This window comes from Methylobacterium trifolii (assembly GCF_022179685.1).
Classification (GTDB): Bacteria; Pseudomonadota; Alphaproteobacteria; order Rhizobiales; family Beijerinckiaceae; genus Methylobacterium; species Methylobacterium trifolii.
On the sequence record NZ_BPRB01000121.1, the window covers coordinates 1 to 51,247 of the forward strand.

Annotated in this window: 50 protein-coding genes and 2 pseudogenes; 23 read left to right on the forward strand and 29 right to left on the reverse strand. The window is 69.8% G+C overall.

The window, feature by feature from the left end; translation table 11 throughout:
- The 3 genes from COGEMETH_RS11790 to COGEMETH_RS11800 all read right to left on the reverse strand — a co-directional run.
- A partial coding sequence (locus COGEMETH_RS11790) for a response regulator (protein ID WP_238182757.1) occupies positions 1-344 on the reverse strand: 344 nt, incomplete at its 3' end.
- A gap of 172 nt (positions 345-516) precedes the next feature.
- Positions 517-1,086 (reverse strand): hypoxanthine phosphoribosyltransferase, encoded by a 570-nt coding sequence (gene hpt, locus COGEMETH_RS11795; RefSeq protein WP_238182758.1) that lies wholly within the window; start codon positions 1,084-1,086, stop codon positions 517-519.
- Positions 1,087-1,159: 73 nt separating this feature from the next.
- On the reverse strand, positions 1,160-1,960 hold the full coding sequence (locus tag COGEMETH_RS11800; protein WP_373875351.1) for a zinc-ribbon domain-containing protein: 801 nt from the start codon (positions 1,958-1,960) through the stop codon (positions 1,160-1,162).
- Positions 1,961-2,162: 202 nt separating this feature from the next.
- Between COGEMETH_RS11800 and ftsE the strand changes: the two genes are divergently transcribed.
- The 3 genes from ftsE to COGEMETH_RS11815 all read left to right on the forward strand — a co-directional run bounded on the left by ftsE (position 2,163) and on the right by COGEMETH_RS11815 (position 4,756).
- Positions 2,163-2,861, forward strand: a complete 699-nt coding sequence (gene ftsE / locus COGEMETH_RS11805; RefSeq protein WP_238182759.1) for a cell division ATP-binding protein FtsE — start codon at positions 2,163-2,165, stop codon at positions 2,859-2,861.
- Entirely contained in the window at positions 2,861-3,808 is a 948-nt protein-coding gene (locus COGEMETH_RS11810; protein ID WP_238182760.1) for a cell division protein FtsX, read from the forward strand. Before ftsE ends, COGEMETH_RS11810 begins: the two co-directional genes overlap by 1 nt.
- A 168-nt stretch (positions 3,809-3,976) precedes the next feature.
- Complete coding sequence (locus COGEMETH_RS11815; protein WP_238182804.1) at positions 3,977-4,756, forward strand: YdcF family protein; 780 nt, start codon at positions 3,977-3,979, stop codon at positions 4,754-4,756.
- A gap of 25 nt (positions 4,757-4,781) precedes the next feature.
- Here the strand turns inward: COGEMETH_RS11815 and COGEMETH_RS11820 are convergent, their stop codons facing one another.
- The 5 genes from COGEMETH_RS11820 to COGEMETH_RS11840 all read right to left on the reverse strand — a co-directional run bounded on the left by COGEMETH_RS11820 (position 4,782) and on the right by COGEMETH_RS11840 (position 8,886).
- Positions 4,782-5,090 carry a hypothetical protein gene (locus tag COGEMETH_RS11820; protein WP_238182761.1) on the reverse strand — a complete coding sequence of 103 codons (309 nt, stop codon included), beginning with the start codon at positions 5,088-5,090 and terminating at the stop codon, positions 4,782-4,784.
- Positions 5,091-5,113: 23 nt separating this feature from the next.
- Positions 5,114-5,581: a PTS IIA-like nitrogen regulatory protein PtsN gene (ptsN, locus tag COGEMETH_RS11825; RefSeq protein WP_238182762.1), complete on the reverse strand. Its 468-nt coding sequence runs from the start codon at positions 5,579-5,581 to the stop codon at positions 5,114-5,116.
- A gap of 102 nt (positions 5,582-5,683) precedes the next feature.
- Positions 5,684-6,289, reverse strand: coding sequence for a ribosome hibernation-promoting factor, HPF/YfiA family (gene hpf / locus COGEMETH_RS11830; RefSeq protein ID WP_238182763.1), 606 nt, complete (start codon positions 6,287-6,289; stop codon positions 5,684-5,686).
- A gap of 91 nt (positions 6,290-6,380) precedes the next feature.
- Positions 6,381-7,937: an RNA polymerase factor sigma-54 gene (rpoN, locus tag COGEMETH_RS11835; protein WP_238182764.1), complete on the reverse strand. Its 1,557-nt coding sequence runs from the start codon at positions 7,935-7,937 to the stop codon at positions 6,381-6,383.
- A gap of 226 nt (positions 7,938-8,163) precedes the next feature.
- Entirely contained in the window at positions 8,164-8,886 is a 723-nt protein-coding gene (locus COGEMETH_RS11840) for a class I SAM-dependent methyltransferase (RefSeq protein WP_238182765.1), read from the reverse strand.
- A gap of 486 nt (positions 8,887-9,372) precedes the next feature.
- On the opposite strand from COGEMETH_RS11840, the gene COGEMETH_RS11845 reads away from it, so the two are divergent.
- Complete coding sequence (locus tag COGEMETH_RS11845) at positions 9,373-9,936, forward strand: hypothetical protein (RefSeq protein WP_238182766.1); 564 nt, start codon at positions 9,373-9,375, stop codon at positions 9,934-9,936.
- Between the two features lie 22 nt (positions 9,937-9,958).
- Here the strand turns inward: COGEMETH_RS11845 and lptB are convergent, their stop codons facing one another.
- The 3 genes from lptB to lptC are packed head-to-tail and all read right to left on the reverse strand — an operon-like array spanning position 9,959 to position 12,317.
- Positions 9,959-10,816 (reverse strand): LPS export ABC transporter ATP-binding protein, encoded by an 858-nt coding sequence (lptB, locus tag COGEMETH_RS11850; protein WP_373875352.1) that lies wholly within the window; start codon positions 10,814-10,816, stop codon positions 9,959-9,961.
- A gap of 35 nt (positions 10,817-10,851) precedes the next feature.
- Entirely contained in the window at positions 10,852-11,580 is a 729-nt protein-coding gene (locus COGEMETH_RS11855; protein WP_238182767.1) for an LptA/OstA family protein, read from the reverse strand.
- A complete protein-coding gene (gene lptC / locus COGEMETH_RS11860) occupies positions 11,577-12,317 on the reverse strand; it encodes an LPS export ABC transporter periplasmic protein LptC (RefSeq protein ID WP_238182768.1) in 741 nt (246 codons plus the stop codon). The genes COGEMETH_RS11855 and lptC overlap by 4 nt, the downstream gene beginning before the upstream one ends.
- A 370-nt stretch (positions 12,318-12,687) precedes the next feature.
- On the opposite strand from lptC, the gene COGEMETH_RS11865 reads away from it, so the two are divergent.
- The gene (locus tag COGEMETH_RS11865) at positions 12,688-15,057 is read left to right on the forward strand and encodes a sensor histidine kinase (protein WP_238182769.1); all 2,370 of its coding nucleotides are present in this window, start codon (positions 12,688-12,690) and stop codon (positions 15,055-15,057) included.
- On the forward strand, positions 15,057-16,388 hold the full coding sequence (gene ugpB / locus COGEMETH_RS11870; RefSeq protein ID WP_238182770.1) for a sn-glycerol-3-phosphate ABC transporter substrate-binding protein UgpB: 1,332 nt from the start codon (positions 15,057-15,059) through the stop codon (positions 16,386-16,388). The genes COGEMETH_RS11865 and ugpB overlap by 1 nt, the downstream gene beginning before the upstream one ends.
- A 30-nt stretch (positions 16,389-16,418) precedes the next feature.
- Here the strand turns inward: ugpB and COGEMETH_RS11875 are convergent, their stop codons facing one another.
- Entirely contained in the window at positions 16,419-17,045 is a 627-nt protein-coding gene (locus tag COGEMETH_RS11875) for a ribonuclease D (protein WP_238182771.1), read from the reverse strand.
- A 164-nt stretch (positions 17,046-17,209) separates the two neighbouring features.
- A complete protein-coding gene (locus COGEMETH_RS11880) occupies positions 17,210-17,608 on the reverse strand; it encodes a ComEA family DNA-binding protein (protein WP_238182772.1) in 399 nt (132 codons plus the stop codon).
- Positions 17,609-17,919: 311 nt separating this feature from the next.
- Between COGEMETH_RS11880 and rpmF the strand changes: the two genes are divergently transcribed.
- Positions 17,920-18,108 (forward strand): 50S ribosomal protein L32, encoded by a 189-nt coding sequence (gene rpmF, locus COGEMETH_RS11885; RefSeq protein ID WP_003601373.1) that lies wholly within the window; start codon positions 17,920-17,922, stop codon positions 18,106-18,108.
- Positions 18,109-18,214: 106 nt separating this feature from the next.
- Here rpmF and COGEMETH_RS11890 read toward each other — a convergent pair whose 3' ends face one another.
- Positions 18,215-18,526, reverse strand: a complete 312-nt coding sequence (locus tag COGEMETH_RS11890) for a hypothetical protein (RefSeq protein WP_238182773.1) — start codon at positions 18,524-18,526, stop codon at positions 18,215-18,217.
- An 86-nt stretch (positions 18,527-18,612) separates the two neighbouring features.
- Positions 18,613-19,218, reverse strand: coding sequence for a polyhydroxyalkanoate synthesis repressor PhaR (gene phaR, locus COGEMETH_RS11895; protein WP_238182774.1), 606 nt, complete (start codon positions 19,216-19,218; stop codon positions 18,613-18,615).
- Between the two features lie 312 nt (positions 19,219-19,530).
- Between phaR and COGEMETH_RS11900 the strand changes: the two genes are divergently transcribed.
- The 3 genes from COGEMETH_RS11900 (at position 19,531) to yddG (ending at position 22,523) form a co-directional block, all read left to right on the forward strand.
- Positions 19,531-20,715 (forward strand): acetyl-CoA C-acetyltransferase, encoded by a 1,185-nt coding sequence (locus tag COGEMETH_RS11900; RefSeq protein ID WP_238182775.1) that lies wholly within the window; start codon positions 19,531-19,533, stop codon positions 20,713-20,715.
- A 135-nt stretch (positions 20,716-20,850) separates the two neighbouring features.
- Entirely contained in the window at positions 20,851-21,579 is a 729-nt protein-coding gene (phbB, locus tag COGEMETH_RS11905) for an acetoacetyl-CoA reductase (protein ID WP_238182776.1), read from the forward strand.
- 62 nt (positions 21,580-21,641) lie between these two features.
- On the forward strand, positions 21,642-22,523 hold the full coding sequence (yddG, locus tag COGEMETH_RS11910; RefSeq protein ID WP_238182777.1) for an aromatic amino acid exporter YddG: 882 nt from the start codon (positions 21,642-21,644) through the stop codon (positions 22,521-22,523).
- Between the two features lies 1 nt (position 22,524).
- Here yddG and COGEMETH_RS11915 read toward each other — a convergent pair whose 3' ends face one another.
- The 3 genes from COGEMETH_RS11915 to COGEMETH_RS11925 form a co-directional block, all read right to left on the reverse strand.
- Entirely contained in the window at positions 22,525-22,953 is a 429-nt protein-coding gene (locus COGEMETH_RS11915) for a cupin domain-containing protein (protein ID WP_373875353.1), read from the reverse strand.
- Positions 22,954-22,979: 26 nt separating this feature from the next.
- The gene (locus COGEMETH_RS11920) at positions 22,980-23,537 is read right to left on the reverse strand and encodes a hypothetical protein (protein ID WP_238182779.1); all 558 of its coding nucleotides are present in this window, start codon (positions 23,535-23,537) and stop codon (positions 22,980-22,982) included.
- Between the two features lie 176 nt (positions 23,538-23,713).
- Positions 23,714-24,028 (reverse strand): hypothetical protein, encoded by a 315-nt coding sequence (locus COGEMETH_RS11925; RefSeq protein WP_238182780.1) that lies wholly within the window; start codon positions 24,026-24,028, stop codon positions 23,714-23,716.
- 145 nt (positions 24,029-24,173) lie between these two features.
- Here COGEMETH_RS11925 and COGEMETH_RS11930 point away from each other — a divergent pair, with 145 nt between their 5' ends.
- Complete coding sequence (locus COGEMETH_RS11930) at positions 24,174-27,053, forward strand: phosphoenolpyruvate carboxylase (RefSeq protein ID WP_238182781.1); 2,880 nt, start codon at positions 24,174-24,176, stop codon at positions 27,051-27,053.
- A gap of 28 nt (positions 27,054-27,081) precedes the next feature.
- Here COGEMETH_RS11930 and COGEMETH_RS11935 read toward each other — a convergent pair whose 3' ends face one another.
- Positions 27,082-28,299 carry a glycosyltransferase family 61 protein gene (locus COGEMETH_RS11935; protein WP_238182782.1) on the reverse strand — a complete coding sequence of 406 codons (1,218 nt, stop codon included), beginning with the start codon at positions 28,297-28,299 and terminating at the stop codon, positions 27,082-27,084.
- Between the two features lie 49 nt (positions 28,300-28,348).
- Positions 28,349-29,176, reverse strand: a complete 828-nt coding sequence (locus tag COGEMETH_RS11940; protein ID WP_238182783.1) for a class I SAM-dependent methyltransferase — start codon at positions 29,174-29,176, stop codon at positions 28,349-28,351.
- Positions 29,177-29,484: 308 nt separating this feature from the next.
- On the opposite strand from COGEMETH_RS11940, the gene COGEMETH_RS11945 reads away from it, so the two are divergent.
- Positions 29,485-30,351 carry a class I SAM-dependent methyltransferase gene (locus COGEMETH_RS11945; RefSeq protein WP_238182784.1) on the forward strand — a complete coding sequence of 289 codons (867 nt, stop codon included), beginning with the start codon at positions 29,485-29,487 and terminating at the stop codon, positions 30,349-30,351.
- A 270-nt stretch (positions 30,352-30,621) separates the two neighbouring features.
- A complete protein-coding gene (locus COGEMETH_RS11950; protein ID WP_238182785.1) occupies positions 30,622-30,942 on the forward strand; it encodes a hypothetical protein in 321 nt (106 codons plus the stop codon).
- Between the two features lie 79 nt (positions 30,943-31,021).
- On the opposite strand, the gene COGEMETH_RS11955 is transcribed toward COGEMETH_RS11950, so the two are convergent.
- On the reverse strand, positions 31,022-31,531 hold the full coding sequence (locus tag COGEMETH_RS11955; RefSeq protein WP_238182786.1) for an OsmC family protein: 510 nt from the start codon (positions 31,529-31,531) through the stop codon (positions 31,022-31,024).
- A gap of 120 nt (positions 31,532-31,651) precedes the next feature.
- Between COGEMETH_RS11955 and COGEMETH_RS11960 the strand changes: the two genes are divergently transcribed.
- Both COGEMETH_RS11960 and COGEMETH_RS11965 read left to right on the forward strand, forming a co-directional pair.
- Positions 31,652-31,927, forward strand: coding sequence for a hypothetical protein (locus tag COGEMETH_RS11960; protein ID WP_238182787.1), 276 nt, complete (start codon positions 31,652-31,654; stop codon positions 31,925-31,927).
- Entirely contained in the window at positions 31,888-32,955 is a 1,068-nt protein-coding gene (locus COGEMETH_RS11965) for an MFS transporter (protein ID WP_238182788.1), read from the forward strand. The genes COGEMETH_RS11960 and COGEMETH_RS11965 overlap by 40 nt, the downstream gene beginning before the upstream one ends.
- 23 nt (positions 32,956-32,978) lie before the next feature.
- On the opposite strand, the gene COGEMETH_RS11970 is transcribed toward COGEMETH_RS11965, so the two are convergent.
- The 4 genes and pseudogenes from COGEMETH_RS11970 to COGEMETH_RS11985 form a co-directional block, all read right to left on the reverse strand.
- Positions 32,979-34,088 carry a GGDEF domain-containing protein gene (locus COGEMETH_RS11970; protein ID WP_238182789.1) on the reverse strand — a complete coding sequence of 370 codons (1,110 nt, stop codon included), beginning with the start codon at positions 34,086-34,088 and terminating at the stop codon, positions 32,979-32,981.
- A gap of 688 nt (positions 34,089-34,776) precedes the next feature.
- On the reverse strand, positions 34,777-36,135 hold the full coding sequence (locus tag COGEMETH_RS11975) for an ATP-binding response regulator (protein WP_238182790.1): 1,359 nt from the start codon (positions 36,133-36,135) through the stop codon (positions 34,777-34,779).
- The gene (locus tag COGEMETH_RS11980) at positions 36,132-37,313 is read right to left on the reverse strand and encodes an FIST signal transduction protein (protein WP_238182791.1); all 1,182 of its coding nucleotides are present in this window, start codon (positions 37,311-37,313) and stop codon (positions 36,132-36,134) included. Before COGEMETH_RS11980 ends, COGEMETH_RS11975 begins: the two co-directional genes overlap by 4 nt.
- Positions 37,314-37,454: 141 nt before the next feature.
- Positions 37,455-37,952 (reverse strand): annotated as a pseudogene (locus COGEMETH_RS11985) (FAD:protein FMN transferase); the annotation flags it as partial.
- Here COGEMETH_RS11985 and COGEMETH_RS11990 point away from each other — a divergent pair.
- From COGEMETH_RS11990 to COGEMETH_RS12010, 5 genes and pseudogenes are all read left to right on the forward strand, one after another.
- Positions 37,953-38,597: pseudogene (locus tag COGEMETH_RS11990) on the forward strand (outer membrane protein assembly factor BamB family protein); the annotation flags it as partial.
- A gap of 169 nt (positions 38,598-38,766) precedes the next feature.
- Positions 38,767-39,432, forward strand: coding sequence for a response regulator (locus tag COGEMETH_RS11995; RefSeq protein WP_238182792.1), 666 nt, complete (start codon positions 38,767-38,769; stop codon positions 39,430-39,432).
- 343 nt (positions 39,433-39,775) lie between these two features.
- Positions 39,776-40,054 carry a hypothetical protein gene (locus COGEMETH_RS12000; protein WP_238182793.1) on the forward strand — a complete coding sequence of 93 codons (279 nt, stop codon included), beginning with the start codon at positions 39,776-39,778 and terminating at the stop codon, positions 40,052-40,054.
- Positions 40,055-40,356: 302 nt separating this feature from the next.
- Positions 40,357-41,025, forward strand: a complete 669-nt coding sequence (locus COGEMETH_RS12005) for a transglutaminase-like cysteine peptidase (protein WP_238182794.1) — start codon at positions 40,357-40,359, stop codon at positions 41,023-41,025.
- A gap of 115 nt (positions 41,026-41,140) precedes the next feature.
- A complete protein-coding gene (locus tag COGEMETH_RS12010; protein WP_238182795.1) occupies positions 41,141-41,473 on the forward strand; it encodes a hypothetical protein in 333 nt (110 codons plus the stop codon).
- 152 nt (positions 41,474-41,625) lie between these two features.
- Here the strand turns inward: COGEMETH_RS12010 and COGEMETH_RS12015 are convergent, their stop codons facing one another.
- The 4 genes from COGEMETH_RS12015 to COGEMETH_RS12030 all read right to left on the reverse strand — a co-directional run bounded on the left by COGEMETH_RS12015 (position 41,626) and on the right by COGEMETH_RS12030 (position 45,741).
- Complete coding sequence (locus COGEMETH_RS12015; RefSeq protein WP_238182796.1) at positions 41,626-42,174, reverse strand: Ros/MucR family transcriptional regulator; 549 nt, start codon at positions 42,172-42,174, stop codon at positions 41,626-41,628.
- Positions 42,175-42,806: 632 nt separating this feature from the next.
- Complete coding sequence (locus tag COGEMETH_RS12020) at positions 42,807-44,027, reverse strand: ABC transporter permease (RefSeq protein ID WP_238182797.1); 1,221 nt, start codon at positions 44,025-44,027, stop codon at positions 42,807-42,809.
- A 31-nt stretch (positions 44,028-44,058) separates the two neighbouring features.
- Positions 44,059-44,499: a DUF4112 domain-containing protein gene (locus COGEMETH_RS12025; protein ID WP_238182798.1), complete on the reverse strand. Its 441-nt coding sequence runs from the start codon at positions 44,497-44,499 to the stop codon at positions 44,059-44,061.
- Positions 44,500-44,586: 87 nt separating this feature from the next.
- Positions 44,587-45,741 (reverse strand): aminotransferase, encoded by a 1,155-nt coding sequence (locus COGEMETH_RS12030; protein WP_238182799.1) that lies wholly within the window; start codon positions 45,739-45,741, stop codon positions 44,587-44,589.
- Between the two features lie 436 nt (positions 45,742-46,177).
- Here COGEMETH_RS12030 and COGEMETH_RS12035 point away from each other — a divergent pair, with 436 nt between their 5' ends.
- The 3 genes from COGEMETH_RS12035 to COGEMETH_RS12045 all read left to right on the forward strand — a co-directional run bounded on the left by COGEMETH_RS12035 (position 46,178) and on the right by COGEMETH_RS12045 (position 51,170).
- Positions 46,178-46,348: a hypothetical protein gene (locus COGEMETH_RS12035; RefSeq protein WP_238182800.1), complete on the forward strand. Its 171-nt coding sequence runs from the start codon at positions 46,178-46,180 to the stop codon at positions 46,346-46,348.
- A 333-nt stretch (positions 46,349-46,681) separates the two neighbouring features.
- A complete protein-coding gene (locus COGEMETH_RS12040; RefSeq protein WP_238182801.1) occupies positions 46,682-48,022 on the forward strand; it encodes an MdtA/MuxA family multidrug efflux RND transporter periplasmic adaptor subunit in 1,341 nt (446 codons plus the stop codon).
- Positions 48,023-48,044: 22 nt separating this feature from the next.
- Positions 48,045-51,170 (forward strand): MdtB/MuxB family multidrug efflux RND transporter permease subunit, encoded by a 3,126-nt coding sequence (locus COGEMETH_RS12045; RefSeq protein ID WP_238182802.1) that lies wholly within the window; start codon positions 48,045-48,047, stop codon positions 51,168-51,170.
- Positions 51,171-51,247 lie beyond the last annotated feature (77 nt).

Here is a 51,247-nt window from a genome sequence, read left to right on the forward strand (position 1 = left end):
ACCGTGGCGCGCAGGTCCGCCAGGGAGAAGGGCTTGGTCAGCACGTCGGTGACGATCGCGTCCAGGCCGCGGGCCCGTTCGCGCTGGTCGGCGAAACCCGTCATCAGCAGGATCGTCAGGTCCGGGAAATCGCGCTTGGCCGCGAGCGCCAGGGCGATGCCGTCCATCAGCGGCATGCGGATGTCGGTGAGCATCAGGTCGAAGCCGCCATCGGCCTCGTTGAGGCGGTCGAGCCCATCGCTGCCGTCGATCGCCGTGACCACGGCATGGCCGTCGATCTCCAGGCCCCGTTTGAGGAAGCCGCGGATCGTGTCTTCGTCATCCACCAGCAGGATGCGCGCCATGGTGTCCCGTGATCGTCCCTAGTGATGAAGCATTCGGCCGACAAGCGTCCGAATCGCAAGAAAATCCGCCTATCTGTCAAGGTGGAACAGGCTGGAAGGCACCCGGCAATCGGCCCGCGTGCGAAAATGCCGCGCTCGGCTACGATATCCGTACGATGTCGGGCGTGAAACTTCAGGCGCCCCCGAACAAGTCCGGGTCCGCGTTGGCGTAATCGACCACGCCGACGAAGGGCAGTTGCCGGTAGGCGTGGGCGGCATCCATGCCGTAGCCCACGACGAATACGTCGGGGCAGGTGAAGCCGACGAAGTCCGCCTCGATCGTCACCGCGCGCTTGCCCGGCTTCTCGAGGAGTACTGCCGTCAGCACGCGCTTGGCGCCGCGGGCCATCAACAGGTCCTTGGCGAAGACGACGGTGCGGCCCGATTCGAGGATGTCGTCCACGAGCAGCACGTCGCGGCCGCGCACCTCGCTCTGCACGTCGCGCAGGATCTCGACCTGCCCCGAGGAGACGGTGCCGGTGCGGTAGCTCGACAGGTGCACGAACTCCACCTGCGGCGACAGGCCGACCCGGTGGAGCGCCCGCAGCAGGTCGGCCGCGAACATGAAGCTGCCCTTGAGCACCGCCACCACGAGGAGGTTCTCGGGATTGGCGGCCAGGATCGTCCCGGCCAGTTCCTCGTTGCGCCGGGCGATCGTGGCTTCGTCGAACAGGACGCGCACGCGTCGGGATGGGATGGTCATGGGCGTTTCATAGACATCTTTGCGAGGCGCGGCCACGGTCGGCCGCAAAATCCGTGATGTCCGCGACGGAGGGTCAGTGCCGGGAGGCGTCGGCCGCCGGCGTCGCGCCCTCGGCGAAGCGCACCTCCAGGGACCGGCCCTGCGCCGGCGGATCGGGGAAGACGGTGCGGAAGCGCGCCGTCTCGCCGGAGGCGAGGACCGCCCGCGGGGCGGGGATGGCGAGGGTCCGCAGGGTCCGGTCTACCCCGTCGCGCACCGCGACGGCGAGCGGCGGCACCGGCGCGTCCCCCTTGGCCACGCCCACGAGGTCGCCCTCGACGACGAGTTCGGCCGTGCGTCCGTCCTCGGCGGGATTGCGGAAGGCGACCACGTCGCGGATCTCGATGCCGCGCAGGTTCACCGGCAGACCGATGCGGGCGTAGAGGCCAGCCGTCTGCGGCATCGCCCGCACAACGCCCGCCCGCGCGAGGCAGGCCAGCGGCAGGGCCGCCAGCACGGCGAGGCCCGCCGCGACTACGGGAGACAGGCCGAGGACGCCTTTTCGACGCCCGGCCGCAGGCCTGCCGCGGGCGGGTTTCGGGCGGGGGCGGGGCGGCACGTTGTCGACCACGGCACCCTCGCCCGCCGCGTTGCGGACCGCGGCGGAGGCGTCCTTCCAGTCGGCGTCGGAGGCCGCGCCGGACAAGGCCTCCGCCTCCTGCGCCGCGTCGAGTTCGGCGGCGCGGGCGGCCAGCACGTCGGCCGGCGTGATGAACCAGGTCTCGCGGCAGGCGGCGCAGCGGACGGAGCGGCCCTCCATGCCGACGCGCTCGGCATCGATCCGGTACTCGCTGGCGCAGGTCGGGCAGACGATCAGCATACGCTCGACGCTCACGTGCGCCCGGAGGAGACCGGGGCGGCACTCATGGGCGGAGTGTCGCGGATCACGGTTAACCCCCGATGAAACGCGCCGGGCCGCCCGTGTCGCGAAATCGTGCCGGGGCCGGGCTTGAAAACGCCATCTCCCGAGGCCATCCCGGCACCGAGCCCCGGCGCGGGCGCGAAACTTCGAACGCGGGACGGCCTTGGGCGCTCAGGTGAACACCAAAAGCCTGCTCTCCGGCGCGGAGGCGGCGGTGGTCCAGTTCGAGAACGTCGGGATGCGCTACGGCCTCGGGCCGGAGGTGCTCTCCGACGTGAGCTTCCGGATCGCGCCGCGCTCGTTCCAGTTCCTGACCGGGCCCTCGGGCGCGGGCAAGACCACCCTGCTGCGCCTGATCCTGCTCTCGGTCCGGCCAACGCGGGGGCTGGTCTCGGTGTTCGGCGAGGAGGTCAGCGGCATCTCCAGCGGGGCGCTCACCGGACTGCGGCGGCGCATGGGCGTGGTGTTCCAGGATTTCCGCCTGCTCGACCACCTCACCACCTACGAGAACGTGGCGCTGCCGCTGCGGGTCCAGGGCCGGGCCGAGACCAGCTACCGGGCCGAAGTCGTGGAGCTGCTGCGTTGGGTGGGCCTCGGCGAGCGCATGCACGCCCTGCCGCCCCTGCTGTCGGGGGGCGAGAAGCAGCGGGCGGCCATCGCCCGCGCCCTGATCGCCCGGCCGGACCTGCTGCTGGCCGACGAGCCCACCGGCAACGTCGACCCGGGCCTGGGGCGGCGGCTGCTGCGGCTGTTCCTCGAACTGAACAAGCTCGGCACCTCGGTGATCATCGCGACCCACGATTTCGGCATCATGGACGCCTATCCGGCGCGCCGGATGGTGCTGGGCGAGGGCCGCCTGAAGGTCGAAGGCTGATGGCGCGGACCACGAGCGGGCCGGGCGCCCCCGAGCCCGCGCTCCCCCCGACGCTCCGGCGCAACGCGCCCCTGGTGCCGACCGATTCGGCTGCGAGCCGGTCGCTGGCCGCCGTCATCGCCATCCTCACCTTCCTGGCGGGCCTCTGCGCGGGCGCGGCCGAGATGGTCGCCTCCAGCGCCGGCCAGTGGCAGGGCAGCGTGGCACAGGAGGTCACGATCCAGGTCCGCCCCGGCCCCGGCCGGGACCTCGACGCCGACATCGCCCGGGCGGCGACCATCGCCCGGTCCGAGCCCGGCATCGGCGACGCCCGCGTCTTCTCCAAGGCCGAGGCCGAGCGGCTGCTGGAGCCCTGGCTCGGCAGCGGCCTCGACCTCTCGGACCTGCCCGTGCCCCGGCTCATCGCCCTGAGGCTGGCCGCCGAGCCCGCCGCCGACCTGAAGCACCTGCGCGCGCGGCTGACTGAGGCCCTGCCGGGGGTGGCGAGCCTCGACGACCACGCCCTCTGGCTCCAGCGGCTCTCCACCATGGCCAACACCTTCGTCGGCGTCGGCATCGGCATCGTCGTGCTGGTGCTGGTGGCGACCGGGCTCGCGGTCGCCTTCGCGACGCGGGGCGCGATGGCCGGCAACCGCGAGGTGGTGGAGGTCTTGCACTTCGTGGGCGCTGACGACGACTTCATCGCCCGCGCCTTCCAGCGCCGATTCTTCGGCCTCGGCCTGCGGGGCGGGGCCATCGGCGCGCTGCTGGCCATCGCGGCCTTCGCGCTCGCCGGGCTGCTCGCCCGCGCCGCCCGCTCGGGCCCGGCGGGCGACGAGATCGAGGCGCTGTTCGGCGCCTTCCACGTCGGCTGGCGCGGCTATGCCAGCGTGATCCTGATCGGGGTCATCGCCTCGCTGGTGACGGGCGTGGTCTCGCGGCTGACGGTGCGCCGCTTCCTCGCTTGACGGTGTGACGGAACGCCCGGAATCCGCGTTGCGGATCAAGGGGCTCGGCCGTTCGTTAACCATTCGGAAAGCATTTCCCGACGCAATGGCCGGTGGAGGCGATCCCCCTTGGGGCGCGCCTCCGCGCCGCCGCAATCGGCGCCGATCCTCTGGAGGATGACCACGGGTATGATGCGCGCCAGCGACCCGAGCCCGACCGAAATCTTCGGCTGGCTCTGGCACGACCGGCGGCAGGCTACCGGGAACCGGACCTGCGGCCTGCCGCGCCGGCGCCTCGGACCCGCCCTGCGGCTCTGCCTGGCGGCGTCGGTCGCCGGCGGCCTCGGGCTCGGCGCAGGCTTCCTCGCCTTCGTGGGCACCCTGGAGCGCAGCGAGCGTATCCCGGTCGGCCGCGCCGACGGCATCGTGGCCCTGACCGGTGGGGCCCAACGCATCGGCGACGCGATCGACCTGCTCGCGGGCGGCTACGGCCGGCGCCTGCTCATCACCGGCGTCAACGAGCGCACCAGTCGCGACGAGATCGCCCGGCTCAACCCGAGCCAGCGGCACTGGATCGACTGCTGCGTCGACCTGGACTACCGGGCCCGCAACACCATCGGCAACGCCATCGAGACCCGGCGCTGGATGCGTCGGCACCATTTCAGCACCGTCGCGGTGGTGACGTCGAACTACCACATGCCGCGCACGCTGATCGAACTCGATCACGCCCTGCAAGGCGGCGACCGGGTGGTACCCCACCCCGTCGTCGCGGAAGGCTTCGACGCCGGATCGTGGTGGCAGAACCCGCCCGCGGCCCGGCTCCTGGCCTCGGAGTACGTAAAGTTCTTGGTAGCCTGGGTTCGGACCCGGTTCGAGACCGATCCGGAAAGTTCCCGCGCCGCGATCCTGATCGGCCGCGGCAAGCCGGTGAAGATGGTGGCCGAACCGCTGATGCGGGGCATGGAATGAGGTCCGCGGGAGCGGCGGATGACGCTTACGAGCCCCGACAGCGGCTCCTGATCGCCGCGGAGAACTCCTTCTCCGAACCCTGGACCTGGGCCATGCGCTCGGCGCGCTCCGAACCCGACAGGCAGCGTCCGTAGACGCCCGCGACCCGGCGCATGGTGTCCACGTGCCGGCGCCAGATGCGACAGTTCTTGGCCTCGTCGCCATCGGCCTGTTCGAGCTGGTCGACGGCCTGGCGCTGCATCGACTGGGCGACGAGGACGTCGCGCGGGCAGGTGCCGTCCGCCGCACTTTGGGCCAGGGCCGCGGGCCCGGCGAGCAGGATTGCGGTGCACACGAGCGGCAAGGATCGCGAGAGACTCATGCGGCCTGCGAGGCAGAGGTGTGGGTCAGGAGCGCGTAGAGGGCGCTGGCGTCGCGCGCCGCGCGGATGCGCTCCAGGATGCCGGGCTCGCGCAGGATGCGGGCGACCTGGGCCAGAGCCTTGAGGTGGTCGGCGCCAGCGCCCTCGGGGGCCAGGAGCAGGAAGGCGATGTCGATGGGCTGGCCGTCCAGCGCCTCGAAATCCACCGGCCGCTCAAGGCGGGCGACGAGGCCGAACAGCCGGTCGAGGCCGGGCAGCTTGCCGTGCGGGATCGCGACGCCCTCACCGATGCCGGTCGAGCCCAGCCGCTCCCGCTGAAGGAGGGTCTCGAACACCTCGCGCTCGTCCAGCGCCGGCAGGCGGCGGACGGCGTGGGCGCTCAACTCCTGCAGCACCTGTTTCTTGGCACGGGCGCGCAGCGACGGCACCACGGAATCCGGATCGAGGAATTCCAGCACTGGCATGGGAGGACCGTCGCCCCGTCAGACGAGGCGCGCCGGCTCGTCGCCCGCGTCACCCCCGAAGATCAATGGCCGGTCCGACATGCCGGTTCCGGCAATGTCGGATCACGCAGCGGCTTCCTGTGGATCGACCCAGCCGATCGCCCCGTCGCTGCGCCGATATACGACGTTGATGCGCCCGGTGCCAGCGTGGACGAAGACGATGACAGGGGCGCCGGTGAGGTCCAGGGCCGTGACCGCCTCGCTCACCGAATGGCGCTTGAGGGTCTTGGTGCTCTCGGCCACGATCGGGGGGTGGGCCGGCCCGTCGTCCAGCTCGGCCTCGTCGTCCTCGTCGTCCTCCGGCGCGGCGAAGACGGCGTAGGCCGCCTCGATCGCGGCGGCGCCGTTGGCCTGGCCGGCGGTGTGGTCCTTGAGCCGGTGCTTGTAGCGACGCAGGCGCTTCTCGAGCTTGTCCGCCGTCTGCTCGAAGCTCGCCCGCGCGTCGTGGGCTGCGCCCACCGCCTCGATGGTCAGGCCGGAGACGAGGTGCAGCACGCAGTCGGTGCGGTAGGCGCTGCCGTCGCGCCGCAGCGTCACGTGCCCGGTGCAGGTGCTGTTCATGTGGCTGTCGAGGTATTTCGAAAGGGTCGCCGCCATCCGCTCCTCGACGCGGCCGCGCAGGCTCTCGCCGAGGTCCAGGCCGTGGCCCGTGACGCGCAATGACCCCATGTGTCCCCCGGTTCGTTGTCCTCGATCTGGCGAGTTAAGGAGCCGGGCCCCCGTAAGTCAACGGACGCCCGCGTTCGAAGCCCGTCCGCCCTCAGCGGGCGGCCAGCATGCCCGCGTGCGAGCCCCCTTGCGCGTAGCGCTCGCGCCGGCGCTCAATGGAGGAGGGAATCCGCAGGGATTCCCGGTACTTGGCCACGGTGCGGCGGGCGATGTCGACGCCTTCCCCGCGCAGTTTCTGCACCAGGGCGTCGTCGGAGAGCACGTCGTCCGGGGTCTCGCCGTCGACGAGCTGCTTGATGCGGTGGCGCACGGCCTCCGAGGAATGAGCGGCCATCCCGGCTGCGCCCGGGATCGCGGCGGTGAAGAAGTACTTCATCTCCAGGGTGCCGCGGCTGGTGCCGATTGCCTTGTTCGATGTCACCCGCGAGACCGTGGATTCGTGCATGCCGATCGCCTCGGCCACGGTCTTGAGGTTGAGGGGCCGCAGGTGCGTCACACCGTGGACGAAGAAGCCGTCCTGCTGGCGCACGATCTCGGTGGCGACCTTGAGGATGGTGCGGGCGCGCTGCTCCAGGCTGCGGGTGAGCCAGTTGGCATTCTGGAGGGCCTCGGACAGGAACGCCTTGTCGCCGTCCGCCTTCGCGCCGCGCACGACGCGGGCGTAGTAGCTCTGGTTGACCAGGACGCGGGGCAGCGCCTCGCCGTTCAGTTCCACCAGCCAGGAGCCGTCCGCGGCCGCGCGCACGAACACGTCCGGGATCAGCACCTCGACGGCGCTCGCGCCGAAGGCCCGGCCGGGCTTGGGATCGAGGCGGCGGATCTCGGAGAGCATCTCGACCAAGTCGTCGTCGTCCACGCCGCAGAGGCGGCGCAGAGCCGTGAAATCGCGCTTGGCCACGAGGTCGAGGCGCGAGACCAGGGCCTGCATCGCCGGATCGAACCGGTCCTGCTCGCGGAGCTGGATCGCGAGGCATTCGGCCAGATCCCGGGCGGCTACCCCTGGCGGGTCGAAGCTCTGCACGAGCTTCAGGACGCGGGCCACCCGGTCGAGCTTGGCCCCGAGCCGCTCGGCCACGGCGTCGATCGATTCGCGCAGGTAGCCCGCCTCGTCGACCGCATCGATCAGGAAGCCGCCGATCAGTCGGTCCACCGGGTCCCGGGTGGCGAGGTCGAGCTGGCCGGCGAGGTGCTCGCGCAGGGAGATTTCGGCGGTGAGCGTCGCCTCGAAATCCGGCGCCTCGGAATCGAAGCTGCCGCCGGTATTGCCGTAGGGCGCGGGCGTCAGCGACAGCATGTCGCCGCAATTGGCCTCGCTGATCGGGCTGGGCGCGTCGTCGGGGAAGACGTTGTCGAGGCGGGCGTCGAAATCGCCCTCGATCCGGCCGCTGCCCGGATCGAGCTCGTCGGCCATCCAGGGCTCGGCCTCGGCCCCCTCGAACGCCTCGGCCTCGGGCGCGGCCTCGGGGGCCTCGGTGGCGCCGGGCTCGGCTTCGGCCCGCTCCAGGAGCGGATTGCGCTCCAGTTCCGCCTCCACGTAGGTGGCGAGGTCGAGATGGGAGAGTTGCAGGAGCTTGATCGCTTGCAGAAGCTGCGGCGTCATCACCAGGGCCTGGCCCTGGCGCATTTCCAGCCGTTGCAGCAGACTCATGCGACGCCCCGATCCTCTTCGAAAACGGCCCGCCAGCCAAGGCTACGTCGCCGACGGCATGGTTCTTGCTTCAAAGTCTCCTTTCCTCTGTAGACCCATCCCGATCGCGCGTCAAAGCGTGATCGTGTCTCGCTACGCCCGGCGGCCGGACGTGGCAGCGATGCCACAGGCTTATCCCCAGGGCACACCGCCGCCCGTCCGGTTGGATGGCGGCGGGCCGGAGCACTCAAGCCTGGAGCAGGATGCTCTGCCGGTAGGAGTAGCGCCTCAGCGCTTCGAGCCGGTAGGCGAAGTCGTCCATCATCTTCGCGACGGACAGAAGCTTCCGCTTGAAGACGTAGATCGATGCCAGCTGGAAGAACAGCATCTCGGGAATGCGGACCTGGACCTGGAAGTGCTGGCGCAGCATGTCGACCTCGGCCGGCGACAGGGGGAACTCGTCGTCGTCGCCGTAGCGGGGGACGCCGAACTTGCCCACGACGTTCCGGCGGAACCAGATCAGGAGGTTGCTCGCCGCGTTGTTCTCGAAGAAGTACGCCTTGCCCCCCGCGTTGAGGGTCGAGCGAAGCGTCCGGGAGAACTCGGAGAACGGCTCGATGTGGTGCAGGATGAACGACCCGAAGATGAAGTCGAACGTACCCAGTCGAGCGATGTCCCGGGCATCGGCCTGGATCCCGGTCAGGTTCGTGATGCCCGCCTCGCGCACGTGGCGGTTCAGGGTGTCGATGGCGACGGCGGAGAAGTCCACGGCCGTCACCTCGGCCCCGGCGGCGGCCAGGAACAGCGAGGTCCCGCCGTTGCCGCAGCCGAGATCGAGCACCCGCTTTCCCTTGAGCGGTCCGAAGAACGCCACCGCCTCGCTGACCGCGTGGCCGACCTCCTTCGACAGGTGTGCCGCCTCCATCCCCTCGAAGTTCCGGTCCCAGAAAACCTCGGCCTCGTTCTTCATCCTCGACTCCCCAGCATGCGAACCCGGCGCAACGGACTACGGAGCCTCGAAACGCCGTCCTGGTGCGGACCATAACCGATCGTCACCAACCGATTGATCGAGGAATAATGCTGACCATCGTCTTTCGGGGATCATGACTAATTTGGATATGCGCACCTGTAGTCGCTGCGGACGGCATGTAGACTGAGTCTTTGCCGCATATCGTTAACGTCCCGCCGCCGGACATTCGCACTCACCCTCAGCGAGCCGTCCGGCAACCCCGCAAACTACATACGACGCGATCTCTGTCGATCCGTTACGTTCGACCCAAATTCTCGGACGTTTTCGATATCCCTGATCCAGTCTCTTTCCGAACCGTTCCGGATTTCGCTTCTTCGATAAACAGGTCCGAAAGAGCCGAACGCTTGACTGCTTCCCCGAAAAAGCCGGCACTCCTTCCCCGGTTCGACCAGCCGAATCGGCATCGCCCCGCGTCAGGGATGCGCCATGGCCTTTCACAGGACGTACATCGCCGACCTGCTCGGTGCCATGGACAAGGACCTCGCACTCGGCGTGCAGAGCGAACTCGCGACCCTGATCGGCCCCTGCGTCAGCGACCTGTACGAAGGCAACTGGGTCTACTTCGCGGATGCCACGACGAAGGCCGGGGCGCACGAATGCCTGGTCTATTTCATGCCGCCCGGACGCAGCATCGTGCTGCAATCGCCCAAGCTCCCCAAGGGGGACTTCGAACTGGGTGGAGACCAGGGCGGCAACACCAACCCGAATTCGGGCGCCTGCGAGGTCTACGTCAAGTGGAAGGACGCCAAGACCTTGGCGCGGCTGGCGTTCCACGAACTCCTGCACAACCGGCTGAAGCTGGGCAACACTCTGCACAAGGAGGACGGCCTGCGGACGGGCGGGGTCATCACCTCGGCGACCAAGCTCACGGATGGCAACAAGCGTGACATGGCCAAGGGGATCAAGCAGCCCGTGCCGCAATGGTCGGACGGGATCATCCTCATGACGAATGGTTTCCACGATCCGATGTCGGAGTTCTACAAGCCCTGACGCATCGGACCGGCGATCGCCCTCAGAGGCGGAAATCCTCGCCGAGGTAGAGGCGGCGGGCATCCGCGTTGGAGACGATCTCCTCGGGCGTGCCCTCGGTGAGGATGCGTCCCGAATGGGCGATGTAGGCCCGGTCGATCAGGCCGAGCGTCTCGCGCACGTTGTGGTCGGTGATGAGCACGCCGATGCCCCGGCTCTTCAGGTGCTTGACAAGGTCCTGGATGTCGCCGACCGCGATCGGGTCGATACCGGCGAAGGGCTCGTCGAGCAGCATGAAGGTCGGCGATGAGGCCAAGGCGCGGGCGATCTCGCAGCGTCGGCGCTCGCCGCCCGAGAGGGCGATCGAGGGCGACTTGCGCAAGCGCGCGATGTCGAACTCTTCCAGGAGGGAATCGAGCTTCCTCGCCCGCTCCTTGCGGTCGGGCTCGGCCACCTCCAGCACGGCGCGGATGTTGTCCTCCACCGTGAGTCCGCGGAAGATCGAGGCCTCCTGGGGCAGGTAGCCGATGCCGAGCCGGGCCCGTTGGTACATCGGCAGGTGTGTGATCGGCAGGCCGTCGAGGGTTATGTGGCCGCGATCGGCCGCCACCAGCCCGGTGATCATGTAGAAGATCGTGGTCTTGCCCGCCCCGTTCGGCCCGAGCAGGCCCACCGCCTCCCCGGTGCGGACGGTGAGCCCCGCCTCGTGCACCACCGTGCGCGCGCCGTAGCTCTTGCGCAGGCCGCGCACGCTGAGGATGCCGGGACCGCCCTCCTCCGGTTCGGGCTCGGAGCCCATGTCCCGCGAAGCGGCGCCCGCACGGCCGAACAGGCGGCCGAGCAGCGACGGCGCCCGCGGGCGGGCCGGCGCGGAGGCGCCCGCGGCCCGGTTCGGGGACAGGGCCTGCGCGCCGGAACGGAAGCCGAGGGCGCTGCTCAATTGGCCTGGGCCCGCGTCTTCGCGGCATCCGCATCGGCCGGCTTGGGTGCCGCCTTGGCAATGCCGGGCGGCGGTGGGCAGCCCTTTGCGCCCCCCTTGGCGTCGGCCTTCTCGCCCGGCACGAACAGGGCGGAGACGCGACCGCCCGCCACCGGGTCCATGTTCGCCCGGCCACTGTTCATGTCGTAGACGAGGCGCTGCCCGCGGGTGACGTTCTGGCACTGGCTCAGCACGACGTTGCCGGTGAGCACGATGCGCTTGGCCGCCTGATCGAACACGGCGTTGTCGCCGGTGGCGACCTGGTCCTTCTGCACCACGGTGACGGGGCCGGCGCATTCCACCTTCTGGATGCCGTTCTCGCCCATCGCCGGCTTGTCCTCGGCCGCCTTATCCGCCGCCTCGGCGGGTTCGCCCTTCTTGCCGGCGTCCTTGTCCTTGGCGTCCTTGCCGCGCTTGTAGTGCACGGTCATGGTCGAGCAGCGGATGGTGCTGTCGCCCTGAACGGCCACCACGTTGCCGACGAACACGGCCTTGTTCTCCCGGTCGAACACGTCGAGGCGGTCGGCGTCGATCTTGATCGGCTCCTTGCCGCCGCCGAGCGAGCCGAGCGGCGAGGCGGAATCCTTCTTGGCGGCCGGCTTCTCCGCCAGCGCAGGGGCGGCGGCGCAGACGGCACCCGCGAGCGCGAGGGCGCCGACGAGCCGGACCAGCACGGGAGCGGTCATGGCCGACCGTCCGCCGGCTCGGCCGAGGAGGTGAGGATACGCAGACCCGCCTTGTCGGCGGGGCCGTCCTTCGCCTTCCTGTCCTCGCCCTGGAACACGGCGTGCACGTTGCCGATGAAGGAGATCACCCGCCCGCTATCGACCACGTCGAGCCCGTCCGCGACCACGGACCCGCTCGGAACGGTGACGGAGACGGCCTCCTTCGATTTCACGGAGCCGGCCTTGAAGTCGACGGCGGCCGATTTCAGCACCGCCTCCTCGCCCTTGTCGGTCCAGATCCGGATGTCGTCCTTGAGGTCCAGGGCCTCGCGGGCGGTGTCGAACAGGCCGGTGGCGGCCTGGAGCCGGGCCAACCCGCCCTTCTCGTCGGTACTAAGGTGCCCGCGCATGGCCTCCAGCTCGATCAGGCTCGGCTTGCGCATGTCCTGGAGGGCGGCGGTAGCCGTGACCTCGTAGCCGCGGTCCCCCTTGCGAAAGCCCGAGAGCCGCGGGTTCTCCATCCGCACCTTGGTGCCGGACAGGGTGACCGGGCCGACGCTGACGCCGGGAGCGATCGATCCGAACGGGTTGAAGAGGTAGGCGGCGAGCAGCAGCACCGCCCCGCCGGCCGCCACGGGAATCAGGCGGCGCAGGGTCCGGACGCGGGCGCTGTGCCGGTAGGCGCGGGCATGCGCCCGCGTCCGGCGCGCGTCGCCGCCCGCGGGCCCGTTCGTCTCGATCGCCGCGACCACCTGCATGAGACTTTCCAGCGTCGCCCGACGCCGCCCGCAAGACCTGAAGGGCGCTGCGACCCCCGTCACGCCGCACCGATTCCGCCCGGATGCGCCCATCCGGTGGCGAAGTTATGGCTCAAGGGTTTCCCAATGTTCAACCACGATGCGCAGTCGGCAGCGGCAGCCTGCGCGATTCCCGGCGGCCGCGTGCGCGGCCGCACACGGCCGGCCATGGGCCGGCGCGGGACTTCGTGTCCGGGAACACCGGACCTCCGGCGCGTCAGGCTACCCATCGGCAGTCCGATGCAGTAGCTTGGCCGCCCTGCCGATGCGAATATCGACAGGGCGCAGCGTGGCACGCAGACCATCGTGGCACCGAGGTCGAAACGCTCCGATGAACTTCCACCTCAGCAGACTGAACATCGGGCAGAAGCTGTTCATCGTCGGCGGGGTGCCAATCTTCATCGCCGGCGCCATCGCCGCGGTCGCCTGGACACTCATCCTCGAAGCCGAGCGGGCCCGCAACGGCGCCGTCCTGTCGAGCGAGAACTATCATACCTTCACGCTGCTCAACAAAGCCCGCGACGACTACGTCAACGAGGCGGCCAATTCGCGCCAGGGCACCGAGCACAAGTTCACGGATCTGGCCGGCACGGCCCACCGGCAGCTCGACGAACTCACCGCGCTCTCGCGCACGCCGGAGCAGTCGGACGCGATCCGGACCGTCTCCAGCAACCTGGAAACCCTGTCCTCGCAGATGACGGCCCTGATGAAGATCGAGGGCGACCTAGACGAGCGGGTCAGGGACATGGCGCGCCGGGCGAGTTCGCTCGTCGACCTGACAGACCTCGCCCGCAAGCGTCAGCAAACCGAGAACGCCACGCTCATCGCGATCCTGACCCGGACGGATACCGAACTGGAGCGGAACCAGTCCGTCGTCACGGCGCTCGGCCGTTTGCGGGAGGCGATCTCGGCGGTCGAGCTAAACAAGTCGCGCATCGGGCAGCCGGTCTTCCAGATCGAGTTCGACGAGCTGGACTCGGACCTCAAGCAGCTCGACGCCTCGGTGAAGGCGCTGGCCTCCGCCTTCGCGGCCGACGAACAGGCCGACAACGCCGGCTCCCTCGACATCCTGTCGAAATCGTACTGGGAGAGAAGCCGCAACAAGAACCGCTCCGACGGCTCGACCTCGGAAGGGTTCGAGCTGATCCGCACGAACCAGCCAAGCCACGCCCTGATCGAGTGGTGCAACGCCCGCATCAAGGACAACGTCACCCGCCAGCAGCGCCTGCACGACCAGGTGGCGGACCTGATCCGGGAATCCATCGCCTCGAACGAAGGGGAACTGGCGGCACAGAACATCGCGCTCGCCACCCTGAAGCTCGCCCAGCAGACCGGGGCGGCGCTCGCCCACCGGAACGCGGCGGAAGCCAAGGAAATCCTGCAGGAGAGCGGGGCGCTGGCCGGCAGCGCCCGGACGATCCCGTTGCCGCGCGGCATCCAGGACGACATGGGCGCGGCCATCGACGGCTGGCGCTCGCAACTGTCCACGACGATCGATCAGGTGAGCGAGCAGAACGCGATGATCCGCAGCATGGATCGCCTCGCCGCCTCCACCGGCCGGAACGCCCTGGTCCTCAGCAAGGCGTTCATCGAGGACGCCAACCGGCTCGGCATCTTCATCCGCCAGCTCCTGCTCTTCGGAGCCGTCGGCGCGCTGCTGCTCGGCACGGCCGCGGCCGTGGGCGTAGCGCGCTCGATCACCCGTCCGTTGCGCCGGCTCCAGACCAACATGCTGCTGGCCGCCGACGACGTGGCGGTCGGCCGGATCAGCGACGACGGCCGGCCGGACGAGCTGGGCGAGATCGCCCGGACGACCAATTTCTTCCTGGCGGAGATCATCCACCGCGAGAAGGGCTGGCGGCACGCGGCCAAGCGGGCCGACGACGCGCTCACCACCCTGAAGCAGGCGCAGGACGACCTGATCCGGGCCGAGAAGCTCGCCTCGCTCGGTCAGCTCGTGGCCGGGGTCTCGCACGAGATCAGCACGCCGCTCGGCATCGCGCTGACGACGGCGACGCAGATGCAGGTGGATGCCCTGGACTTCGAGAGCTTCGTGGCTGGGGGCCAGATCTCGCGTTCGCGGCTCGGCCACCATGCGTCGCGGCTGAAGGAGGGCTCGCGCATCCTGACGAGCAACCTGATCCGCGCCGCCGACCTGCTCTACAGCTTCAAGCAGGTCGCCGTGGACCAAGCCCGCGAGGACCGGCGCACGATCGAGATGCGCGCCTGGCTCGACGAACTCCTCAAGAGCCTGGGAACCCTGATGCGGACCGGCCGGCACGAATGCCGCATGGAATGCTCGCCCGACGTCGTCCTCGACACCTTCCCCGGCATTCTCGCCCAGGTGGTCACGAACGTGGTCAAGAACGCGGTCGACCACGGCTTGCGGGACCGCACCGGCGGATCGATCCGGATCGCGGTCGCACCGGCTCGCGAGGCCGGGGTCTCGCTGTTGATCCACGACGACGGCGCCGGCATCGAGCCGGCCGACCTCGGCCGGGTGTTCGACCCGTTCTTCACCACCGCCCGCTCCCGCGGCGGCACGGGGCTCGGCCTGCACATCGTGCACAACCTCGTGGTCAACAAGCTGCAGGGCCGGATCGACCTGAGCAGCAGCCGCGGCGCGGGCACGACCGTCCGGATCTGGCTGCCGGACACCTTGAGCACCTCCGCCGAGACGACGATACGGGAACCGGCGTGATGGCCCTGCGATCGAACCTGGCCCAGTTGGCCGCGGCCCTGGTGGCCGTCGCCCTCCTCGCCGTCCGGCCCGCCTGCGCGGCGATCGAACTCCAGGTCTGGCATTCCCTCGACGGCGCCAACGGCCTCGTCATCTCGAAGATGGCCGACGACTTCAACGCCTCGCAGGGAAACTACAAGGTCATCACCATCTACAAGGGGCCCTACGCCGAGACCCTGAGCGGGGGCATCGCCGCCTACCGTGCGGGGGCCGCCCCCCACATCCTCCAGGTGTTCGAGGTGGGCAACGGGACCATGGCGGCCGCGGTCGGCGCCGTGAAGCCGGTCTCGGACGTGTTCGCCTACTCGAACTCGCCCGTCACCCCGGACGACCTGCTGCCCGTGCTGGCGACGAACTACCTGAGCCGGTCGGGCAAGCTGCTCTCGCTGCCCTACAACATCTCCTCGATGATCATGTGGATCAACCGGGACCGCTTCCGGAAGGCGGGCCTCGATCCGGAGCAGCTGCCGCGGACCTGGCCGGAGGTGTTCGAGGCGGCGCGCGCGATCCGCAAGGCCGATCCGACCTCCTGTGCCCTGTCGACGGCCTGGCCGGTCTGGGCCAACATCGAGCAGCTGTCGGCCTGGCACGACCGGCCGGTCGCCTCCCGCGCGAACGGACTCGCCGGGTTCGATACGGAACTGGAGTTCAACCGGCCCGTCCAGGTCCGGCACCTGGAGAACCTCGTGACCTTGAGCCGGGAGGGCGTGTTCCAGTATCTCGGGCGCACGAACCTCGGGGAGGCCAAGTTCCTCTCGGGGGATTGCGCGATCTTCGTCACCTCGTCGGCGATGTACGGGGCGATCCGCGGCAAGAACACCTTCGACTGGACCGTTCTGCCGATGCCGTATTACCCGGACGTGCCCGAGGCGCCGCAGAACGCGATCCTGGGCGGCGGCTCCCTCTACGTCATGCAGGGCAAGTCGGACCTCGAATACAGGGGCGTGTCCGAGTTCCTGACCTTCATCCTCGGGCCCGAGGAGCAGGCGATCATGTACCGGAACTCCGGCTACCTGCCGATCACCCGCGCGGCCTACGAGGAAGCCCTGCGCTCCGGTGCCTACGGCGAGAACCCGCCCCTGCGGACCGCCATCGAATCCGTCACGCGCAAGCGCCCGACGCCGAACTCGTCGGGCCTGCGGCTGGGCAACATGCTCCAGATCCGCGACATCTGGGCCGAGGAGATCGAGGCGGCCCTGAACGGGGCCAAGACCGCGCAGCAGGCCCTGGACGACGCCGTGGCCCGCGGCAACGAGGTGCTGCGGCTGTTCCGGCAGCGGACCGCCAACTGACGCGGATCGCGGCCGGATGCCGGCCCGGCGTCAGGTATGGGCGAAGATGTCGGTCTCGGGCCAGCCGCCGAGGTCGAGCCGGGCGCGGGCCGGCAGGAAGTCGAAGCAGGCCTGGGCGAGGGCCGTACGACCCTCGCGGGCGAGCATCGCATCGAGTTTTTCGCGAGCGGCGTGGAGGTAGAGCACGTCCGAGGCCGCGTAGTCGATCTGCGCCTGCGTCAGGGTCGGGGCGCCCCAGTCCGAGGATTGCTGCTGCTTGGACAGGTCCACACCGACGAGTTCGCGGACCACGTCCTTGAGGCCGTGGCGGTCGGTGTAGGTGCGGGCGAGCTTCGAGGCGATCTTGGTGCAGTAGACCGGCCCCGGCATCACCCCGAACGCGCGGAACAGGACCGCGAGGTCGAACCGCGCGAAATGGAAGATTTTTTGGACGTTGGGGTCGGCGAGGACCTGGATCAGGGTCGCGGGCGGGGGGGCTTGCGGCGGAATCTGCACCACGTCGGCCGAGCCGTCGCCGCGGGAGACCTGCACCACGCAGAGGCGGTCCCGGTGCGGGTTGAGGCCGAGCGTCTCCGTGTCGATGGCGATGGCGGGGCCGGCCTTGTAGCCGGCGGGTAGGTCGCCGCGATGGTGGCGGATGGCGGCAGGGCTCGGCACGGGCAGGCGTTTTCCCTAACTGATGCGCACCGGCCGGGGATCGCCGGCTCCGGCACGGGACGAGGCGGCGTGCCTCGAACATGGATGCCGCCTCACGATGGGCAAGCGCGACACGAAGGCCTGGAGCCCTTCCCCGTCCGGGAAGGGCTCCGAGTCCCAAAAAATTACTTCTGCTTGGCGATGATCCTGTCCTTGATCCCGGCGTAGACGTTCTCCGGGATGATCTTCTTCTGGACCAGGTCGTCCTTGCCCTTGTAGGGCCGGCCCTTGATGATCGCGGCCGAGCGGGCGGCACCGATGCCGGGCAGGGCGTCGAGTTCGGCGGCGCTGGCGCTGTTGATGTCCAGGAGCACACCCTTTGCGGCGTTCGGTGATCCGGCGACGGGGGCGCTGGGCGCGGGAGCGGTTGGCTTGATCGGCGCGCTGGGCGCGGCCGGTGCCGTCGGGGCGGGCTTCGTCGGTGTGGAAGGGCTCGGCGTCTGGGCCAGGGCCGGGGCCGCACCGAGGGCGGCCAGAAGGGTCAGCGTACGCAGGAACGAGGCGGTCTTGGTGGACGAGGCCATGGTGGTACTCCCGAAGGACCGGCGGCCCGTTGCACGGCGCCGACAGGACAGGGTTTGGCGCCAGCGACTTGAACCCCGGCTTAACGCTGCGGCATGGCGGCGCGCCGGGGATTGCGAGCCGCGTGTCGTCCGTGGCAAGCCGTCGGCATCGTCGCGCTGCGCGGATCGATCCCGGCTCTAGCCAGGGCCGGGCGCCCTCGCTATAAGGCCGCCTTCGAATCTCCGTATCGGGCGGTGCACGAGGCGATCCTCGAAGGGGGAGTCGCTCGCGCAGCGCTTTGCCGCTATTTCCACGTCAAGGACATTCAGCCATGGCCGTTCCGAAGCGAAAGACCTCCCCCTCGCGGCGCGGCATGCGCCGCTCCGCCGACGCCCTCAAGGCCCCGACCTACGTCGAGGACAAGGACTCGGGCGAACTGCGCCGTCCGCACCACATCGACCTGAAGACCGGCATGTATCGCGGTCGCCAGGTCCTCAAGGTGAAGTCCGCCGAGGCCTGATTCTTCCGGCCACCCGATCCCGGCTGCCGGGATCGGGGACTTAGCGACCGCGCACGCCAAAGCCCCGGCGGGACCCTCCCGGCCGGGGCCTTGGCGTGCGCGGTCTTCAGGCGAGGCGGCGGTCGGTCTCGGCGTACAGGGCGGCGGCGGCGCGGGTGCGCTCGATCCGCGACGGGCGCAGAGACTGGTCGGCGCTGACGATCAGGTGCGCGACGAACTCCGCGAGCGGCCGTCCGCCGGTCCTCGGCGCCCGATCCTGCCGCGCATCCCCTTCACCTCCCCCGACCCGGCCGCCCGGCAGGACGACGAGGGCGCGGGCGGTGTCGGCATCGGCGGTGGCGTGCCGGCCGGTCTCGGGGGCCGTCCGGCGTCCCACCCGTACCGTTCCAGGACGGCCAACCGTCTCGATCCGCATCATCGCCCGCATCCTCCGCATCACAGGATGCGGTGGGGCAAGAGTTGGGCCGGCGTTAACGGTTCGTCAATCTTTTGCCGGGCCGGGGCCTACTTCTTCGCGAGCGCTTCGAGCCGCTGCTGCATCTCGATCATCTGGCGCTTGAGGTCGTCGAGGTCGTTGCCGGAGGCGGGCAGCGCCTGCTGGCCCGGCACGGCCGGCGTCTGCCCGATACCGGGCGCGCCGGGTGCGCCGCCGAAGCCCGTGAACATCTTCATGGCGTCGCCCATGAAGCTCATGTTGGTCCGCACCTGCTGCTCGATCGCGTTCTGGAAGGCGGCGGGCCCGAAACTCTGCGCGAACTTGGCGCGCAGGCCGTCCTGGTCGCGGGCGAAGTTGGCCATCGAGAATTCGAGGAAGCTCGGCACCATCGTGCGCATGCTGTCGCCGTAGAAACGGATCAACTGGCGCAGGAAGGCCACCGGCAGGAGGTTCTCGGCGCCCGCCTTGTTCTCCTGCTCGAAGATGATCTGCGTCAGCACCGAGCGGGTGATGTCGTCGCCCGAGCGGGCGTCGTAGACGACGAAGTCCTCGCCGTTCTGCACCATCGTGGCCAAGTCTTCGAGGGTGACGTAGGTCGAGGTGCCGGTGTGATACAGACGCCGGTTGGCGTACTTCTTGATGACGGTCTGCTGCGCCTTGACGTTATCCGTCATCTCTACGGCCTCTCCCGACCCGGTCCCACGGCACGAGAGACCCGCGAGGCCCCACAGACGCGGCCCGCCTTCGCACCTGCACCCTATCCTAAGACCTTCCACCGCCGCCGAAAACAGCTATCTGACCCGTTTTCCCGCAGAATAATGCATAAACGCGTTGCACTGCGTGCTTTTCAGTCCCGCGGAAGCGTCATGGGGCTCCCGCAGCGCTTCTTGACTTCGGCCATCTCAAGGCTTTCATCGCCCCAACGGCACCAGAGCGCGCGGACGAGACCCGTGAGGCGCGCCGGCCGATAAGAGGAGACACGTCAGATGGCAGGCAGCGAAGAGATCGTCATCGTCGGTGCGGCGCGCACCCCCGTCGGCTCGTTCGGCGGCGCGTTCAACACCGTGCCCGCGCACGAACTCGGCAAGGTGGCGATCCAGGCAGCCCTGGAGCGGGCCGGCGTCTCGCCCGACGACGTGGACGAGGTGATCTTCGGTCAGGTGCTCACCGCCGGCGCCGGCCAGAACCCGGCCCGCCAGGCGGCCATCGCCGCCGGCATCCCGGAGAAGGCCACCGCCTGGGGCGTCAACCAGGTCTGCGGTTCGGGCCTGCGCACGGTCGCCATCGGCATGCAGCAGATCGCCAACGGCGACGCCACGGTGATCGTGGCCGGCGGCCAGGAATCCATGTCGCTCTCCCCCCACGCCCAGTACCTGCGCGGCGGCCAGAAGATGGGCGACGTCAAGCTCATCGATACCATGATCAAGGACGGGCTCTGGGACGCCTTCAACGGCTACCACATGGGCACCACCGCCGAGAACGTGGCCCAGGCCTTCCAGCTCACCCGTGAGCAGCAGGACCAGTTCGCGGCCCGCTCGCAGAACAAGGCCGAGGCCGCCCGCAAGGAGGGCCGCTTCAAGGAGGAGATCGCCCCCGTCACCGTGTCCGGCCGCAAGGGCGACGTGATCGTGGACACCGACGAGTACATCCGCGACGGCGCGACCGCCGAGGCGATGGCCAAGCTCAAGCCCGCCTTCTCGAAGGACGGCACGGTCACGGCCGGCAACGCGTCGGGCCTCAACGACGGCGCCGCCGCGCTGGTGCTGATGTCGGCCTCCGAGGCCAAGCGCCGGGGCATCACGCCGCTGGCCACGATCAAGTCGTGGGCGACTGCCGGCGTCGACCCGAAGATCATGGGCACGGGACCTATCCCGGCCTCGCGCAAGGCTCTGGAGAAGGCCGGCTGGAAGCCCTCGGACCTCGACCTGATCGAGGCCAACGAGGCCTTCGCGGCCCAGGCGCTGGCCGTCAACAAGGACATGGGCTGGGACGACGCCAAGGTGAACGTCAACGGCGGCGCCATCGCCATCGGCCACCCGATCGGCGCGTCCGGCGCCCGCGTCCTCATCACCCTGCTGCACGAGATGAAGCGCCGCGACGCCAAGAAGGGGCTCGCCACCCTCTGCATCGGCGGCGGCATGGGTGTCGCCATGTGCGTCGAGCGCGCCTGAGGCTGGGAGCCGCGCCGCCGTCCGGCGAATTCGCCTTGAGACGGCGGCCAATTTATTTCGCGTGCGGACGCCATCCGCACGCGCCATGACCCACACCGCTATCCGCTTGCAGTCAGAAAAATACGGAGGAAACACATGGCACAGGAACGCGTCGCCCTCGTCACAGGCGGCACCCGCGGCATCGGCGCCGCGATCTCGAAGGGCCTGAAGGCCAAGGGCTTCAAGGTCGCCGCCAACTACGGCGGCAACGACGAGGCGGCCAACGCCTTCAAGGCCGAGACCGGAATCCCGGTGTTCAAGTTCGACGTGGGCGACCTCGCGAGCTGCGAGGCCGGCATCAAGGCGATCGAGGCCGAGCTCGGCCCGGTGGACGTGCTGGTCAACAACGCCGGCATCACCCGCGACGGCGCCTTCCACAAGATGACCTTCGAGAAGTGGCAGGCGGTCATCAAGACCAACCTCGACTCGATGTTCACCTGCACCCGTCCGCTCATCGACGGCATGCGCACCCGCGGCTTCGGGCGCATCATCATCATCTCGTCGATCAACGGCCAGAAGGGCCAGGCCGGCCAGACCAACTATTCTGCGGCCAAGGCCGGCGTGATCGGCTTCGCCAAGGCGCTGGCGCAGGAGAGCGCCTCGAAGGGCATCACCGTGAACGTGGTGGCGCCGGGCTACATCGCCACCGAGATGGTGATGGCCGTGCCGGAGGAGATCCGCAACAAGATCATCTCCACGATCCCGACCGGTCGCCTCGGCGAGGCGGACGAGATCGCCCACGCCGTCGCCTACCTCGCCAGCGACGAGGCCGGCTTCGTCAACGGCTCGACCCTGACCATCAACGGCGGCCAGCACTTCGTCTGAGTGTCTTCAGCGCCCGCGTTTCCCCTTGGGGACGCGGGCGCCCGGCCGTGGTAGCGGCGGCCATGAACTCCGCCACCGCCACGCTCCTCGGCTCCGGCGCGATCCTGCTGTGGTCGTTGCTGGCCCTGTTCACCGCCGCCTCCGGTGCGGTGCCGCCGTTCCAGCTCGCCGCCATGACCTTCGCGCTCGGCGGGCTTCTGGGCTGCGCGAGCTGGCTCGTACGGCCGTCCGGCATCCGAGCCCTACGCCAGCCCTGGCCGGTCTGGCTCCTCGGGGTCGGCGGGCTGTTCGGCTACCACGCCTTGTACTTCACGGCCCTGCGCCTTGCGCCACCGGCCGAAGCCGGGCTGATCAACTATCTCTGGCCGCTCCTGATCGTGCTGCTCTCGGCCCGGCTGCCGGAGGCGGGCGGCCTGCGTGCGGGCCACCTGATCGGCGCGGGCCTGGGCCTTACGGGCGTCGCCGCCCTGTTCCTCGGGAGGGGCGACCTGCGCTTCCCGGACGGCGCCCTGCCCGGCTACCTCGCCTCGTTCGCGGCCGCCTTCGTCTGGTCGGGCTACTCGGTGCTGTCGCGCCGGGTCGGAGCAGTGCCCACCGACGCGGTCGCCGGCTTCTGCCTCGTCACCGCGGCCCTGAGCCTCGCCTGCCACCGGGCGCTGGAGACGACGGTCTGGCCGGCAGGCGCCGCGGAATGGGGCGCCGTGATCGCCCTCGGACTCGGGCCGGTGGGCGCCGCCTTCTACCTCTGGGACATCGGCTGCAAGCGCGGCGACATCCGCCTGCTGGGCGTGGCCGCCTACGCCGCGCCCGTGCTCTCCACACTGATCCTGGTAGCGGCCGGCTACGCCCCCGCCACCCCGGCCCTGGGACTGGCCTGTGGGCTGATCGTGGCAGGCGCGCTCGTCGCTGTGCGGGCCTCGCGCCGCGTGCCGGGTTCGGCCTGAATCAGGAGCGTGGCGTCGGCCGCCAGTCCGGGGGCGCCATCTCGAAGCCCTCGAAGCGGAAGGCCGGCGAGACCGTGCAGCCGACGAGCGTCCAGGCCCCGAGGCTGGTCGCCGTCTGCCAGTGCCCCGCGGGCACGACGAGTTGCGGACGCTGACCGCGCAGGAGGTCCGGCCCGAGATGCTGGGCCGCCGCGTCGTGGTCGTTCGGGCTCACGGTGATGACCAGGGGCGCGCCCGCATGCCAGTGCCAGATCTCGGCCGCATCGACCCGGTGCCAGGCCGAGACCTCGCCCACGTCGAGGAGGTAGTAGATCGCGCTGCCGACCGAGCGCCCGTCGACTTCGCGGGCATCGCGGAACGTCTCGCGGTAATGCCCGCCCTCCGGGTGGGGCTGCAGCCCGAGCGCCGCGATTACCTGGGCGGCCTTCATCGCCTCCGGCATGGTTTATTCGCCCTCTACTCGGTGATGGCACCCTGGGGCAGGCTGAACCCCGGCGGCGCCTTGGTGCCGGTCTGCGCTTTGGAAGCCGGTGCCGCCTTGGCGGTGCCGGCCGCCTGGCCGGTCTCGCTCGGCTTGGCTCCGGTGCGCGGGGCCCTCTTGCGGTCCCGCTTGGCGGCCTCGGGCGGGGGCGCCTTCACCGCAGGCGCCTCGGCGCATTCGCGAAACCCCAGGGTCGCCAGGGTCTCGCCGGCCTCGGAGACGATGGTCAGCGGGTCGGGAAGCTCCGGCAGGGACGCCTCCCAGCGAATCGGGCTGCCGAGCTGCGCCTCGATCGCGCCAGGGGGGCCGCCACGGCGCAAAGCCGCCAGGTCCGGCCCGTAGGCGGTCGCGACCTTGCCGGCGATCGTCACCTGGAGCACCCGCGTGACCTCCGGCGTCAGGGGCCGCAGGGGGTTCGCGACCTCCGCCTGGCCGATCCGCGTCACGAACAGCCCAAAACCCTTCTCGCCCTCGTAGCGGGCGGCCTGCCCCGCGCAGGCCGGCGTGTTCGCGACGATCGCGGCGGGCAGCACGGGCGCGACGACCTCCGGCCGCGCGGCCTCGGTACCACGGGACGTTTTCTTTGCGCGCGGGGGGGCACCGGGCGGGGGCGTGGGGGTTTCGCCGGACGGGGGCGCGGGCTGTGCCAGGGCCGGCGCGCCGAGCGCAAGGGCGAGGGCCAGGGCCCGTCCGTATCGACGCATGTGTGTCATGGGGCTCCGCCCGGCGGCAGCGCGGGTCGTCCGGGTGGTTCGATCGCGCGGGCAGGCCGGGCCGGCTCCGGATCGATCACCTCGGCCGTGCGGTCGATCGGGCTCGTGGACGGTCCGATCTCGGCCAGGAGCAGGTCCTCGTCGCGCTCGTCGAACTCGCTGTCCATGCGCAGGGGCGGGCGACGGCTCCGTGCCGACAGGGCGGCGACGGCGAGCCCCGCGATCGCGCAGGCCACCACCGCGGCCAGGATCAGGACGAGTTCCATGCGCGGCCAGCGATAGACCAACCCGCGCCCGCTTGCACCCGCCACGCATCGCGAAAGCCTGACCCCGCGCACTCTGCCGAGATCCCATGCCGCAATGCGGAACGGTCCTTGCGTCGGCCTGCCGCACGGCCGATTGAGCACCGGACCGATGCGCTGCGGCGCACCAAAAAAAATCCAGCGAGGCTGATCGATGCGAGCGGACGACCAGGGCCGTGACCCGGCGGAACTCGAAGGGCATCTCCTCGGACTGATCGAGACCTCCCGCGAGCAGGCGAGCGAAGACCCGTTCCGCAACCCCGTCCTGGCCGTGACCCTGGCGATCACCCGCCGCTTCGACCGAGGCGAGATCACGGAGGCCGACCTCGACGCCCTGTTCGTGCGCCTGCGCGCCCAATCCCTGGCGGCCAGGGCAGAGCGCCTGCGCGCCTATGTCGGGCTCGACGGCGACCCGGATGGGGAGGCCGCGATCCCGGCCCGGCTGGTGGCGGCCGTTCCGGACAGGCCCGGCAGCTTCGAGAACCTGCGCGACCTGATCGGGCGCACGGCCTTCGCGGTGGTGTTCACGGCGCACCCCACCTTCGGTATGCCCAAGGCGGTGGCCGCGCTGATCGCGAAAGGGGCGAGTGTCGGCGAGGGCGAGGCGCGCGCCGGCCTGATGGAGCGGGCGGCCGCGCTCTCGACGCGTCCCGACCCGAAGATCTCCCTGGACGACGAGTTCGATCAGGCCTGCGTCGCGGCCAACCACGGCCGCGAGGCGCTCGACACCTTCAACGGCGCCCTGCTCGATGCCGCGCGCAAGCGCTGGCCCGACCGCTGGACCGAACTCGTGCCCAAACCCTTCGCCATCGCGAGCTGGGTCGGCTGCGACACGGACGGGCGCACCGATATCGGCTGGTGGGACACCCTGCGCTACCGCCTCGAATCGAAGCGGATGCAGCTCGACCGGGTGATGCGCCAGCTTCCCGCCATCCCCGCGACGCAGGTGGTGCGGGGCTTGGCCGAGGGGGCACTCGCGGCCGTCAACCGCCAGCTAGTGGTGGCGCCGCGGCTGGGCGCCAAGCCCTCGCTGGAGGCGGTGCACCGCTTCGCCCTGGCGCTCATCATCGAGCGCGAACGGGCACAGGCGGATTCGGCAGGCCTGCTTGCGGGGCTCGCCGGCGCGATCACGGCCGCTGAGGACGATAGCGACAAGCGCGCCATCGCGGTGCTGCGCTCCGGGATAGCCACTCACGGCCTCTCGAACGCCCTGCCCCATTTCCGACTCAACGCCAGCCAGATCCACAACGCCGTGCGCCGGGTGATCGACCTGGAGGGCGAGCCGACCGACGCGGCCCAGCGCCGCTCGCACCTGGCCACCATCCACACCCTGCTGAACGACGTGCAGCCGGTGGCGGTGGATTTCGGGGCGCTCGCGGCCGAGCGCGCCTCGGCCGCCCGCCTGATGATGACGATCGCCCAGATCCTCAAGCACGTCGACGGCACCCACCCGGTGCGCTTCCTCATCGCCGAGACCGAGACCGGCTACACACTCCTCGCCGCCCTCTGGCTCGCCCGGCACTACGGCATCGCCGACAAGGTCGAGATCACGCCGCTGTTCGAGACGGCCTCGGCCCTGGAACAAGGCATCCGGGTGCTGGACGACGCGCTCCGCAACCCCCATTGGCGGCGCTACCTCCAGCGCATCGGCCGGCTGACGGTACAGTTCGGCTACTCGGATTCCGGGCGCTACGTCGGCCAGCTCGCCGCGACCTTCTGGATCGAGCGGCTGCGGCTGCGCATCACCGAGATGCTGGTCTCGAACGGGCTTTCCGACGTGGAGCTCGCGATCTTCGACACCCACGGCGAGTCGATCGGGCGCGGCGCCCACCCGACCTCGCTGCGCGACCGCCTCGCCTACCTCGCCCCCGAGGATGCGCGCGCGCGCAACCGCAAGGCCGGGATCAAGGTGCGGCTGGAATCGAGCTTCCAGGGTACGGACGGCTACCTGCTGTTCGGCACCCGCGCCCTGGCCGAATCCTGCGTCGCGCGGATCGCCGAGCACGTCTACGCGCTGGACGTCGCCGAGGACGACGCCTTCCCCGACTACGCCCTGGCGGACGCTCCCGAGGGCGCGGACGCGGCCGACGACCCGGTCTACGCCGAGACGGACTTCGCCCTCGAGTTCTTCACGGTGGTGCGCCAGGACATGGAGGCGCTCGTCGACGATCCCGGCTACGCGGCGCTGCTCGGCACCTTCGGCCCGAACCTGATCGACCGCACCGGCTCCCGCCCCGTGGCGCGCCAGTCGGATTCCGGCGGCCCGGCGCTGATCACCCACCCGCGCCAGATGCGGGCGATCCCCAACAACGCGATCCTGCAGCAGCTCGGCTACCTCGCCAACTCCGTCCACGGCATCGGCCGGGCCGCGGGCCGGGCGCCGGACCTGTTCCGCGACATGCGCCGGGACTCGGTGCGCTTCTCCCGCGCCTTCCGCTTGGTGCAGCACGCGGCCAGCGTGGGCGACCTCGACGTGCTGCGCGCCTATATCGACACCCTCGACCCGGCCGTCTGGCTGGAGCGGGCGCGCCGCACCCAGAAGGATGGGCGCCGGGACGAACTCGTGGTGATCGCCGGCGCGCTGGACCGTCTCGACCTCGCCCCGAACCTGCGCCGCCTGTTCGGCCGGCTGACCACCGACTGGCTCAGCCTGCACAGCGCCGCGCCCGACCTCAAGAAGATGTCGGTGCGCCTCACCCTGCTGCACGCGATCCGCCTCGCCCTGATCCACCGGATCTGGTTCCTGGCCGTGCACATCCCCGGATTCCGGCCCCAGGCCGGCGTGACCCGCGAGCAGTTGCTGGAGCGCTTCCTGCGCCTCGACATCGAGGGCTGCCTGACGCTCCTGGACGAGATCTTCCCCGTCACCCCCGATCCGACGCTGGGCCTCAACTTCGGCGAGCCGGCCGGCCCGCGGGACGTGGGCACCTACGAGGCCGAGCACGCGAACCTGTTCCAGCCGATCCGGCGGATGTTCGCGCAGGTGCGGGAGATCTCAGGCATGATCCAGCACGAGGTCGGCGCCTTCGGGTGAGGGCGCGCGCCGTGGAGGGGCCACGGGATCAGGACCGCTCCAACTCCGCCATCAGGGTTTGGGCTATCTCGACGGTCTGCGCGATCGGGCAATCGAAGGCGAAGGCCACGTCGTCCCGATAGTCCTCCGCGGACCGGTCGACCATGATCTGGACGGCGCATCGGCCCATGAGTTGGCTGATGGCGACGTACTCGTTGCTGGCGTAATTGCGCGTCGAGATCTCCACGAAGGCCCCGCCGCGTGGGGCGAACGGAAGGTTCCACAGCGCCGCCCCCAGCTGGCCGATGACGAGCCGGGCACGCGAGAACGCCCGGACCTGCGCATCGAAACTCAGGGCGTGGGGACGGATCGTCGTGACGCCGATCTCGGCCAGCGCGGCGACGAGTTCGTCCTCGTTGCGCATGATCCTGGAATGCGCGGCGCCGAGGCGCGACACGTACAGGTATTCGGGCGCGACCTGATCCGGCGTCCGGGTGACGGTTCCCTTGAGGACCTGCATCATCTCCATGCAGACCGGCGCAGGTGCCATGTTTCCGATCGTCGAGACCGCCGAGGCGTATACGAAGTGCGGGATTTTGACGTACTGAGCCGTCGTCTCGATGATCTGGCCGTTCGGGACGCCGATCAGCAGCAGTTCGCGCTTCTGCCTGTCGCTCAAGGATGGACAGACGAGAGCAAGCCTGCGCGCCTGTAGCTCCGGCAGGACCTGATAGGCCGCGACCAGGGTGTTGGCGAGCCAGTGGCCGTAATTCGTCAGGCTTCCCCAGTGGGTGAGCAGCATGACGGGCGTTCCCACGTCGAGGGTCGCAGGATTCGCCTTCGCGAGGGAGAACCAGCGCTCGTCCCCACGAGGCTCGACGGCCGGGGAGAAGTGGACGGGCCCATGCTGGATGGTGGCGAAGCACGAATCCGACCAGGCCCGACGGTCATCGTAGAGGAAGAACCCCGTCCGCACGTCGACGATCGCATCGCGGAAAGCGGCCAGGTAATAGGCGCTCGTGTTGTAGGCGGGGCGCGAATGGATGTCCCTGAACGCATCGAGGTCGGTCCCGATACACAGATCCATCCTCATGTTCCGGGACCACGCGATCTTCCGGCCCGGTTCCGTGACGTGGATCGCGACGTGATCCGTGCTTGCCTCGGCGAAGACGGTCTCCCGATCGACGGTCCGGTAGGACGCGAGATGATCGCGGGCGGAGAAGGAGCCCGGAAAGCCGGTCATCTCGAGCCTGACGGAATCCGTCACGGGTGCCTCCTTGGTCGGAGCCGGACGAGTCCGCTCGGTGAAGCCGTCTTCATGCCGCGGGAAGGCGCATATGGGCCTCGGCCTGCTCGCGGCAGGCACGCGCCAGGAGCGCGACGCGACGGTCGTTTCCGATCGGCACCGGCCGGCTCTTGGTCAGTTCGACGACGAACTCGCCGTTGCCGTCGGACAGCACCGCCCGCGGATAGAGCCCGACGAGGCCGAGGGCGTTCATCTCCAAGAGCATCAGGAGGCAGGAATGCGGGGTGAACACCCAGGCATGGGCATCCCGATACGTCGCGCGGGTTCTTCGGATCAGGTCCAGGCAGTCTCCGACAGACAGGCCGGAGGCGCTCCGAACACCGTCGAACACCTCGTCCCCGTTCCAGACGATCTTGTCGCCGCTGGCGACCGAGTACCCATCGGCGTCGTAGAGCGTGCGCAACGCGTGGAACGGCTGCGGCTCGAGATAGGCCTCGATCCATTGGCCGGCCGTGGAGAGCGGGCGGAGGAGATCGAAGCAGCCCCGCTTGTCGGGCACGACGACCAGGAACACGCCGTCCGGGGCGAGAATCCGTTCGATCGATCGCAGGTGCGCGATCGGGTTCGGGATGTGCTCGAGGTTGTGGCTCGAGAACACGATATCGAAGCTCCCGGCGTGCTCCTCTCCGATCGCCCTGTCGAGGTCGCCGTCGGCGACGACGAAGTCGACGGGCTGTATTCTGTCGGCCGCAGCCGGATCGGGGTGATAGGCCCGATACTTGGCGACGAGGTTGTCCTGCGTATCGTGATCGGCCGTGTAGAGATCGTAGCCGTCCGCCTTGCTGAACACCGGGTTGTAGGACCCGCCGATCTCAAGGAGCTTCTGATCTTTCGACACACGCGACGCGACGTACGATCCGCGCCCATGCCCGATATCCTGGAGCAGGACGACCGGAGGGATGCCGCGATCTGCAGGAGTGTTCGTATCTTGACTCACGACCGATCGCACCATTGTCGTCGCACGCGACTGGATCGCTTTCCGACGACGTGACTGCCGGCCCGTCGTCGGAGAGCGCGGCCATCTGTCTACGGCGCAGGCGCTCAGTCAACTCGGCCCGGATCGGAGCCCCCTTGACGGCGCCCAGTCGACCCATGGGACGAACGCGGATCGTTCGTGTCAGAAGGCTGCCGGATTAGAGGATCGCGATGACCGGCGACAGGATCACCCAGGCCGAGTACTGGAACGGCGAGGTCGGCCGGCGCTGGGCGCGGGGGCAGTCCACCCTGGATGCGGTGTTCGCGCCCCTGACCGAGGCCCTGTTCGCGCGGGTCGGGCTGAAGCCCGGCGACCGGGTGCTCGACGTCGGCTGCGGCTCGGGCGAGACGGCGCTGATCGCCGCCCGTAGCGTGGGCTCGGGCGGCAGCGTCCTCGGCGCAGACCTCTCCGTGCCGCTCCTCGACGTGGCCCGCGCCCGCGTGGCGGCCGAGCCCGGCGCGGCGGTCCTCCGCTTCGTCGAGGCGGATGCCGAGCGCTACGATTTCGGGCAGGCGGCCGTCTCGCACGTCGTCTCCCGCTTCGGCATGATGTTCTTCCCTGATTCGCAGGCCGCCTTCGCCAATCTCCGCCGCGCCCTGGCGCCGGGGGGCCGGCTCACGCTGCTGTGCTGGCAGGCCTTGGCCGACAACCCCTGGGTGAGCGTGCCGCGCGCGGCGGTGCTGCCCCTGGTGCCGGAGCCCGCCGCCCCGTCCCCCGACGCGCCGGGCCCGTTCCGCTTCGCCGACCCGGCGCCGTTGCGCGCGCTGCTCACGGCTGCGGGCTTCGCCGACGTGGCCTGCGAGGGCATCGTCCGCGACGTCGTCCTCGGGCGGGCGGAGGACGGCTCGGCGCGGGAGGCGGCGGAGGCGGCGGCCGGCGTGGCGGTGGAACTCGGACCGGTCTCGCACCTGCTGCGCGAGGCCGGGCCGCCCCTGCGCCGGAGGGCGCTGGAGGCCGTGACGGAGGCACTTCTCCCCCATGCGCGGGACGGCGCGGTGCGCCTCGGCGCGGCCTGCTGGCTAGTCTCGGCAGGCTAGCCGCGACCGCGGCCGGTACCGCACCGCACCGGGTCGTCGTTCCGATCCGGCGCCTGCATACCGCACGGCACAGTTCACGGCCGGGTCAGCGCAATAGTTCTGCTAAGTCATTCAGTTTGCACTATATTTTCTAATGCCGCATGTGCGAGATCGCACGTGAAAGGATGCGGCAGCGCACCATGTTCAGTCCACGCAGACGATGCGGCCGTCGAAACGGGCACCCCGGTGCCACCACCTCCGGCAGGCCGCACGGAACCGAAAGGAACGGACATGAACACGCGCTTCGCTTCAGCCGCCGTCGCTCTCGCCCTGGTCGCCGCCGCGCCCGCCACCGCCGCCTTCGCCCAGGATTTCGGATACGGCGCGCCGGGCTACGGCCCCCGTTCCACCCGAGCCGTCGAGGCGCCGCGCAGCATCCTCGGCGTGCCGAGCTGGGTCTTCGAGGGCCGTGACGAGTCCGGCGACAGCCTGACCACGGGCTCGGTCGCCCCGCGCCGCGCCGTCGACCGTTCCGCCAAGGGCGGCAACGCCGCCCAGCAGGACCGCCGCGTGCCGCAATACGGAAACACCTCGGGCGGCCCGACCGAGTAATTTCGGTCGCCATCGCCGAACATTAGGGCGGCGGGGCTCAGGCTCCGCCGCCTATTTCATGTGTCGCGTCCGCGACGGATCAGCCGCGCGCGGCGGTGACGGCGAGCTCCGGCTTGTGGTTCAGGGTCTGAAACACGACGCAGTAGCGCTCCGTCAGCTTGAGGAGCTGGTCGAGCTTCTCCTGCGGCGCGTCCGTGTCGAGGGCGAACGACAGGCGGATGGCACGGAAGCCCACCGGCGCCTCCTTGTCGACGCCCAGCGTCCCGCGGAAGTCGAGGTCCCCCTCGGCGCTGACGGTGCCGGCCTTAAGCGGGATCTCCAAGGCCGTGGCCACGGCCTTCAGGGTGACGCCCGCGCAGGCGACGAGCGCCTCCAGCAGCATGTCGCCCGAGCACAGTTCGGCCCCCGAGCCGCCGGTGGCCGGGTGCAGGCCCGCCACGGCGAGCGCCCGGCCGGTCTCGACCTTGCAGGCGATCGACGTGTCGTCCAACGAGCCCTTGGCTGTCAGGGTGATCACGGCGGAATCGGGGGTGTTGCGGTACTGGTCCTTGAGCGGCGCCTGAAGGGCGCGCAGGCTGGTGGCGTCCATGTCGTTTCCTCGTTGTCGTGTCCCAGGCTCGCGGTAGCGGGAAGCGGAGCACGGCTCAACCGGGCTCACGGCGCGGCTGACATCGGCCGCGGTAGGCTCTAGGTGGGCTCCGGTTAGGGCTTGGCGCCTGTGACCTCGATCCACGACGCACCAGTCCAGGACCCACCCGCGGACAGGCACCTGCGCCCGGCCTCCCTCGACGCCCTCGTGGACATGAACGGGGCGATCAAGCCGTATCTCAACGTCTACCTCTACGTGAAGCGGGACTGGGACGACGGCCTGGTCGGGCTGGTGGGCACGGTCTCGGGGCTCGCCGGCATCCTGTTCCAGACGCCGATGGGGCCAGCATCGACGGGTTGCGCGACAAGCGCCTCGCGATCCTTGCCGCCCTGGTGATGATGGCTCTCGCCACCGTGACGATCGCGGTCGCCCCCCAGTTCTGGCCCGTGCTGGGGGCGTCCTGCGTGCTCGCGGTCATCGGCGACATGTTGAACCCGGCGGTGGCGGCCTTGACCCTGGCCTGGTTCCCAGGGACGGGCCTCACGCGGCGGCTGGGGCGCAACGCCGCCTTCGAGCGGGCCGGCAACGTCGGCATCGCCCTGCTGATCGGCGGCATCGGCTGGCTGTTTCCCGACCGGGCGGTGTTCCTGCGGGTGCCGGCGCTCGCGGTCCTGGCGGCGGCGAGCCTGTTCTCGATCCCGAGCGTGGCCCTCGACGCCGGCCGATCCCGCGACCGGGACGGAGATGTGGACCGGAGCGCCAAGGCGGGCTTGCGCACGCTGCTCGCCTGCCGGCCGCTCGTCGTCTTCAGCCTCTGCGTGATGCTGTTCCACTTCGCCAACGGGCCGCTGCTGACGCTGGTGGCCCAGGAGATCGGGGCCGCCCGACCCGAATGGTCCTCGGTCACGGTCTGCATCGTCGGCGTGCAGGCGGTGATGGCGCCGATGGCGATCCTGGTCGGGCACCGGGCCGATGCCTGGGGCCGCAACCCGTTGCTGGCGGCGGCCTTCTGCGCCCTGCCCCTGCGGGCGTCGCTCTACACCGTCTGGCGCGACCCCTCCCGGCTGATCGCGGTGCAGTGCCTCGACGGGGTCGGCGGGGGGCTGCTCAGCGCGGCCAAGCCCCGTGGTGCTCGCCGACCTGATGCGCGGCACCGGCCGCTACAACCTCGCCCACGGGATCGTCGGTACGCTCCAGGGCGCGGGCGCCTCCCTGGCCTTCGTCGTCGCGGGCCTGCTCGTGCAGGAGGCGGGCTTCTCGGCGGCCTACCTCGCCTGCGGCGCGGCGGCGCTCGGGGCGCTGGGCATCCTCGTGGTCTTCATGCCCGAAACGCGGGATCATCCCCGCTCACCTTGAAGCCGGCCCATGGCCGGGTTCAGGGAGGTCCGGCGGACGCGCGCCGCCGCGCAGGCGGATTGCGATGAGGCCGGCTCATCGCGATCCGGGATCAGGCGGCCCTGTCGCGCCCCGACGCCTTGGCGCGATAGAGGGCCGCGTCGGCGCGGGCGAGACCCTCGGCGAGGCCGGCATCGTTCGCCTCGACCATCGCGACCCCGAGGCTCAACGTCCAGGGCGGCAGGCCCCGGCTTCGGCGCGCGGCCGCTCCGATCCCATCCGCGACCCGCCGCGCCGCGAGAAGGTCCGTACCGTGCAGCACGACCACGAACTCGTCGCCGCCGAGCCGGGCGACGAAATCCCGTCGCGTCGGCAGCAATGCGCCGGCAGCCGTCACCACGGCCGCCAGCACGCGGTCGCCGGCGGCGTGGCCGTGGCGATCGTTGATCGCCTTGAAGTGGTCGACGTCGATCACGACGAGGGCCGTGTCGGCGGCGATGGCGCGGGACGCGTGGGCGTCGAGGCCGGCCCGGTTCCAGGCGCCGGTCAACCCATCCCGCAGGGCGGCCTCGCGCAGGGCCGCCTGCGCCCGCTCGCCGGGCATCGCCAGGAGGCCGAGGTTCAGCATGGTGAGCAGGAGCTGGTCCGCGATCATCGGCAGCAGGGCCGCCATGTTGGGGGATGACCAGCCGGCGGCCTCGGCCGCGATCGCCGCGGCGTAGACCGGCAGGAAGGTGTAGAGCGCGGCCCCCGCGATGCGCCGCCCGCGGGACGGGGTCGGCCCCCGGCCGAACACCAGCAGCGTGCCGACGACGCCCATGCTGGCGGCAAGGCCCACGGTCCCGCCGATGCGGCTCGCGGTGGAGGCGAGGCCGGCATCCGCCAATGTGAGGGCCGGCAGGCCGTAGGCCAGCATGGCCGCGAGCACGGGCAGCCCCATCCAGGGGCGAAGGGCCGGCAACCCGTCGAAGCGGCGCACGCCCATCAGGATCTGGAGGTTCGTCGCGGCCAGCACGCCGTAGAGGACGGCCTCGACGGCCGGGCTCGTCGCGAACTGGAAGCCGGCCAGCACCGCGGCGTAGAGGGCGGAACTCGACGCCCAGTGCAGCCAATGGGCCTCCCCCCGCCGCCCACCCCAGAGCGACAGGAACACGAAAGCGAAGCCGAGGCTCGCCAGGCCGCTGCACAGGCGCAGCGTCGCCAGGTCCGAGACGAATTCCATGTCGCCGTCTTCGAGACAGATTCGGTGTACGGAGGCAAGTATCTCAACAAGAGCTTAAGCTCCGGTTCTGGGCGAAGGCGGAGAGCGGATGATGGGACCAAGACGGAGCCGCAGACCGACCGGACTCCTGCCGGCCCTTGCCCTGTTGTCCGTCCCCGCGGCGGCAGCCAACCTGCATGCCACCTATCTCACCCCCGGCGGCTTCGGCCTCGCGCGTCCTGGCCCCGCCCCCGAAGCCCGGTTCCGCGCAAGGGCGTGGCGACATGGCGGCGGTCGAGGCCGCAACGGCCGCACGGACGCGATCCGAGGAACGGCGCATCACCTAAGGCCTTCCCTGCGCCCTCGACAGCTTCGCCGGAATCCTCGGAGCCGCCTTCACCGCGGACCCGATGCCACGCACGCAGCCCTGATCGAGCGGGCCTTCCAGGACGGAGAACTGATCGTGCTGGCGGCCAAGGGAACCATCACGCGGCCCCGGCCCTACACGGTGAGGCCGGACCTGCCGACCTTCGGGTATCGCTCGAGCAGCACCTCTTAGCCGAGCGGGCACGCCACCTTCGGCTACCTCGCCGCGAACCTGCTCGCCGATCTCGTGCCGGGCCGGGCACATGCCCTGTTCAGGCGGGCGCAGCAGTATGGCCGCAACCGCCTGATCGCCGGCGGGCGACGCATCGAGGGTGCGGAGCTGTCAGGCCAGCATGTAGGTCAGGAGCGAGCGGAGCTGCGCCGGCTTGATCGGCTTGTGCACCAGTTCGGCTCCGATGGCGCAGGCCTGCGCCTCGATCTCGGGGGCGTAGTCGGCCGTGGTGAGGATGACGGGGAGGGACGCGCCGCGCGCGCTCGCGAGATGGGCGGCGACGTCGAGGCCGCAGGCGCCGTCGTCGAGGTGGTAGTCGAGGATCAGGATGTCGGGGGTGAAGCCGCCCGCCTCCACGGCCGCCCGCACGCCCGCGAGGTCGCGGCAGGCGCAGACCTGCGCGTCCCAGTTCTGCAGCAGGCGCTTCAGGGCGTCGGCCGTCGAGGCGTCGTTCTCGACGATGAGGACGCGGGCGCCCGAGAGCCGGGTGGAGACGGGGACGGGTCGCGGCACCTCTTCCGGCCGCGTCGGGCTCAGGGGCAGGGTGAGGGAAACCCGCGTGCCGTGTCCGGGGCGGGAGGCGAGCGACAGGGGATGGTCGAGGGCCAGCGCCATGCGGTGCACGATGGAGAGGCCGAGGCCCAGGCCCGGCTCCTCGGTCTCCATCGCCCCACCCCTGCAACCGCTGCCGCGGTAGAACTCGTCGAAGACGAGGTCGCGCTCGTCCGGGCCGATGCCGCAGCCGGTGTCGATCACGTCGATGCGGGCGGCCCCGCCGCGCAGGCGGGCCGCGATCACCACGCCGCCGGAGGCGGTGTAGCGCACCGCGTTCGAGACGAGGTTCTGGAGGATGCGCTGGAGCAGCAGGCCGTCGCTCGTCACCACGAGGTCGGGGCAGTGCGCGATCAGCCGCAGTCCCTTGCGCTCGACGAAGGGCTTGAAGCTCGCCGCGATTCCCGCGAACAGGTCCGGGAGGGAGATCGCCCGCACTTGCGGCCGGACGATGCCGGCATCGAGCTTGGAGATGTCGAGCAGGGTCTTGATCAGGTCCTCGATGGTCTGGAGGCCCCGCTCCACCTGCACCGCAATCACCGTCGCGTCGGGGCCGAGCGGCAGGTCGGCTAGCGCCGAGACCGAGAGGCGGGCGGCGTTCAGGGGCTGGAGCAGGTCGTGGCTCGCGGCCGCCAGGAAGCGCGTCTTGGAGCGGTTGGCGGTCTCGGCCTCTTCCTTGGCCGCCACCAGCGCCTCGTTCGAGCGCTCGAGGCGGTGCATCAGCCCGGTCAGCTCCTCCGTGCGGGTGCGGACCCGGCCCTCCAGCATGATCGCGGTCTGGAACAGGGAATAGGCGCTGCCGCGCTGGTCCATGCTGCGCTCGACATGGGCCATCAGCGCGGCGTTGATCCGCTCCAGCTTCTCGATCCGCCGGTGCAGGGATTCGTCGGTCTCGAGACCGCGGGCATGCACGCTCATGGGCCGGGGGGCGTGTCGGCCGCCATCCGGCCGATGGCGATGCCGGTGAAGGTCTGGTTGAGGTGCATCGCCCGGTACTGCTCGCCGAAGGTCTCGAAGCCGACGACGTTGTAGCGGCGGTAGAGGTCGCTGATGCCCTGGCGCACCTGCCGGCTCTCGGCGTCGAGGCGGCGCAGGACGCATTCGAAGCCGATGATGAGGTCGACGCCGCCGACCAGGGCGTCGAGGCGGGCGAGTTCGGCCCGCGTCGAGGCGACGATGTCGCGCGGCTCGGCCAGCGTCAGCACCACGCCCTCGTCGATGGCGCAGAAGAAGCTGAGGGACCCGTCCGCGTTCATGCGCCGGATCGAGCGGCAGAAATACTCGCCGCCCACCTTCACGGCCAGCGGATAGGCGGCAAAGCTCATCGGCGAGAGCCGCTCGGGGTCGAGGCCAACCGCCATGGCGTATTCGCGGGCCGCCGGCTCCGCGTTCAGTTCGTGGACGATGCGCTTCTCGCCGTCGGAGGCCGTGACCACGAACTTGGTGCCGGTCGGCTCGAAGTTGTCGCTCTTGAAGATCTCCACGGGGTAGTCGGTCTCGACCAGGATCAGCACCGCGGCCTTGCGGTGGGTCCGGCCCCCATGCAGCACCACGGCATCGCGAAAGTTGAGGTCGTCACCGGCCGAGCCGCCGACGAGGGGGATGCCGTCCAGCGCCCAGGAGATGGCCGAGACCACCGTCTCCTCGGCGTTGGCGAGCCCGTCGATCAGCGAGAGGGCGAAGCGGTAGCCCGCCGGCGGCCGCTCCGGCGCGGGATCGTGGCCTTGCGGATCGAGCGTCCGGCGCAGGGCCCGCACGGCGGTGGCGGTGCGCTCCACGTCGAGGTGGTCGATGGCGTCGAGCACCGTCGAGACGATGCGGAAGCGCTGGCGCGGGAAGGCGATGGCCACCAAGCCGTGGTCGAGCCCGCCCGAGGGGGCGATGCCGCCGGACATGGAGCAGCCGGCGATGGCGGCTGCCGGGAAGCGGGCCTGGAGGGCGGCCGACAAAGCCTCGGGATCGAAATCGGGGGAGAAGAACACCACGAGCTGCGCCACGTCGGCACCGGCCATGGCCCCGGCGATCTCGCCCACGGCCACTTCGGCCACGAGCGATTCGGTCCAGGCCGTCCTGATGCCGCACAGATGCGTGCGCATCTGCGTGTCCTGTGCCACGTCCCACCCCCGCGCGCCTGCGGCAGGCTTTCATTGAGCCCGTTCTTTCGCTGTCTTGTGGGCGAGTATGTCGGGCGCCGCCGAAAGGTGCAACCTCGGGGTGCGGCGGGGCAAGTCTCACCCCTAGGCGAAGAACCGCACCGTGCAGCCCGGATGCCGGGCCACCAACTCCGCGCCTGCTGCCGGGCCGAGCACCATGCAGGCGGTGGAGAGGCCATCGGCGAGGAGGCCCGTGGGCGCCGTCACCGTGACCGAGGACAGGGTCTTGGGCGAGCGGCCGGTGCGCGGATCGAAGATGTGGTGGTCGGCGTGGTCGGGGGAGAAGCTCATGGCGTAGTTGCCGGAGGTGGCGGCAAAGCCTGAGAACAGCTCGATCACCGCGGCGATGGCGCCGGGCGCGCGGGGGTCGGCGAGGCCCAGTCGCCAGGGCGTCTAGTCCGGATGGGCCCCGCGGGCGCCGAACTCGCTGGTGTCGATGAAAGCGTCCGCGATGCCCCTGGCGTCCACCGCCCGCATCACCCGATCGGCGGCGTAGCCCTGAATCAGGGCGTTCAGGGTCAGGCCCATGCCCGGCGCCAGGCGGATGCGCTCCGCCGCGACCCGGACCCCGCGCCAGCCGACATCGATAAGGACCGCCGCCCGATCTACGACGACGCCTTCCGGCCCGGCGATCCGAGCAAGTCCGAGGACGGCAAGAAGGGCAAGACCGTGTTCGCGGTGCCGAGCTTCCTCGGCGGCAAGAACTGGATGCCGATCGGCTACAGCCCCGACACCAAGCTGTTCTACGTCCCCTCCAACGAGTGGGGCATGGACATCTGGAACGAGCCGGTCTCGTACAAGAAGGGCGCGGCCTATCTCGCCGCCGGCTTCACCATCAAGCCGGTCTTCGACACCCATATCGGCTCGCTCAAGGTCATCGACCCGGCCTCCGGCAAGACCGTGTGGGAGTACAAGAATAAGGCGCCTCTCTGGGCCGGCGTGCACACCACCGGCGGAAACCTCGTCTTCACCGGCACGCCGGAGGGCTTCGTGAAGGCCTTCGACGCCAAGACCGGCGAAGAGGTCTGGAAGTTCCAGGTCGGCACCGGCGTCGTCTCCTCGCCGATCACCTGGGAGCAGGACGGCAAGCAATGGGTCGGGATCGCGGCCGGCTGGGGCGGGGCGGTACCGCTCTGGGGCGGCGAGGTGGCCAAGTCCACCGCGGGCATCAACCAGGGCGGCAGCTTCTGGGCCTTCAAGCTGCCCAAGACCGTCGCCTCGCGCTGACGATCGCCTCGCGATTGACGATCGCATGGACGCCGCCGGCAACCCCGGCGGCGGACGTGCGAGGCCTCGGGGCCTCAGACGGCCCCTCAACACCCGCCCGTATCCCGAGGCCGCATTGGCGTGTACGTCTACTAGGTCTGTGCTCGCGGAAGGGATCGGAGGCACGCGCGTGCATCTCTTGATCGTCGACGACCATCCGCTGTTCCGCGACGCCCTGGCGAGCGCGATCCGCCTCGCCTATCCGGACGCCCTGCTGCACGAGGCGGACGGGATCGAGGCGGCCTGCGCCATCCTCACGGCCAACCGCGGCATCGACCTCACCCTCCTCGACCTCTCGATGCAGGGCGTGACGGGCTTCGACGGCCTCGTGACCATCCGCACCCGCTTTCCCCGCGTGCCGATCCTGATCGTCTCGGGCCACGAAGACACGCGCATCATGCGCGGGGCCCTGCATCACGGGGCGGCCGGCTTCGTGCCAAAGGCCGTGGACAAGGCCACCCTGACGCGGGCGATCAGCGACGTGCTGAGCGGCGCCCTCTCGATCCCCCCAGGCCTGACCGATCCGGGGATGGGCGCGCAGGCCGCCAAGTCCCGCAAGTCGCCCCTGGCCGAGCGCGTCGCCCGCCTCACCCCGCAGCAGTTGCGGGTCCTGATGATGATCCGCCAGGGCAAGCTCAACAAGCAGATCGCCCACGAACTTCAGGTCGGCGACTCGACCGTCAAGGCCCACGTCTCCGAGATCCTGCGCAAGCTCGAGGTCATCAGCCGCACGCAGATCGTGATCGATACGGCGCTCCTGGACTTCGACCAGATCCACAACGCCCACGCCGGCTGAACCTTTTTGGATTGGCGGATCGGCGACCTGGAGTTTAGGCTGTGCCCCTCCGTTCAGCCCGGTCGACCCGTCTCGCCCCCGCAATCTTCTTCCTCACGTCCAACCTCGTGCTCGCGGCGAACGATCCCCGCTATGGGCGGGACGATAAGCGGTTCGGAGCGCGGGCAGCCCGCGAGGCGGGCGCCATCCTGAACGATATTCTGGATCGGCACGGAGGGAGGCTCTCTACCCTGCATCTTCGCGGACAGGTGGCACCGGATCAGCGCGGTCTCACCCAACCTCGCCCGCAAGTACCTCGGCCTGACGCTCTACACGGAACTCACGGCGACCCGACCCCGGCACCGTGCCAGCCGGAATCCTCGATCCGGCCGGTACGATGAAGCAGAATTTCTGCTCGGAAGCGGATGCGAACAAGCTATGGGACCGGCGCGTAGCGAATTTCAAGAATGGGATTTTTGGAAACGAGAAGGATAAATATACGAATGCGCCGATGATCGGCGCCAAGCGCATCGATCTGGCGATGCCCGTGTTCGAAACGTCGCTCTCCACGGCAGTCGTGACTGTCGTCTATACGGGCAATATCTGGATGAAGCGCGATCCAGAATTCGCGAATCATATCTGAAACAGTATGATGCGACCGGCTTCAGCTTATTCGGACGCCCATACATGTCTGCCTATTCTTACGTGTACCGCAAGCGAAATGGTCGCTGGGCTTTGATCGAGACGTCCGAGGATTCCGTCGCGGATTGAGCCGTGGCCGGTCCCACCCAGGTGACCGGCTTGCCGCGGGCAACGCCTTCGGCGTTTTACCAGCCCGCCCTCCGCGTTGCACACAGCATTAACCTTTTGTTAATCCGCCGATTGCCCTGGAGGCGCCGTCGTGAGAGCTTTCGTTAACGAGAGCTTAACGGTTGGGCCACGGCGATGCGGTTCGCGATTTCGAAGCGGCGGGATGCGGTGTCGGGCCAGATTCTGCGCCGGTGCGCCGTCGCCGCCCTGGCCCTTGCCGCCGGCCTGCTCGCCGCTCCGGCCACCCAGGCCCAGACCTTCGCCTCCCTGCCGAGCAGCCCCAGCGCCGCGACGCCGCTCTCCGCCGCCAAGCCGATCGCGGCCTGGGTCTCGTTCTGCCAGGGCTACGCGGCCGAATGCGCCCTCGACCGTTCCGAGCCCGCCCGGATCGGCCTGAATCCGGCGATCTGGAACACCATCGTCTCGGTCAACCGCCGGGTGAACAAGTCCGTCCAGGCCATGACCGACATGGAGCATCTGGGCACCCCAGACCGCTGGGACCTCGCCGAGGACGGCATCGGCGACTGCGAGGACTTCCAGCTCCTCAAGCGCCACCTCCTGGCCCAGGCCGGCCTCCCGAAGCGCGCCATGCGCATGACGGTCGTCATCGACGAGAAGGGCGAGGGCCACGCCGTCCTGACCCTGATCACCGACCGGGGCGACCTGATCCTCGACAACAAGACCAGCCAGATCCTGCCCTGGCACCGCACCGGCTACGTCTTCATCAAGCGCGAGAGCCAGGACGCCGTCGCTTGGGTCTCGCTCGGCGGCGTCACCTCCCCGGTCACCACTGCCAACCGCTAAGCCGCAGGCCGAGATCGGTCCGGCCGTCCCGAATCGGGACGGCCGGAAAGCAGGCGGTTTAAGGAAATCTTAGGCGTACCGACGCGAACCTGGGCCCGTTCGGATCGGCGCCCGCATGACCCACGCTTACGCCACTGTGCGGCTCGCCCTCGCCGGAATCCTCGGCGCCCTGCTGCTCGGGCAAGCCGCGGCATCGGCCGGGGAAGCCGCCGACCGCCATGCCCTTTGGCGCGGATGCCTCGACCGGAACTTCGGGGTGCAGGCGACACCGAGCGGTCGCACGCTGGCCGCCGACGCGGCCCTGCGCAGCTGCCGCGAGGCGGAAGCCGCCTACCTCACCGCCCTCTCCGCTTCGCCCCTGCTCGACGGCGAGGAGATCGTGCAGGCGCGGCCCGCCCTGGCGGCACGCGCCAGGGGCTGGCTGCTCGGACGTCGCGCCTCGCTCTGAGCGGGACCGCTCCGGGGGCCGTATCCGAACCGTACGCGCCCCTCCGCGCCACAGGCCGCGCCACGGGCAAGGCCGCTCTCCGAGGTGGAGAGACGGCGGATCGGTCGGACATGGGCTGCAGCGCGGGCGGCATGAATCCGCGCTGCGATCCTTCAGGCCGCCGCGACGGTCTTGCGGCTGGAGCGGCCCTTGACGGTGGCGGTGGCGGCCTTGCGACGGCCCGACGCGCGCGCGGTGGGAGCCGGGGCGGCCTCGGCCGCGGGCTCTTCCTCCGGCTGCGCGGCCGCACGGCCCGGCTGGCCGAGGCCGAGGCTCTTGGCGAGGGCGGAGCGCTGGGCGGAATAGTTGGCGGAGGTGGTCGGGTAGTCGGCGGGCAGACCGTAGCGCTCGCGGTAGCTGTGCGGGTCGAGGCCGTGCTTGGTCAGGTGGCGCTTCAGCGTCTTGTAGGACTTGCCGTCGATGAAGCTGACCAGCCCGTCCGGCCGGATCGACTTGCGGACCTGCGCGGTCGTCGGCTTCTCGACCGTCTCGGTCGCGGCTTGGACGGGGCCGGCAGCGATCCCGTTCAGCACATCGTAGATGCTGGCGATGAGAGCAGGAAGCTCGGCAGTGGGGATCGAGTTGTTGGAGACGTAGGCAGCCACGACGTCGACGGTCCGCTCGATATAGTTCGGCTGCGGATTGGGTGCACTTTCAGACATACTCGCGATCCTTGCTCATCATCCTTTGAATCTCCCCCCGATTGCGGATTTATGATATCCGCCAAGGAAAGCAAGGATCACTCTGGAAATCCCTGTTCGTAGAGACCAAAAAACGAATGCAAATGGCTGCCGACGCGCTGGAACGCTTCGGATCAGACCCGGACTCGACAGGCAAATCGGCACGGAAAATCATACGAATGCTGAGGTTCGTATCGGCTGGGTTTTCTGCCGTTTCCAGAGATCGTTACGCGTCGGTCCGACAGCGTTCGCGCGGCCGTACCGGCCGCAGCAACCGAACGTACGACCCTCGATTGCGTTCCGGCAGGCCGGACCTGTGCGGAACGACAGTCCAAGATCGGCCCGCATGCGACATATTGTTCTATTCGAAATGTTTTTGATTCGTTCGGTCGCACGAGGATTGAATGCGATCGACCGAACCGGCATCCGATCCGTGAGTCCGGCCACAAGCCCAGCATTACCCGGTCGCACCGGAATCGCGGATGGGAGTTCTGCCGGCGATAAGCTAGTGGTGGGACGAGTGCCGGGAGGCGACCGCCCGCAAGACGTGCCGCGCGTCGACAGAAGGACTTGCCGTCGAAGGAAGGACTTGCCGTCGGGCGACGATCCTGCGCTCAGGAAAAGGTCTTGCGGGGATCGAAGGCGTCGCGCACCGCCTCGCCCGCGAAGACGAGCAGGCTCAGCATCGCGGCGATGACGAGGAAGCCTGTCAGGCCGAGCCACGGCGCCGTCAGGTTGTCCTTGCCCTGTGCCAGCAACTCGCCGAGCGAGGGCGAGCCGGGAGGCAGGCCGAAGCCGAGGAAGTCCAGGGAAGTCAGGGTCGTGATCGAGCCGTTCAGGATGAACGGCAGGAAGGTGAGCGTGGCCACCATCGCGTTCGGCAGCAGGTGCACGGTCATGATGCGGATGTTGGACAGGCCGAGCGCGCGGGCCGCCCGCACGTATTCGAAGTTGCGCGCGCGCAGGAACTCGGCCCGCACGACGCTGACGAGCGCCACCCAGGAGAACAGCAGCATGATGCCGAGCAGGACGAAGAAGCCCGGCGCGATGAAGGCCGAGATGATGATGATGAGGTAGAGGGTCGGGATGCCGCCCCAGACCTCGATGAAGCGCTGGAACGAGAGGTCGACCCAGCCGCCGAAATAGCCCTGCACGGCCCCCGCGATCACCCCGATCACCGAGGAGACGAGGGCGAGGATCAGCCCGAACAGCACCGAGATGCGAAAGCCGTAGATCACGCGGGCGAGCACGTCGCGGGTGGTGTTGTCGGTGCCGAGCCAGTGCCGTTCGAGGTCGCGGCAGCCGGTGCCCGGGCTCTTCTCGGCCGCCTGGCATTGGGCGTCGGTAAGCATCCAGGTCGGCGGCGAGGGCGAGGGCGTCGGCAGGCCCTCGTTGATGGTGTCGTAGGAGAACGGGATCGGCGGCCAGAGCGCCCAGCCGTTCTCGGCGATCTCCTTGGCGATCTCGGGCACCCGGTAGTCGGTGCGGGCCAGGAACCCGCCGAACTTCTCCTCCGGGTAGTCGATCAGCACGGGAAACAGCCACTCGCCCTTGTAGGAGGCGACGATCGGCCGGTCGTTGGCGATGAACTCCGCGAACAGGCTGATGCCGAACAGCCCGACGAAGATCAGGAAGGACCAGTAGCCCAGGCGGTTACGCCGGAAGTTCTCCAGGCGCCGCCGGTTGAGGGGCGACAGGCGCCCTTGGGTCGGAAGGGGACGGGGGCCTGCCGGCGACGCTTCGGAAGCACGCTCCGGGCGCGGCACGAGCGGCTGGGCGCCCGGCATCGGCGCCGACACGACCTCGCCTTCTGGCGGACGGGCGATCTCGTTCACCGACTCGCCCTTTGCCAGATGCCCAAAGAAATCAGCCGTCGAGGCGGACGGCCGTCCCCTCGATCTCGGTCGGCCGCAGGCCCCCCTTGCGCTCCATCCAGCGGCGCAGCAGGCGGACGTTGCGGCGGTTGGCCTTGAAGGCCGCATCGAAGATGTCGCCGGCCAGCGGCACGATCCCGATCGCCCCGTCGAAGGCGACGTTGAGAGCCATCCGCGCGATCAGCCAGCGCGGCGCCCCGAGGCGCTTGGCCTCGTAGACGATGTAGGAGGAGATCACCACGCCGGCGATGTCGCCGACGATCGGCACCAGGCCGATGATCGCCTCCATGCCCACCCGCCGGTTGATGCCGGGGATCAGGAAGGCCGAATCGAGGAGATGGGCCAGCGTCTCCAGCTTGGCCAGCGTCGCCTCGGGGCTGAGGTCCTGGATGCGGCGCGCGGGCTTGGCGCCGAGGGTTTGCGTGAAATCCATCGCGTGGACCCGTGCTGAGGCGGTCATGGACGAGGATGTGGCCCCGCCTCCCGCGCGCCGCAAGGAGAGGGGTCGCGCGCGGCCCGCTCATGCCGCCGCCCGCATGACGCCGGCCATGCGCTCCAGCGCCGCATCGATGGTGGCGTCCGCCTTGGCGAAGCACAGGCGCACGAGGTTGCGCACCGCGGCGTCGGCATAGAAGGCGCTCACCGGGATCGCGGCGACGCCGTGCGTGGCCACCAGGGTCTCGCAGAAGGCCGCGTCGTCCGCGTGTCCGAGGCCCGTGACGTCGACGTTGAGGAACCACGTGGCCTGCGCCGGCAGAACGGAGAAGCCGAGGCGCCGCAGGCCGGAGGCGAGCCGGTCGCGGGAGCGCGCGTAGCCCGCGCGCATCCCCTCGAAATACGCGTCGTCCTTGTCCAGCCCGTAGGCCACCGCCTCCTGGAGGTTCGGCGGGGTGGTGAAGGTGAGGAACTGGTGCGCCTTGGCGAGCACCCGCATCAGGCGGGCGTCGGCCATCACGAAGCCGACCTTCCAGCCGGTCAGGGAGAAGATCTTGCCGGCCGAGCCGACCTTGACCGTGCGCTCGCGCATGCCCGGCAGGCTCATCAGCGGGACGTGCCGCCCCCCGTCGAAGATCACGTGCTCCCAGACCTCGTCGCAGAGCGCGACCACGTCGAAGCAGCGGCAGAATCGGGCGAGCAGGGCGAGGTCCGCCTGCCCGAACAGGGTGGCGGCCGGATTGAGCGGGTTGTTGAGCAGCACCAGCTTGGTGCGCGCCGTGAACACCTCGGCGAGCGCCGCCTCGTCGAGGCGGAAGGCGGGCGGGCGCAGGGTCACGATCCGCGGCACGCCGCCCGCCCGGCGGACCAGCGGCAGGTAGGCGTCGTACATCGGCGCGAACAGGACGACCTCGTCGCCGGGCTCGATCAGGGCGAGGAGCGCCCCGGCCAGCGCCTCGGTGGCCCCCGACGTGACCATGACCTCGGTCGCCGGGTCGAGGTCGAGCCCTTGGTGGCGGGCGTAGTGGGCGGCGACCGACTCGCGCAGGACCGGCAGCCCCATCATCGGCGGATATTGGTTCCACCCCGAGACGAGGGCCCGGGCGCCCCGCTCCCGGATGTCTGCGGGGCCGGGATCGTCGGGAAAGCCCTGGCCGAGGTTGACCGCCCCGTGTGCCTGCGCGAGGCGGGACATGGTCTCGAAGACGGTCGTCGGCAGGTCGGCGAAGACGGGATTCATCGGTGCGGGGGTTGGAGAAGACGAGGCATCGGCAGCCTGATGGACCGGGCCGTCGCAGGAGCTCGCGATCCCTTTGGATCGGCTGGGCGGAGCGGCATACCATGGGGTACGGCCCTAAGCGAAACGTGCGCGAGCGCACACCCGCGACCCGGCCACGCCCCGGAGACGACTGACGAATGTTGACATTCATCAGTCGTCGGATATCTCATGGCTCACACGGCTGGAGCGGCGTTCGCTGGTGTGGAACTCCGCCCCCTCGTTTCACCTCGGTGATACGCTGCTCCGGTCGTGATCCACCGGCTTTCCAGCCGAGAGACGTCCGTTCCAGCCGAGAGACTTCGGGCTGCCGAGCTTCCGCCGGCGGCCCTTTTCGTGTCCGGGCGGCTCGTGCACACTCTGCCGCCTGCGGCCAGGGGCTGCGCTACGGGAGCCGCCGATGCGAATCTGCCTCGCCCTCGCCGTCGCGACTGCAGCCCTGGGGCTCGGGCTGCGGCTCGCCGTCCCGGTCGCACCGGTCGACGCCTCGTTCCGCGAGGTGGTCCGCTTCTACAAGGCCATGCAGGCGCGGGAACCCGGCAGCAACACGCCCGAAACCTCGGTGCCGTAGTGACGACGCATTGACGGGGCATTGCCTCGATCGAGGGCTTGGCGCGTGCAGGCACGCGCCTCGGGCCCCATAGCGCCTGCATCCATCCGCAAGATGCCGCACCGGCCACGGGCCGTTCGGATCTGGTACAGGTGCCGGCGCGCACAATGTCGGGATCGACGGGTTTTCGCGAGACGGATCGAAAACCCCTTCCGTACCGGAGGTCCGCCTTGCGTGGGGCAGGGTGGGCTCGGGACGCGCGGATGACGGTTTCGCATGACGCGGGGGCGTGGAAGCGAAGGGGATAGGGCCATGTCCGGAGGCAATCGCCGCCGGGGCATGCTCTAATCAGGCATGAACGAGAGTTCACCCATCCGCACGGAGACGGCGCGCGCCTACCAGCCCGCACAGGCCCCCGTGCGCACGAAGCGCCGGTTCCGGCCCGGCCGCTGGATGCTGCTGATCCTGGCGCTGCTGGCCGCGGGCGCCCTCGCCCACCGCTGGTACGACGCCCGCACCCAGGTGGCCGGCGACGGCACACACACGACAGGCAAGGGCGGGCGCGGCGGCCGGCACGGCGGCGGCGACATGCCCCAGGCGGTGGGGATCGCGCAGGTTGCCACCGGCGACGTGCCGGTAATCCTCCAGGGGCTCGGCACCGTGACGCCGCTGGCCACCGTGACGATCCGCTCGCAGATCAGCGGCTACCTCACCGAGATCGGCTTCCGGGAGGGCCAGACCGTGAAGAGGGGCGACTACCTCGCCCAGATCGATTCGCGGCCCTACGAGGCGCTGCTCGCCCAGTACCAGGGCCAGCTCGCCCGCGACCAGGCCCTGCTGCAGAACTCCAAGCTCGACCTCGCCCGCTTCCAACGGCTCTCGCAGCAGGACTCGATCTCGAAGCAGAACGTCGACACCCAGGGGGCCCTGGTGAAGCAGAACGAGGGCACGGTCGCCGCCGACCAGGCCTTGGTGGACCAGCAGCGCCTCAACATCACCTACACCCGCATCGTCTCACCGGTGGAGGGCCGCGTCGGCCTGCGCCAGGTCGACCAGGGCAACTACATCACCGCCGGGAGCACCGCGATCGTCGTGGTCACGCAGCTCCACCCGATCTCGGTGGTCTTCACCCTGCCCGAGGACGACGTGTCCCGCGTGATGCGCCGGATACGTGCGGGCGCCAAGCTCGCGGTCCGGGCCTACGACCGGGGCGACGCCCACGAGATCGCCACCGGCACCCTGGACACTGTGGACAACCAGATCGACGTGACCACCGGCACGGTGCGCCTGCGCGCCCTGTTCGAGAACGCGGACGAGGAGCTGTTCCCCAACCAGTTCGTCAACGCCAAGCTCACAGTCGACACGGTGCGCGACGCAGCCCTGGTGCCTAACGCGGCCATCCTCCAGGGCACGCCCGGCACCTACGTCTACCTGATGGACGGCGACGAGAAGGTGAGCGTCCGCCCGATCAAGGTCGGCGAGACGGACGGGACGCGCACCGTCGTGCTCTCCGGGCTGAATGCCGGCGACCGCGTCGTCACCGACGGCACGGACCGGCTGCGCGACGGGGCGCCGGTGCGGATCACAAGCGGGGCCCAGGCCGCGGCGGGACCGGGCAAGCCGGCCGAGCCGGCGGCGGCCACGGGATCGACGGACGGCGGCCAGAAGCGCGGACGCCGGCGGCAGCAGCCGTGAGCCGCAACGACCTGAGCGCGCGATGAACCCGTCCCGCCTCTTCATCCTGCGCCCCGTCGCCACCACGCTGCTGATGCTGGCGATCCTGATCGTGGGCGGGGTGTCGTACCTGAACCTGCCGGTCTCGGCCCTGCCCTCCGTCGACTACCCGACGATCCAGGTGCAGACCTTCTACCCCGGCGCCAGCCCCGAGGTGATGACCTCGGCCGTCACGGCGCCCCTCGAGCGGCAGTTCGGGCAGCTCGCCAACCTCAACCAGATGACCTCGCAATCGTCGGCGGGCGCCTCGGTCATCACACTCCAGTTCAACCTCGACCTGCCCCTCGACATCGCCGAGCAGCAGGTCCAGGCGGCGATCAACGCGGCCGGCAACCTGCTGCCCTCGGACCTGCCCGCCCCACCGATCTACGCGAAGGTGAACCCGGCCGACGCGCCCGTCCTGACCCTGGCGCTGACATCGAAAACCCTGCCGCTGACGCAGGTGCGGGACCTGGCCGAGACACGGCTCGCCCAGAAGATCTCGCAGGTCGCCGGGGTGGGCCTCGTCAGCATCTCCGGAGGCCAGCGCCCGGCCGTGCGGGTGCGCTTCAACGCCCGGGCGCTGGCCGCCTACGGCCTCAACATCGACGACCTGCGCACCACCATCACCAACCTCAACGTCAACACGCCCAAGGGCAACATCGACGGCCCGACGCAATCCTACGCCATCAACGCCAACGACCAGATCCGCGACCCGAAGGCCTACGACGACGCCATCATCGCCTACCGCAACGGCGGCCCGGTCAAGCTCTCGGACGTGGCCGACGTGGTCGAGGGCCCGGAGAACACCAAGCTCGGCGCCTGGTCCGACGAGACGCCGGCCGTCATCCTCAACATCCAGAGGCAGCCCGGCGCCAACGTCATCGCCACGGTGGACAAGATCAAGTCGCTGCTGCCCCAGCTCCAGGCGAGCCTGCCGGCCGCGATCCAGGTCGCCCCCCTCACCGACCGCACGGTGACGATCCGCGCCTCGGTCGAGGATGTCCAGTTCGAGCTGGGGCTCGCCATCGCGCTCGTCGTCCTGGTGATCTTCCTGTTCCTGCGCAGCTTCTCCGCCACCCTGATCCCGAGCCTGTCGGTGCCGCTCTCCCTCATCGGGGCGCTCGCGGTGATGGACCTCTACGGCTTCTCCCTCGACAACCTGTCGCTGATGGCTCTGACCATCGCCACCGGCTTCGTCGTGGACGACGCCATCGTGGTGATCGAGAACATCGCCCGCCACGTCGAGGACGGGGATTCGCCGCTCGAGGCGGCCCTCAAGGGCTCCCGCGAGATCGGCTTCACCATCATCTCGCTCACAGTCTCCCTGATCGCGGTGCTGATCCCGTTGCTGTTCATGGGCGACGTGGTCGGGCGCCTGTTCCACGAGTTCGCGATCACGCTGGCCGCCACCATCGTCATCTCGGCGGTGGTCTCCCTCACCCTGGTGCCGATGCTCTGCGCGCGTCTGCTCAGGCACGTGCCGGAGGGCCAGGCGCGCCGCCGCGAGGGGTTTCTAAGCCGCATGGGGCGGGGGGCTACGGAGGGGACCATCGCCGCCTACGGGCGGGCGCTGCGGGTGGTGCTGGACCATCAGGGGCTTACGCTGCTGCTGACCATCGGCACCGTCGGGCTGACCGCCTGGCTGTTCGTGGCGATCCCGAAGGGGTTCTTCCCCGTGCAGGACACGGGCGTCATCCAGGGGATCACCCAGGCCGACCAGACCGTCTCCTACAAGGCCATGGCCGAGCGCCAGCAGCGGCTGGCCGCGCTCATCCTCAAGGACCCGGACGTGGCGAGCCTGTCCTCGTTCATCGGCGTCGACGGGGCCAACGTCACCCTCAATTCCGGCCGCTTCCTGATCAACCTGAAGCCCAAGGCCGAGCGCACGGGGGATGCGAGCGCGATCATCCGGCGCATCCGGGCATCGACCGCGGACGCGGCCGGCATCCGCCTCTACATGCAGCCGGTCCAGGACCTGACCATCGACACCGCGGTCTCGGCCACCCAGTACCAGGTCATCCTGGAGAGCCCGAACCTCGACGACTTCGAGACCTGGGTGCCGCGCTTCACCGCCGCCCTCTCGGCCTCGCCGGTCGTGGCGGACGTGGCCAGCGACCACCAGGGCCAGGGCCTGGCCGCCTACATCACCATCGACCGGCCGACGGCGGGCCGCTACGGCATCACCCCGGCCTCGGTGGACAACGCCCTCTACGACGCCTTCGGCCAGCGCATCATCTCGACCATCTTCACCCAGTCGAACCAGTACCGGGTGATCCTCGAGGCCGACCCGGACCTGCACCGCACCCTGGACAGCCTGAACGCGATCTACCTGCCCTCCTCCACCGCCACCAACGGGCAGGTGCCCCTCTCGGCGGTGGCCCGCGTCTCGGAGCGGCGCGCGCCCCTGCTGATCTCGCATCTCGGCCAGTTCCCGGCCACGACCGTCTCCTTCAACCTCGCCCCCGGCGCGGCGCTGGGGCAGGCGGTGGAGGCGATCGAGACCGCGCGCCGGAGCATCGACCTGCCGGACTCGTTCCGCCTGGTGCCGCAGGGCTCGGTCTTCGCCTTCCAGTCGGCGCTGGCCAACGAGCTGTTCCTGGTGATGGCGGCCATCGTCACCGTCTACATCGTGCTCGGCGTGCTCTACGAGAGCTTCATCCACCCGATCACGATCCTCTCGACGCTGCCGTCTGCCGGCATCGGGGCGCTGCTCGGGCTGATGCTCTTCGGGCTGTCGCTCGACATCATCGCCGTCATCGGCATCGTGCTCCTCATCGGCATCGTGAAGAAGAACGCGATCATGATGATCGACTTCGCGCTCCAGGCCGAGCGCGAGGCGGGCCTCGACCCCCGCGAGGCGATCTACCAGGCCTGCCTGCTGCGCTTCCGCCCGATCCTGATGACGACGCTGGCCGCCCTGTTCGCGGCCGTGCCCCTGATCCTCGGCACCGGCGTCGGCTCGGAACTGCGCCAGCCCCTGGGGATCGTCATCGCCGGCGGTCTCATCGTCTCCCAGGTGCTGACCCTGTTCACCACCCCGGTGATCTACCTCGCCTTCGACCGGCTGGAGCGCCGGGTGACGGGCCGGCGGGCGCCCGACACCGCGGCCGGCGAGGCGATGCCGTGACGAAGCGAGCCGCATCCGCGCCGCCCCCTCCCCCCTCCGCGGGCTACCGGATTCACACATCTGCGCAGGGGAGCCGG

What these genes read in the sequence shown, in the direction of transcription:
- hpt (WP_238182758.1), bottom strand. Translation starts at nt 1,086, where the DNA reads ATGACCATCCCATCCCGACGCGTGCGCGTCCTGTTCGACGAAGCCACG.
- COGEMETH_RS11810 (WP_238182760.1), top strand. Translation starts at nt 2,861, where the DNA reads ATGGCGCGGACCACGAGCGGGCCGGGCGCCCCCGAGCCCGCGCTCCCC.
- COGEMETH_RS11815 (WP_238182804.1), top strand. Translation starts at nt 3,977, where the DNA reads ATGATGCGCGCCAGCGACCCGAGCCCGACCGAAATCTTCGGCTGGCTC.
- ptsN (WP_238182762.1), bottom strand. Translation starts at nt 5,581, where the DNA reads ATGCCAGTGCTGGAATTCCTCGATCCGGATTCCGTGGTGCCGTCGCTG.
- hpf (WP_238182763.1), bottom strand. Translation starts at nt 6,289, where the DNA reads ATGGGGTCATTGCGCGTCACGGGCCACGGCCTGGACCTCGGCGAGAGC.
- rpoN (WP_238182764.1), bottom strand. Translation starts at nt 7,937, where the DNA reads ATGAGTCTGCTGCAACGGCTGGAAATGCGCCAGGGCCAGGCCCTGGTG.
- COGEMETH_RS11840 (WP_238182765.1), bottom strand. Translation starts at nt 8,886, where the DNA reads ATGAAGAACGAGGCCGAGGTTTTCTGGGACCGGAACTTCGAGGGGATG.
- COGEMETH_RS11845 (WP_238182766.1), top strand. Translation starts at nt 9,373, where the DNA reads ATGGCCTTTCACAGGACGTACATCGCCGACCTGCTCGGTGCCATGGAC.
- COGEMETH_RS11855 (WP_238182767.1), bottom strand. Translation starts at nt 11,580, where the DNA reads ATGACCGCTCCCGTGCTGGTCCGGCTCGTCGGCGCCCTCGCGCTCGCG.
- lptC (WP_238182768.1), bottom strand. Translation starts at nt 12,317, where the DNA reads ATGCAGGTGGTCGCGGCGATCGAGACGAACGGGCCCGCGGGCGGCGAC.
- COGEMETH_RS11865 (WP_238182769.1), top strand. Translation starts at nt 12,688, where the DNA reads ATGAACTTCCACCTCAGCAGACTGAACATCGGGCAGAAGCTGTTCATC.
- ugpB (WP_238182770.1), top strand. Translation starts at nt 15,057, where the DNA reads ATGGCCCTGCGATCGAACCTGGCCCAGTTGGCCGCGGCCCTGGTGGCC.
- COGEMETH_RS11880 (WP_238182772.1), bottom strand. Translation starts at nt 17,608, where the DNA reads ATGGCCTCGTCCACCAAGACCGCCTCGTTCCTGCGTACGCTGACCCTT.
- rpmF (WP_003601373.1), top strand. Translation starts at nt 17,920, where the DNA reads ATGGCCGTTCCGAAGCGAAAGACCTCCCCCTCGCGGCGCGGCATGCGC.
- COGEMETH_RS11890 (WP_238182773.1), bottom strand. Translation starts at nt 18,526, where the DNA reads ATGATGCGGATCGAGACGGTTGGCCGTCCTGGAACGGTACGGGTGGGA.
- phaR (WP_238182774.1), bottom strand. Translation starts at nt 19,218, where the DNA reads ATGACGGATAACGTCAAGGCGCAGCAGACCGTCATCAAGAAGTACGCC.
- COGEMETH_RS11900 (WP_238182775.1), top strand. Translation starts at nt 19,531, where the DNA reads ATGGCAGGCAGCGAAGAGATCGTCATCGTCGGTGCGGCGCGCACCCCC.
- phbB (WP_238182776.1), top strand. Translation starts at nt 20,851, where the DNA reads ATGGCACAGGAACGCGTCGCCCTCGTCACAGGCGGCACCCGCGGCATC.
- yddG (WP_238182777.1), top strand. Translation starts at nt 21,642, where the DNA reads ATGAACTCCGCCACCGCCACGCTCCTCGGCTCCGGCGCGATCCTGCTG.
- COGEMETH_RS11915 (WP_373875353.1), bottom strand. Translation starts at nt 22,953, where the DNA reads ATGAAGGCCGCCCAGGTAATCGCGGCGCTCGGGCTGCAGCCCCACCCG.
- COGEMETH_RS11930 (WP_238182781.1), top strand. Translation starts at nt 24,174, where the DNA reads ATGCGAGCGGACGACCAGGGCCGTGACCCGGCGGAACTCGAAGGGCAT.
- COGEMETH_RS11945 (WP_238182784.1), top strand. Translation starts at nt 29,485, where the DNA reads ATGACCGGCGACAGGATCACCCAGGCCGAGTACTGGAACGGCGAGGTC.
- COGEMETH_RS11950 (WP_238182785.1), top strand. Translation starts at nt 30,622, where the DNA reads ATGAACACGCGCTTCGCTTCAGCCGCCGTCGCTCTCGCCCTGGTCGCC.
- COGEMETH_RS11955 (WP_238182786.1), bottom strand. Translation starts at nt 31,531, where the DNA reads ATGGACGCCACCAGCCTGCGCGCCCTTCAGGCGCCGCTCAAGGACCAG.
- COGEMETH_RS11970 (WP_238182789.1), bottom strand. Translation starts at nt 34,088, where the DNA reads ATGGAATTCGTCTCGGACCTGGCGACGCTGCGCCTGTGCAGCGGCCTG.
- COGEMETH_RS11975 (WP_238182790.1), bottom strand. Translation starts at nt 36,135, where the DNA reads ATGAGCGTGCATGCCCGCGGTCTCGAGACCGACGAATCCCTGCACCGG.
- COGEMETH_RS11980 (WP_238182791.1), bottom strand. Translation starts at nt 37,313, where the DNA reads ATGCGCACGCATCTGTGCGGCATCAGGACGGCCTGGACCGAATCGCTC.
- COGEMETH_RS12005 (WP_238182794.1), top strand. Translation starts at nt 40,357, where the DNA reads ATGCGGTTCGCGATTTCGAAGCGGCGGGATGCGGTGTCGGGCCAGATT.
- COGEMETH_RS12010 (WP_238182795.1), top strand. Translation starts at nt 41,141, where the DNA reads ATGACCCACGCTTACGCCACTGTGCGGCTCGCCCTCGCCGGAATCCTC.
- COGEMETH_RS12015 (WP_238182796.1), bottom strand. Translation starts at nt 42,174, where the DNA reads ATGTCTGAAAGTGCACCCAATCCGCAGCCGAACTATATCGAGCGGACC.
- COGEMETH_RS12025 (WP_238182798.1), bottom strand. Translation starts at nt 44,499, where the DNA reads ATGGATTTCACGCAAACCCTCGGCGCCAAGCCCGCGCGCCGCATCCAG.
- COGEMETH_RS12030 (WP_238182799.1), bottom strand. Translation starts at nt 45,741, where the DNA reads ATGAATCCCGTCTTCGCCGACCTGCCGACGACCGTCTTCGAGACCATG.
- COGEMETH_RS12035 (WP_238182800.1), top strand. Translation starts at nt 46,178, where the DNA reads ATGCGAATCTGCCTCGCCCTCGCCGTCGCGACTGCAGCCCTGGGGCTC.
- COGEMETH_RS12040 (WP_238182801.1), top strand. Translation starts at nt 46,682, where the DNA reads ATGAACGAGAGTTCACCCATCCGCACGGAGACGGCGCGCGCCTACCAG.
- COGEMETH_RS12045 (WP_238182802.1), top strand. Translation starts at nt 48,045, where the DNA reads ATGAACCCGTCCCGCCTCTTCATCCTGCGCCCCGTCGCCACCACGCTG.